At 67.6% G+C, this 52136-nt stretch carries 39 protein-coding genes and 1 riboswitch; of the genes, 23 read left to right on the top strand and 16 right to left on the bottom strand.

What is annotated here, in order from left to right; translation table 11 throughout:
- Positions 1 to 338: 338 nt before the first annotated feature.
- From ACM0O9_RS16295 to hemH, 3 genes are all read right to left on the bottom strand, one after another.
- Positions 339 to 2444 (bottom strand): methyl-accepting chemotaxis protein, encoded by a 2106-nt coding sequence (locus ACM0O9_RS16295; RefSeq protein ID WP_235649974.1) that lies wholly within the window; start codon positions 2442 to 2444, stop codon positions 339 to 341.
- 291 nt (positions 2445 to 2735) lie between these two features.
- Entirely contained in the window at positions 2736 to 3590 is an 855-nt protein-coding gene (locus ACM0O9_RS16290; RefSeq protein ID WP_111129266.1) for an alpha/beta fold hydrolase, read from the bottom strand.
- Positions 3587 to 4549, bottom strand: a complete 963-nt coding sequence (gene hemH, locus ACM0O9_RS16285; protein ID WP_065177801.1) for a ferrochelatase — start codon at positions 4547 to 4549, stop codon at positions 3587 to 3589. Before hemH ends, ACM0O9_RS16290 begins: the two co-directional genes overlap by 4 nt.
- A 165-nt stretch (positions 4550 to 4714) precedes the next feature.
- On the opposite strand from hemH, the gene ACM0O9_RS16280 reads away from it, so the two are divergent.
- From ACM0O9_RS16280 to tatC, 4 genes are all read left to right on the top strand, one after another.
- The gene (locus ACM0O9_RS16280; protein ID WP_235649975.1) at positions 4715 to 5608 is read left to right on the top strand and encodes a lipid-binding SYLF domain-containing protein; all 894 of its coding nucleotides are present in this window, start codon (positions 4715 to 4717) and stop codon (positions 5606 to 5608) included.
- Positions 5609 to 5683: 75 nt separating this feature from the next.
- Positions 5684 to 5911: a Sec-independent protein translocase subunit TatA gene (gene tatA / locus ACM0O9_RS16275; protein WP_005420453.1), complete on the top strand. Its 228-nt coding sequence runs from the start codon at positions 5684 to 5686 to the stop codon at positions 5909 to 5911.
- A 15-nt stretch (positions 5912 to 5926) separates the two neighbouring features.
- The gene (gene tatB, locus ACM0O9_RS16270) at positions 5927 to 6385 is read left to right on the top strand and encodes a Sec-independent protein translocase protein TatB (RefSeq protein WP_053500646.1); all 459 of its coding nucleotides are present in this window, start codon (positions 5927 to 5929) and stop codon (positions 6383 to 6385) included.
- Positions 6382 to 7131, top strand: a complete 750-nt coding sequence (tatC, locus tag ACM0O9_RS16265; RefSeq protein ID WP_005420449.1) for a twin-arginine translocase subunit TatC — start codon at positions 6382 to 6384, stop codon at positions 7129 to 7131. The genes tatB and tatC overlap by 4 nt, the downstream gene beginning before the upstream one ends.
- Before the next feature lie 77 nt (positions 7132 to 7208).
- On the opposite strand, the gene ACM0O9_RS16260 is transcribed toward tatC, so the two are convergent.
- From ACM0O9_RS16260 to ACM0O9_RS16250, 3 genes are read right to left on the bottom strand one after another with little or no spacing between them, the layout of a single operon-like run.
- Entirely contained in the window at positions 7209 to 8120 is a 912-nt protein-coding gene (locus ACM0O9_RS16260) for a BPSS1780 family membrane protein (RefSeq protein ID WP_005420447.1), read from the bottom strand.
- Between the two features lie 49 nt (positions 8121 to 8169).
- The gene (locus ACM0O9_RS16255) at positions 8170 to 8916 is read right to left on the bottom strand and encodes a glutamine amidotransferase (RefSeq protein ID WP_065177803.1); all 747 of its coding nucleotides are present in this window, start codon (positions 8914 to 8916) and stop codon (positions 8170 to 8172) included.
- Positions 8888 to 10723: a GspE/PulE family protein gene (locus tag ACM0O9_RS16250; RefSeq protein WP_414604216.1), complete on the bottom strand. Its 1836-nt coding sequence runs from the start codon at positions 10721 to 10723 to the stop codon at positions 8888 to 8890. Before ACM0O9_RS16250 ends, ACM0O9_RS16255 begins: the two co-directional genes overlap by 29 nt.
- Positions 10724 to 10806: 83 nt before the next feature.
- Between ACM0O9_RS16250 and glyQ the strand changes: the two genes are divergently transcribed.
- From glyQ to ACM0O9_RS16230, 4 genes are all read left to right on the top strand, one after another.
- Entirely contained in the window at positions 10807 to 11718 is a 912-nt protein-coding gene (gene glyQ, locus ACM0O9_RS16245; protein WP_005420440.1) for a glycine--tRNA ligase subunit alpha, read from the top strand.
- Positions 11719 to 11805: 87 nt separating this feature from the next.
- Positions 11806 to 13881: a glycine--tRNA ligase subunit beta gene (gene glyS, locus ACM0O9_RS16240; protein ID WP_138953428.1), complete on the top strand. Its 2076-nt coding sequence runs from the start codon at positions 11806 to 11808 to the stop codon at positions 13879 to 13881.
- Positions 13882 to 14056: 175 nt separating this feature from the next.
- Positions 14057 to 15853, top strand: a complete 1797-nt coding sequence (locus ACM0O9_RS16235; RefSeq protein WP_032954656.1) for an autotransporter assembly complex protein TamA — start codon at positions 14057 to 14059, stop codon at positions 15851 to 15853.
- The gene (locus ACM0O9_RS16230) at positions 15850 to 19707 is read left to right on the top strand and encodes a translocation/assembly module TamB domain-containing protein (protein WP_235649976.1); all 3858 of its coding nucleotides are present in this window, start codon (positions 15850 to 15852) and stop codon (positions 19705 to 19707) included. The genes ACM0O9_RS16235 and ACM0O9_RS16230 overlap by 4 nt, the downstream gene beginning before the upstream one ends.
- A 51-nt stretch (positions 19708 to 19758) precedes the next feature.
- Here ACM0O9_RS16230 and ACM0O9_RS16225 read toward each other — a convergent pair whose 3' ends face one another.
- Both ACM0O9_RS16225 and ACM0O9_RS16220 read right to left on the bottom strand, forming a co-directional pair.
- Entirely contained in the window at positions 19759 to 20859 is a 1101-nt protein-coding gene (locus ACM0O9_RS16225) for a hypothetical protein (RefSeq protein WP_235649977.1), read from the bottom strand.
- Positions 20856 to 21632, bottom strand: coding sequence for a hypothetical protein (locus ACM0O9_RS16220; RefSeq protein ID WP_065177808.1), 777 nt, complete (start codon positions 21630 to 21632; stop codon positions 20856 to 20858). Before ACM0O9_RS16220 ends, ACM0O9_RS16225 begins: the two co-directional genes overlap by 4 nt.
- Positions 21633 to 21754: 122 nt before the next feature.
- On the opposite strand from ACM0O9_RS16220, the gene ACM0O9_RS16215 reads away from it, so the two are divergent.
- Complete coding sequence (locus tag ACM0O9_RS16215; RefSeq protein ID WP_235649978.1) at positions 21755 to 23902, top strand: S46 family peptidase; 2148 nt, start codon at positions 21755 to 21757, stop codon at positions 23900 to 23902.
- Between the two features lie 134 nt (positions 23903 to 24036).
- Entirely contained in the window at positions 24037 to 27483 is a 3447-nt protein-coding gene (locus ACM0O9_RS16210) for a hybrid sensor histidine kinase/response regulator (protein WP_414604219.1), read from the top strand.
- A 79-nt stretch (positions 27484 to 27562) separates the two neighbouring features.
- Here the strand turns inward: ACM0O9_RS16210 and ACM0O9_RS16205 are convergent, their stop codons facing one another.
- The 3 genes from ACM0O9_RS16205 to acs form a co-directional block, all read right to left on the bottom strand.
- On the bottom strand, positions 27563 to 28138 hold the full coding sequence (locus ACM0O9_RS16205; RefSeq protein WP_005420421.1) for a manganese efflux pump MntP: 576 nt from the start codon (positions 28136 to 28138) through the stop codon (positions 27563 to 27565).
- A gap of 88 nt (positions 28139 to 28226) precedes the next feature.
- Positions 28227 to 28316: riboswitch (yybP-ykoY riboswitch) on the bottom strand.
- Between the two features lie 181 nt (positions 28317 to 28497).
- Positions 28498 to 29163 (bottom strand): response regulator transcription factor, encoded by a 666-nt coding sequence (locus tag ACM0O9_RS16200; RefSeq protein ID WP_005420420.1) that lies wholly within the window; start codon positions 29161 to 29163, stop codon positions 28498 to 28500.
- A gap of 80 nt (positions 29164 to 29243) precedes the next feature.
- Positions 29244 to 31187, bottom strand: a complete 1944-nt coding sequence (gene acs, locus ACM0O9_RS16195; RefSeq protein WP_053498791.1) for an acetate--CoA ligase — start codon at positions 31185 to 31187, stop codon at positions 29244 to 29246.
- Between the two features lie 245 nt (positions 31188 to 31432).
- Here acs and ACM0O9_RS16190 point away from each other — a divergent pair, with 245 nt between their 5' ends.
- From ACM0O9_RS16190 to xth, 4 genes are all read left to right on the top strand, one after another.
- The gene (locus tag ACM0O9_RS16190) at positions 31433 to 32860 is read left to right on the top strand and encodes a DcaP family trimeric outer membrane transporter (protein WP_414604221.1); all 1428 of its coding nucleotides are present in this window, start codon (positions 31433 to 31435) and stop codon (positions 32858 to 32860) included.
- Between the two features lie 127 nt (positions 32861 to 32987).
- A complete protein-coding gene (locus ACM0O9_RS16185) occupies positions 32988 to 34649 on the top strand; it encodes an MFS transporter (RefSeq protein ID WP_065185925.1) in 1662 nt (553 codons plus the stop codon).
- Positions 34650 to 34862: 213 nt separating this feature from the next.
- On the top strand, positions 34863 to 36272 hold the full coding sequence (locus tag ACM0O9_RS16180) for a coniferyl aldehyde dehydrogenase (protein ID WP_164229340.1): 1410 nt from the start codon (positions 34863 to 34865) through the stop codon (positions 36270 to 36272).
- 162 nt (positions 36273 to 36434) lie between these two features.
- Positions 36435 to 37202 (top strand): exodeoxyribonuclease III, encoded by a 768-nt coding sequence (xth, locus tag ACM0O9_RS16175; RefSeq protein ID WP_005420392.1) that lies wholly within the window; start codon positions 36435 to 36437, stop codon positions 37200 to 37202.
- A gap of 71 nt (positions 37203 to 37273) precedes the next feature.
- Here xth and ACM0O9_RS16170 read toward each other — a convergent pair whose 3' ends face one another.
- Positions 37274 to 37525, bottom strand: a complete 252-nt coding sequence (locus tag ACM0O9_RS16170; RefSeq protein ID WP_005411656.1) for a GlsB/YeaQ/YmgE family stress response membrane protein — start codon at positions 37523 to 37525, stop codon at positions 37274 to 37276.
- An 84-nt stretch (positions 37526 to 37609) separates the two neighbouring features.
- On the opposite strand from ACM0O9_RS16170, the gene ACM0O9_RS16165 reads away from it, so the two are divergent.
- The 9 genes from ACM0O9_RS16165 to ACM0O9_RS16125 all read left to right on the top strand — a co-directional run bounded on the left by ACM0O9_RS16165 (position 37610) and on the right by ACM0O9_RS16125 (position 45808).
- Positions 37610 to 38209 carry a 4'-phosphopantetheinyl transferase family protein gene (locus ACM0O9_RS16165; protein ID WP_235649981.1) on the top strand — a complete coding sequence of 200 codons (600 nt, stop codon included), beginning with the start codon at positions 37610 to 37612 and terminating at the stop codon, positions 38207 to 38209.
- Between the two features lie 39 nt (positions 38210 to 38248).
- Positions 38249 to 38887 carry a 16S rRNA (guanine(527)-N(7))-methyltransferase RsmG gene (gene rsmG / locus ACM0O9_RS16160; protein ID WP_005420388.1) on the top strand — a complete coding sequence of 213 codons (639 nt, stop codon included), beginning with the start codon at positions 38249 to 38251 and terminating at the stop codon, positions 38885 to 38887.
- Positions 38888 to 38999: 112 nt separating this feature from the next.
- Entirely contained in the window at positions 39000 to 39797 is a 798-nt protein-coding gene (locus ACM0O9_RS16155) for a ParA family protein (protein WP_005420387.1), read from the top strand.
- Entirely contained in the window at positions 39797 to 40720 is a 924-nt protein-coding gene (locus ACM0O9_RS16150) for a ParB/RepB/Spo0J family partition protein (protein ID WP_049415931.1), read from the top strand. Before ACM0O9_RS16155 ends, ACM0O9_RS16150 begins: the two co-directional genes overlap by 1 nt.
- Before the next feature lie 122 nt (positions 40721 to 40842).
- Positions 40843 to 41577 carry a suppressor of fused domain protein gene (locus ACM0O9_RS16145; RefSeq protein ID WP_005420384.1) on the top strand — a complete coding sequence of 245 codons (735 nt, stop codon included), beginning with the start codon at positions 40843 to 40845 and terminating at the stop codon, positions 41575 to 41577.
- A gap of 45 nt (positions 41578 to 41622) precedes the next feature.
- A complete protein-coding gene (locus ACM0O9_RS16140) occupies positions 41623 to 42588 on the top strand; it encodes an NAD-dependent epimerase/dehydratase family protein (RefSeq protein ID WP_005420382.1) in 966 nt (321 codons plus the stop codon).
- A 90-nt stretch (positions 42589 to 42678) separates the two neighbouring features.
- Positions 42679 to 43401 (top strand): glycosyltransferase family 2 protein, encoded by a 723-nt coding sequence (locus ACM0O9_RS16135; protein WP_005420380.1) that lies wholly within the window; start codon positions 42679 to 42681, stop codon positions 43399 to 43401.
- Positions 43401 to 43748, top strand: a complete 348-nt coding sequence (locus ACM0O9_RS16130) for a lipid-A-disaccharide synthase N-terminal domain-containing protein (protein ID WP_019661748.1) — start codon at positions 43401 to 43403, stop codon at positions 43746 to 43748. The genes ACM0O9_RS16135 and ACM0O9_RS16130 overlap by 1 nt, the downstream gene beginning before the upstream one ends.
- Before the next feature lie 281 nt (positions 43749 to 44029).
- Positions 44030 to 45808, top strand: a complete 1779-nt coding sequence (locus ACM0O9_RS16125) for a DUF885 domain-containing protein (RefSeq protein ID WP_329843946.1) — start codon at positions 44030 to 44032, stop codon at positions 45806 to 45808.
- Between the two features lie 95 nt (positions 45809 to 45903).
- Here the strand turns inward: ACM0O9_RS16125 and ACM0O9_RS16120 are convergent, their stop codons facing one another.
- The 4 genes from ACM0O9_RS16120 to ACM0O9_RS16105 are packed head-to-tail and all read right to left on the bottom strand — an operon-like array spanning position 45904 to position 51974.
- On the bottom strand, positions 45904 to 49113 hold the full coding sequence (locus ACM0O9_RS16120; RefSeq protein ID WP_414604009.1) for an efflux RND transporter permease subunit: 3210 nt from the start codon (positions 49111 to 49113) through the stop codon (positions 45904 to 45906).
- A 10-nt stretch (positions 49114 to 49123) separates the two neighbouring features.
- Positions 49124 to 50329 (bottom strand): efflux RND transporter periplasmic adaptor subunit, encoded by a 1206-nt coding sequence (locus ACM0O9_RS16115; RefSeq protein ID WP_414604010.1) that lies wholly within the window; start codon positions 50327 to 50329, stop codon positions 49124 to 49126.
- Positions 50326 to 51579, bottom strand: coding sequence for a TolC family protein (locus ACM0O9_RS16110; RefSeq protein WP_065185918.1), 1254 nt, complete (start codon positions 51577 to 51579; stop codon positions 50326 to 50328). The genes ACM0O9_RS16115 and ACM0O9_RS16110 overlap by 4 nt, the downstream gene beginning before the upstream one ends.
- A 56-nt stretch (positions 51580 to 51635) precedes the next feature.
- Positions 51636 to 51974, bottom strand: a complete 339-nt coding sequence (locus tag ACM0O9_RS16105; protein ID WP_329845341.1) for a hypothetical protein — start codon at positions 51972 to 51974, stop codon at positions 51636 to 51638.
- Positions 51975 to 52136: the final 162 nt, after the last annotated feature.

Raw genomic sequence — 52136 nt, 5'->3', positions numbered from 1 at the left:
GGGGGGGGGGGGCCGCCCCCCCCCCCCCCCCCCGCCATGGCTGCACACCGGCCGGTAGATCCACGCGATGCGTGGATATTCTCTGCGGGCAGCCACAGCGCCAGCCAAGGTTGGCCGCTACCGGCGGGAGGTCAGACAGTGGGCGAGGCCGTAATTGCCAGCCAGCGGCCGGCACTACCGGTAGATCCACGCCGTGTGTGGATGCGGCGCCAAACAGGGTTGGCCGCTCCTCACGGCAGGTCCGGAAGCGGACTTTTCCTGACCCATCACGCAAAAGCAGGCAAAAAAACGGCGCCCTGCGGGCGCCGTCTTGATCAGGATCGCATTGCAGGCCCGGATCAGGCGGCCCGCGGGACCTCGTGCGGTTCCTGCTGGCGGAACACCGATACTGCCTCGGTAAGCGTCCCCGCCTGCGTCTGCAGCTCGCGTGCGGCCGCGGTGGCTTCTTCCACCAGCGCCGCGTTCTGCTGCGTGGCCTGATCCATCTGCACCACGGTCTGGTTGATCTGCTCGATGCCGATCGACTGCTCCTGCGAGGCCGCCGAGATCTCACGCATCAGATGGCTGACATTCTCCACGCCGCCGACAATGCCCTGCATCCGCTGGCCGGCGTCGGCCACCAGCTGGGCACCTTCACCCACCTGTCGGCCTGCCTCATCGATCAGCTTTTTGATTTCCTGTGCGGCGGCGGCGGAGCGCTGCGCCAACACGCGCACCTCGCTGGCCACCACGGCGAAGCCACGGCCCTGCTCACCGGCACGTGCGGCTTCCACCGCCGCATTGAGCGCGAGGATATTGGTCTGGAAGGCGATGCCATCGATCACGCCGGTGATGTCGCCGATCCGCTTTGAGGCGCCTTCAATCGCCTGCATGGTGTCGACAACCCGCTGCATCGCGGTGTTGCCATCACTGGCGGCGTTCTGCGTGGACGCAGCCAGCTCACTGGCCTCGCGCGCATGCGCAGCGTTCTGGCGCACGGTGGCGGTCAGCTCCTCCATCGAGGCTGCGGTTTCCTGCAGGTGCGCCGCCTGGCGCTCGCTGCGCTCGGACAGCGCACCATTGCCTGCAGCGATCTCGCTGGCGGCGGTACTGATCGAGGCCGCGCACTGCTGGATGCGGCCCACCATGCGCGCCAGCTGGCCGGCGGTGGCGTTGGCATCACGCTGGATCGCGGCGAAGGCACCGTGGTACTCACCGTGCATGCGCCGATCGAGATCGCCGTTGGCCAGCGCCGAAAGCATCTGCCGCACGTCGTTGACGGTGCTGCCCAGCGTATCGAGCAGCTGGTTGATGCCACCGGTCAGGCCATCGAGGAAGCTGGCGCCTTCGGTTGCCTGCAGGCGCTGGCCGAGATCGCCGGCAGCGGCAGCAGCGACGATGCCGGCCACGGCGTTCTCCAGCGCCAGCTCCTGGGTACGGTCATGCCATTCCACGGCGAAACCGAGGCGCATGCCCTGTGCATCGAACACCGGGGTGACCACCTGGGCGAAGTGCACCGGGCCGATCTGTACCTTGCCGTTGTGGCTGGCCTGCAGGCCATTGAGGATGGCGCGGATGCGGTCCGGGTTGGCATGGAAGCGATGGATGCTGCTGCCGACCAGGCGTTCGGCATCGAAGTCAGGGAAGGCCTGGCGCAGTGTCGCCTGCTGGTTGCGCAGCAGAGCCACCACCGAGCGGTTCACATAGCGGATCACGTGATCATTGTCGGCGATCATCATCGCGGTGCGCGAGGCATCCAGCGCCTGACGGATCTGCGCATTCTCGGCATGCGCCTCAGCCTCACGCCCACGTTGGGCCTGGACGTGGCGCGCGGTATCGGCCAGCGCATGGGCCAACGAGCCGGGTGCATAGGATGCGGTGTCGGCATGTGCGCCCAGGTCGGTGCCCGTGGCGATGTCGCGGGCCAGCGCAGCCAGCCGGCGCGGGCCGTGGCCAAGCGCCTCGGTCTGCTGGCGCAGGCGCAGCGCGACCTGGCCGAGGAATGCCGTCAGCCCGGCGAACAGGCCCGCCTGCAGCAAGGTAGGTCCCACTGCTGCTCCCTGCAGCAGCGGCGCCAACAGCGCGAGCGTGCCGATGCCACCGGCCAGCCATACCGGCAGGCGATCACGATGGCTCAACAGCACGCCCAGCAGCAGTGCAATCGGCAACGCCGGTGACAAGCCCGCGATCGCGCACAGCCATGCCAGCTGCAGCGACAACAACAGCGCCAGGCCATTGCGGGTGACGCTATGGCCCGCTTTGGGACCGGCCAGCCAGATGGCAGGCAGCACAGCGGCCGCGACCAGCGAGGCGGTCAGGACATGAGGCCCGCGCAGGGCCAGCACCAGGCCGGCCACCGCCAGTGCCGCACTGCCGATCAGCAATCGGCGGTCAGCGCGGTGGGCGAGCCGCTGCAGATGCGGCAGGCGGGCGGTATCGGGGGGGCGAGTGGATGCAGCGGACATCGGCGACTCCTGGATCAGCAGACGACAACGGCCACACGGTGACGCACGCACGAGTGCGTGGCCAGGGCATGGACCGGGAATTCGGGGAATGCGACGCAATCAACGTCGCGCAGACGGGGCGCCGTGACCACATCCTGTGGGTGACGGAGCAATGGAGCGGGCATGCGGACTTCCTTGCAGGACCAGACACACGCCGCAGGCCCGACCGGGCCCACGTGCTGCGGACGCAGTGGCCCGCAACTGATGTATCGGCCGGAAGTGCGCAGAATGAAGTGCAGCGGACGCTGCGACTCAGCCGGCGTTGTCGTTGCCGAGGAAGCGCAGGATCACCTCGGCGATGCGTGCCGGGTCTTCCATATGCAGGTGGTGGTTGCCGGGAAACACGGCCAGCCGTCCATCACGCAGGTGCTGCAGGCGATCACTGCGCATCGGCTCGGGATAGTAGGACTGCGCCGGCGTGGCGTAGATCACCTGCGTCGGGCAGGCGATGGCCTGCAGCAGGTTGTCGATCTGGCCTTCGCTGAGGCGGATCGCAGTGGGCAGCATCAGGCGCGGGTCGCTGCACCAGCGGTAGCCACCTTCGACCGGTTCCACGCCGCGCTCGACCAGCAGCCGTGCGCAGGGTTCGCTGAGCTGGTTGGTCATCATCCGCGCGCGGATCGGCGCTGCCAGATCGGGGAACACGCGCAGCTGCTTGCGTGCCAACGCGCGCGTGGCGTTCACATGCTCGCGCAGGCGATGCGCCGTTTCTTCCTCGGGACCGCGCAGGCCGCCGAGTGCTTCGATCGCCACCAGCCGATCAACACGGTCGCTGACCGAGGCGGTAAGGCTGGCGATGCCGGCACCCATCGAATGGCCGAGCAGGCTGAATCGGTCCCAGCCCAGCGCGTCGGCGACATCGAGTACGTGGCAGATCGCGGCGGCCGTGGTGTAGCTGGCACCCATCGGCAGGTGCGCGCTGTGACCGTGGCCGGGCAGATCGATGGCAACCAGTTGCAACGCCGATAGGTGCGGCGCCAGCGGCACGAAGCTGGCGGCGTTGTCGAGCCAGCCATGCAGGGCCAGCACGCGTGGGCCGCCGCCGTGGTTGCGCAGGCCGGCGACGCGTGCGCCCCCGACCTGGAGTTCAAACGGTTGCAGGCTCATGCCAGCGAGGACACGGCCAGCCGTGCCAGGGCGCGTGCATGCTCCGGCTCGGCGTTGAGGCAGGGGATGTAGCGCATCGTCGCACCGCGCTCGGCCAGTGTTTCGGTGAAGCCCAGCGCAACCTCTTCCAGCGTCTCCAGGCAGTCGGTGGCAAATCCGGGGCAGACCACGTCGATCTGCTTCACGCCGGATTCGGCCAGCGCCCACAGGCTGGGCTCGGCATACGGCTGCAACCAGCGCTCGCGGCCGAAGCGCGACTGGTAACCCATCTGCCAGTCGTCCTTGCCCAGGCCCAGTGCATTGGCGATGGCCTGCGCACTGGCCTCGCAGCGCTGCGGATACGGGTCGCCCGCGTCGGCCAGGCGCTGCGGGATACCATGGAAGGAAAACATCAGTTTCTGACCGCGACCGTGCTGTTCCCAGTAGCGGCGGATCGATCCGGCTACGGCCTCGACCCAGCCGGGATCGACCGAGTAATCCCGCACCAGGCTCACGGTCACGCCCGGGTTGCGGCGCTGCCACGCATCGACCCGGTCTTCGACCGAGGCGGTGGTGGTGGTGGAGTACTGCGGGTACAGCGGCAGCACCACGATCCGGCGCGCGCCGTCGGCGGCCAGACGGTCGAGCTCGCCGGCCAGCGCCGGTTCGCCGTAACGCATCGCATGGCGCACCGTCAGGGTCGGCAGCAGGGCCTGCATGGCCTGCGCCAGCTGGCGCGTATGCACCATCAGCGGTGAGCCGTCGGGCAGCCAGACCTGGGCGTACTTGGCCGCCGACCGGCCACTTCGCAGCGGCAGGATCAGCCCGCGCAGCAGCGGCTGCCAGAGCAGTGCCGGAATCGCGACCACGCGCGGGTCGGACAGGAATTCGGCCAGGTAACGGCGTACGGCGGGGGCCGTCGGCGTCTCGGGCGTGCCTAGGTTGACCGCCAGCACGGCGGTATCGGGTGCGTCGAGCATGGGCGGTATTGTCGCCTATCCGGCGCCGCACCGGGATGCAGGGTTCGGATTGCAGGCATAGCGCGCATCAATGCGGGCAGGGAACGCTCATTGGGGATTCATGGCAACACCACTAATTTCAGTCACTTGCTATATCTTCCTATGGACTGACTTCTGGAGCCTGCCATGCGTCGCCCGATCCAAGCCCTGCTGATCGCCGCCAGCCTGCTGTCCAGCCAGGCCATGGCCGGACCGCAGGAAGACCAGCGCGCCCGCAACGCCGTGCGCGTGCTGGCCGAAATCCAGGAAATTCCTGAACAGGGCATTCCGGATAAATTGCTCGACGAAGGCCGCGCGGTCATCGTCATTCCCGACACGATCAAGGCCGGTCTTGTCATTGGCGGTCGTCGTGGCCACGGCCTGATGTCGGTGCGCATGCCCAATGGCGCATGGTCCAACCCGGTGTTCGTGAAGCTCACCGGTGGCAGCATCGGCTTCCAGGCCGGCGTGCAATCTTCGGATGTGGTTCTGGTGTTCCGTAACGACCGCAGCCTGGACAATCTGGTCAACGGCAAGTTCACGCTCGGCGCCGATGCTGGCGTTGCCGCCGGTCCGGTCGGCCGCAATGCCGCCGCCGCCACCGACGGCCAGCTGAAGGCCGAGATCTGGTCCTGGTCGCGTGCCCGTGGGCTGTTCGCGGGCGTCGCGCTGGATGGTGCGGTGCTGCAGATCGACGATGCCGCCAACCTTGACGCCTACGGCAGCAACACCACACCGCGCATGATCTTCGAAGGTCGCGCCGCCGGTGCGCCGTCGATGGACGTGGTCGCCTTCCGTGATCGTCTGGAAGAGGCCACCTACGCCGCCCGCAACAACCGCAACGGCAACGGTGGCAGTGCACCGCGTCCGGCGGCGACCCCGGCGGTTGCGCCGGCGCCTGTTCAGGCAGCGCCGGCCGCCCCAAACGAAGCCACCACCGCGCCGCTGCAGAACGTGCCGCAGAACCCGCCGCCGCAGCAGCAGGGCTTCCAGCCGGTCAACGACGGCGAAATCCGCACGGAAACGCTGGGCGGAAACTGACTTTCGTCACGCGCGCCGGCTGACACCCGGTGCGCTATGCTCGACAGCCTGATCACTAACGTAACGAGCGTCTTTATGGGCAGTTTCAGCATCTGGCATTGGTTGGTCGTGCTGGCCATCGTCCTGCTGGTGTTCGGCACCAAGCGCCTGACCAGTGGCGCCAAGGACCTCGGCTCGGCGGTCAAGGAATTCAAGAAGGGCATGCGCGACGAAGACAAGCCGAACGCGCAGCTGGGCGATGAGTCGCGCAGCCAGGACGCCTCGCGCACCGCGCAGGACGAGCACGACCGTAACGCTCGCTGATCCGGAGCGGTTGCGGTGTTTGATATCGGCTTCAGCGAACTGCTGGTGATCGCGGTGGTCGCCCTGGTGGTGCTCGGTCCCGAGCGCCTGCCCAAGGCGGCCCGCTTCGCTGGCCTGTGGGTGCGCCGTGCCCGCAATCAGTGGGATTCGGTGAAACAGGAACTGGAACGCGAACTGCAGGCCGAGGACATCAAGCGGCAAATGCAGGAGGTGCGCCAGGGCATGCAGGACACCGAGAACCAGCTGCGCGCCAGCGGCGAGGCGATCCGTCGCGAAGCGCAGCAGGCGCAGCAGCAGGGCGATGCGCTGGCGCAGGAAGTACGCGCGCCGGCGCCTGCGGATCCGCCGCCGCATATGGGCGGCCTGCCGCCTGCCGATGCACCGGTACAGGAGGGCATTGCGCCAGAGCCGATGCCGGCGACACCCCCTGAAGCCGGTGCTCCGACGCCGCAGCGCACGGAGCGCCAGCCATGAGTGAACAGGATTTCGGCGAAAGCTCGCTGGTCGAACATCTGGTGGAACTGCGCGGCCGCCTGGTGCGCGCATTGCTGGGCCTGGGCGTGGTGCTGCTGGCGCTGCTGCCGTTTACCCAGAAGCTGTACAACGCGCTGGCCGAACCGCTGGTCTCGCAGCTGCCCAACGGGCAGACGATGATCGCGACCAATCCGGCCGGCGCCTTCTTCGCGCCATTGAAGCTGACCTTCTTCGTTGCCCTGTTCGTGGCGGTGCCGTGGCTGCTGTACCAGCTGTGGGCCTTCGTCGCCCCGGGGCTTTACGCGCGTGAGAAGCGCCTGGCGGTGCCGCTGCTGGTGTCTTCGGTACTGCTGTTCTACACCGGCTGTGCCTTCGCCTACTTCCTGGTGCTGCCGGCGGTGTTCCATTTCCTGACCACCTTCAGCCCGGACGTGATCGCGATCACCCCGGATGCGAATGCCTACCTGGATTTCGTGCTGGCGATCTTCTTCGCCTTCGGTGGCAGCTTCGAACTGCCGGTGGCGATGGTGATCCTGGTGCTGCTGGGCTGGGTGACGCCGCAGCAGTTCAAGGAAGGCCGTGGCTACGCGATCGTCGGCATCTTCGTGCTGGCGGCGGTGCTGACCCCGCCGGACGTGGTCTCGCAGCTGATGCTGGCGATCCCGATGTGCCTGCTCTACGAGCTGGGCATCCACGCCGCACGCTGGCTGGTGCCATCGTCGGCGGTGAAGAAACCCGCCGCCTAAAAAAAGGGGACGGAGGGGATTAAGTCGCTATCGGCACAGTGGCACAAACGACTTAATCCCCTCCGTCCCCTTTTTCGTCAGGCGTGGAAGATGTCGCTTGAGGTCGGGGTGGTCGGGACCGGCGGTGCGGCGCGACTGCCACGGTGCACGAACATCTGCTTCCACGCGGCATAGACCGCGCCGACATACAGCGGCATCAGCACCGTGGTCAGCACCAGCTGGGCGATGAAGGCGGCGGCCAGCGGGCCACCGATCAGCATCGCGATCTGGATCACGATCACGAACAGGATGTAGATGCAGAACGCGGCGATCAGGCCGAGCACGGCGAACACGATCATCGCGCCGATGTTCTCGATGCAGCCCTGCAGGCTCAGGCGCAGCGCGTGCATGCCGCTCTGCTTGTCGAACACCACCAGCGCCGGTTGGGTGAACATTGCCAGCGACAGTGCGACCGCGCTCAGGAACACCAGCAGCATCCACAGCGCGATGCGCTTGGCCGGCAGGTTGGCCACCAGCGCCGCGGCATCGTCCGGCTTGATCTGCTGGCCACTGCGGCTGATCTCTTCCATCTTGGTCATGACCTCGCTGAAGGCGGTGAAGCCTTCGCGGCCGATCATCATGAACAGCAGCGCGCCCAGCAGCAGTACCGCCAGCACCTGGATCGCCAGCGGCACCAGCAGGTGGCTGACGCGGTGGTCGCGGATCGGCTGCAGCAGGTGCGAGGACAGGCCCGGGCGGCCTTCGTCGATCTCACCCACGGCGTAGAGCATGCCGCCGAACATGATCGGCGAGATGGCCAGGGTCATCAGCTGCACGGCCATGCCGGCGGCGCCGGGAATCAGCGTCGACAACAGGGTGACCACCCAGCTCACCAGCAGCCAGGCCAGGCCGATCCGGGCCAGCTGCAGCGGCGCACGCCGATACAGCGAGAACGTATCCAGCAACCACTGGGCGCCCGCCGAGGCCGGCAGCTTGCGAATCTCTTTCATGGACATCCGGGAAGGACAGGAGGGGACGGGCGGTTGCCCGTGCCGCTGATTATCCCTGTTTTGCCGCCGGCTGGGCTGAAGACAGCCGCGCCTGTCGGACGAAGCGGCGCAGCAGCTGGCGGGCCAGCGGTGCGGCGCTGACTGCGCGCTCGATGCTGCGCGCACAGCCGCCGTGGCGGCCGATGCAGTCGGCGCGGGCGCGCACGTAGCCGCGCATGTGGTGGGTGGCGAATTCGGGGTGGAACTGCACGCCCCAGGCCTGGCGCCCCCAGCGGAACGCGTGGCAGCCATCCAGCGGCGAGCGTGCAAGCACCTCGGCACCGTCGGGCGCGCGCAGCACGGTCTGCAGGTGGGTGGCGTGGGCGGCAAAGTGCTGCGGCAGGCCCTGGAACAGCGGATCCTGTGCCGCCTGTGGCTGCAGCTCCAGTTCGATCGTGCCGGACTCGCGCCCGGCCGGGTTGTAGGCCACCTCACCGCCCAGCGCATGCGCCAGCAGCTGGTGGCCGTAGCAGATGCCGAACACCGGCAGGTCAGCGTGGGCGGTCTGGCGCAGCCACGCCGCGCTGCGCTCGCTCCAGTCGGCGTGGTCAGTAACGAAGGCGGCCGAGCCGGTCACCAGTACCCCGGCAAAACCGTGCGGATCGGGCAGGGCGCCACCGTGTTCGACATCGACCACCACCGTCTCATGTTCCTCCAGCCCGGCGGCGACGCGGATCCAGTGCGGAAAGCGCCCGTAGCGGCGCAGCGACGGTACCGGGCGGCCGGTTTCAAGGATCAGGAAGGGGGCTGGGTTCATCCGGGGGCGGCAGCACTGACAGGACTTCCTCGATTGTAGTCAGCCCCTGCGCCACCTTTTCAAGCCCGGCCTGGCGCAGGGTTCGCAGCCCTTCAGCGCGCGCGGCACGGGTGAAACCGGCCAGATCCATGTCGGCGCGGATCTGCCCGCGCAGCCGCGAGCCCAATGGCAGCAACTCATACAGGCCGATGCGGCCGAGGAATCCGGTGCGCCGGCACTCCAGGCAACCGACCGGACGACAGGGCGTGGCGGCATCTGGATATGCAGCCTGGCTATCAGCCAGCACCGCCCAGTCGGCCGCACCGAGGGTGTGCGGCTGCTTGCAGTGCGGGCACAGGGTGCGCACCAGGCGTTGGGCGAGGATGCCGTTGAGGGTGCTGGCCAGCAGGTAGTGCGGCACGCCCAGGTCGAGCAGGCGGGTGACCGCCGACGGTGCATCGTTGGTGTGCAGGGTGGACAGCACCAGATGGCCGGTCAGCGAGGCCTGCACCGCCATCTGCGCGGTTTCCAGGTCGCGGATCTCGCCGATCATGATGATGTCCGGGTCCTGCCGCAGCAGGGTGCGCACGCCGCTGGCGAAGTCCAGGTCGATGTTGGCCTGCACCTGCATCTGGTTGAACTCGGGCGCGATCATCTCGATCGGGTCCTCCACCGTGCACGCGTTCACGTCCGGCGTGGCCAGCCGCTTCAGCGTGGAATACAGGGTGGTGGTCTTGCCCGAGCCGGTCGGGCCGGTGACCAGCACGATGCCGTGCGGGCGCTCGACCAGTGCATTCCAGCCAGCGGCCTCCTGCGGGCTGAAGCCGAGCTGGTCGATGCTCTTGAAGGCGGCATCGGGGTCGAAGATGCGCATCACGCACTTCTCACCGAAGGCGGTGGGCATGGTAGACAGGCGCATCTCGACCTCGCGGCCACCCGGCGAGCGGGTCTTGATGCGGCCGTCCTGCGGGCGCCTGCGCTCGGCCAGGTCCATGCGGCCGAGTACCTTGATGCGGCTGACCACCGCGGTCATCACTGCCGGCGGCACCTCGAACACCTTGTGCAGCACACCATCGATGCGGAAGCGCATGCGTCCCATCTCGCGGCGCGGTTCCAGGTGGATGTCCGAGGCGCGCTGCTCATAGGCGTACTGCAGCAGCCAGTCGACGATGTGCACGATGTGCTGGTCGTCGGCATTGACGTCGCCGGTGCGGCCCAGCTCGACCAGCTGCTCGAAGCTGGGCAGGGTGGTGTTGGCCTCGCCGCGGACGTCGCCGCGCGCGCCACGCACCGAACGGGTCACCCCGTAGAACTCCATGGTGTAGCGGTGCAGGTCGAGCGGATTGACCACCGCCAGCTCGATGCGGCGGCGGGTCAGGTGCTGCAGGTCGCGGCGCCATTCCTGCACCAGCGGCTCGCTGGTGGCCACCAGTACCCGTTCGGCATCCACTGCCAGCGGCAGGAAGCGGTGGCGACGGGCATAGGCGTGGGAGACCAGCGCGGTGACCGCAGCGACGTCAACCCGGGTCGGATCGATGCGCAGGTAGCGGTTGCCGGTGCGTTGGGCCAGCCATTCGGTCAGGCGTTCCAGGGTCAGTTCGCCGCCGTCGCGGGTGGCCAGCTTGAGGTTGGACAGCAGCACCAGCGGGTGCACTTCACTGGCATTGCGCGCGCCCTGTGCGGAAAACCGCATGCGCTCGCCCTCGTGCTCGGCGACCAGGCCGTCGGCCAGCAGCGCCGCACCCACCTGCTCGAAATGCAGGCGGCCCCACGGCAGCGGGACGCCGCCTGGCTCGCCGGGCGTGCCCACCGGCAGCCGATGTTCCATCTGCCTGCTCCTCCCGGGTACGGAATGCCCCGCAGGTCGGCCGTTATACTAGCGCACCCCCTTGCCGGCCAAGACTCGTACGCATGTCCGCGACCCCGACCGTTCCGATCACCTTCCAGGGCCTGATCCAGACCCTGAACCAGTTCTGGGCCCAGCAGGGCTGCGTGCTCATCCAGCCGCTCGACCTGGAGGTGGGCGCCGGTACCTTCCACCCGGCCACCTTCCTGCGGGCGATCGGGCCGGAAAGCTGGAACGCGGCCTACGTGCAGCCGTCGCGCCGCCCGACCGACGGCCGCTACGGCGAGAACCCGAACCGCCTGCAGCGCTACTACCAGTACCAGGTGGCGATGAAGCCGGCGCCGGACAACATCCAGCAGCTGTACCTGGATTCGCTGAAGGCACTGGGCATCGATCCGCTGGTGCACGACCTGCGCTTCGTCGAGGACAACTGGGAATCGCCGACGCTGGGCGCGTGGGGCCTGGGCTGGGAAGTCTGGCTCAACGGCATGGAAGTGACCCAGTTCACCTACTTCCAGCAGGCCGGTGGCCTGGAGTGCCGCCCGGTGCTGGGCGAGATCACCTACGGTCTCGAGCGCCTGTGCATGTACCTGCAGAACTGCGACAACGTCTATGACCTGGTCTGGACCTACGGCCCGGACGGCCAGCCGGTGACCTACGGCGACGTCTACCACCAGAACGAGGTGGAGCAGAGCACCTACAACTTCGAATACGCCGACGTGGACGAAATGTTCCACCGCTTCGATGCCTGCGAGCGTGAAGCGCAGAAGCTGGTGGAAGTGGGCCTGCCGCTGCCGGCCTACGAGCAGGTGATGAAGGCCAGCCACACCTTCAACCTGCTCGATGCGCGCCGCGCGATCAGCGTGACCGAGCGCCAGCGCTACATCCTGCGCGTGCGCGCGCTGGCCCAGGCGGTGGCCAGGGCGTATTACGAGCAGCGCGAGAAGCTGGGCTTCCCGGGTGCGAAGAAGGCCTGACCGCCTTCCTGCACCGTCCCGCTTTTCATCAACTACCCGGGGCGCCGGACGCGTTGCGCGCTGCGCCCCCACCACAGGATCGAACCGATGAGCCAACTGTCCCCCCTGCTGATCGAACTGGGCACCGAGGAGCTGCCGGTCAAGGCGCTGCCGGGCCTGGCCCAGGCGTTCTTCGACGGTGTTGTCGAAGGCCTGCGCAAGCGTGGCGTCGCGCTGGAGCTGGGCGATGCCCGCCCGCTGTCGACCCCGCGCCGGCTGGCCGTGCTGCTGCCGGGCGTCGGCCTGGAACAGCCGGAACAGCACAGCGAAGTGCTGGGCCCGTATCTGAACATCGCGCTGGACGCCGAAGGCCAGCCGACCAAGGCCCTGCAGGGCTTCGCCGCCAAGGCCGGGATCGACTGGACCGCGCTGGAGAAGACCACCGACAACAAGGGCGAGCGCTTCGTGCACCGCGCGGTCACCCCGGGCGCGAGCACCGCCAGCCTGTTGCCGGAAATCCTGCGCGAGGCGATCGCGGCGATGCCGATTCCCAAGCCGATGCGCTGGGGCGATCACGCCTGGGGCTTCGCCCGCCCGGCGCACTGGCTGGTGCTGCTGCACGGCGCCAACGTGGTCGAGGCCGAACTGTTCGGCCTGCAGGCCGGCCGTGCCAGCCGTGGCCATCGCTTCCACCACGACCAGGCCGTGTCGCTGGCGCAGCCGCAGGATTACGTTGAAGCGCTGCGCGCCGCGTTCGTGCTGGTCGACCCGAGCGAGCGACGTGCGCGCATCGTCGCCGAGGTCGAGGCCGCTGCAGCCGGGGCCGGTGGCAGCGCCCGCATCACCGACGACAACCTGGAGCAGGTGGTGAACCTGGTCGAATGGCCGTCGGCGGTGCTGTGCAGCTTCGAACGCGCCTTCCTGGCAGTGCCGCAGGAAGCACTGATCGAAACGATGGAGATCAACCAGAAGTTCTTCCCGGTGCTGGATGCCGCCGGCACGCTGACCGAGAAGTTCATCGGCATCGCCAACATCGAATCGAAGGACGTGGCCGAAGTGGCCAAGGGCTACGAGCGGGTGATCCGCCCGCGCTTTGCCGATGCCAAGTTCTTCTTCGACGAGGACCTGAAGCAGGGCCTGGTGTCGATGGGCGACGGCCTGAAGACGGTGACCTACCAGGCCAAGCTGGGCAGCGTGGCCGACAAGGTGGCGCGCGTGGCCGCACTGGCCGAAGTGATCGCAGCCCAGGTCGGTGCCGATCCGGCGCAGGCCAAGCGGGCTGCCGAGCTGGCCAAGAACGACCTGCAGTCGCGCATGGTCAACGAATTCCCGGAACTGCAGGGCATCGCCGGCCGCCACTACGCCGTGGCCGGTGGTGAATCGGCCGACGTGGCGCTGGCCATCGACGAGGCCTACCAGCCACGCTTCGGTGGTGACGACATCGCGCTGTCGCCGCTGGGCAAGGTGCTGGCCATCGCCGAACGCGTGGATACGCTGGCCGGTGGTTTCGCTGCAGGCCTGAAGCCGACCGGCAACAAGGACCCGTTCGCGCTGCGCCGCAATGCGCTGGGCCTGGCCCGCACGATCATCGAAAGCGGCTTCGAACTGGACCTGCGCGCGCTGATGGCCAGCGCCAATGCCGGCCTGGCCGCGCGCAACGTGCAGGCCGATGTCGGCGAGCTGTACGACTTCATCCTCGACCGCCTGAAGGGCTACTACGCTGACAAGGGCGTGCCGGCCACGCACTTCAACGCCGTGGCCGAGCTGAAGCCGGCTTCGCTGTACGACTTTGATCGCCGCCTGGATGCAATCGGCACCTTCGCCGCGCTGCCGGAGGCAGAGGCGCTGGCCGCGGCCAACAAGCGCATCCGCAACATCCTGCGCAAGGCCGAGGGCGAGATTCCGGCGCAGATCGACGCGGCACTGCTGCAGGAAGATGCCGAGCGCGCGCTGGCCGAAGCGGTCACCGCCGCCATCGATGACACCGGCGCCAGCCTGCACCAGAAGGACTATGTGGCGGTGCTGGCACGCCTGGCGCGCCTGCGTCCGCAGGTCGACGCGTTCTTCGATGGCGTGATGGTCAACGCGGAAGATCCGGCACTGCGTGGCAACCGCCTGGCGCTGCTGACGATGCTGGGCGAGCGCCTGGGCAAGGTGGCGGCGATCGAGCATCTGTCGAGCTGACGCCCGTATCGGTAGTGCCGGCGTTGTCTATCGGGGTCATTGCCGACATCGTGGACGATGCCGGCATCCTGATTGGTCGGTTGCGACAATCGACACTTTGCGGTGTATTTTGACCGCCACTTAACAACCGATCCGCAATGACGTGATGCATTTCGCATCGTCACCTCCGGTCGGTATGCTGTGCCGCATGCAGCCAAAGAAATACGCCCTGCCGCTGATGGTCCTGTCGCTGGCCGCCACTTCCGTGGTCCATGCGCGCGGCACCATCGACAAGGTGGACATCAAGGGATTGGACAAGGGCGACGACGCCGCAATCATCGAGAACATCCAGGAATCGCTGTCGCTGTACGACACGATCGGCAAGGAGCAGGGCGAATCGCGCCTGGAGTACCTGCTGTCGCAGGCCGAGCGGCAGACCCGCCAGGCGCTGGAGCCGTTCGGCTACTACAACCCGGTGATCAAGGTCGAGGCGCCGCGTGAGGACGAGCACGTGCGCGTGCTGATCCACGTCGACAAGGGCGCCCCGGTGACCGTGCGCCGCGAGCACATCGACATCACCGGCCCGGCGATGTACGACCAGTACCTGCAGGACGACCTGGCCGCCTTCAAGCCCCGCAAGGGCCAGCGCTTCGAGCACACCCAGTACGAAGCCAGCAAGATCACCATCACCCGGCGCCTGGCCGAGCGCGGCTACTTCGATGCCGACTACACCCAGCGCCAGGTGCAGATCACCCGCGCCGACAACGCCGCCGACATCGACCTGACCTGGGACAGCGGCCGCCGCTACAACATGGGCCCGGTGCGCTTCGAGCAGGATTACTTCGTCGACAAGCTGTTCGATCCACTGGTGTACTGGGACCAGGGCAGCTACTACCACGAGGGCAAGCTGGACCGGCTGCGCGAGTCGCTGACCAAGCTGGACTACTTCAGCGTGATCGACATCCAGCCGCGCCCGGACCAGGCCGACGAGAACGGCGAAGTGCCGGTGGACGTGAAGCTGACCCGGGCCAAGCGCACCATCTACACCGCAGGCCTGAGCTACGGCAGCGAGAGCGGCCCGGGTGTGCGCGGTGGCATCGAGCGGCGGTTCCTGAACAACCGCGGCCACAAGATGAACACGCAGCTGGACTATGCGCAGAAGCGCAAGAGCTTGGTCACCAGTTACCGCATTCCGGCCTTCAACTGGCTTGATGGCTGGTACACCTTCGCTGCCAGCGCGTATGACGAGCAGACCGACTACATCGACCTGCGCAACTTCAAGCTGATCGCCAGCCGCAGCGGCGAGATCAACGAACACTGGACCGCGATCGCCTCGATCAACGCGCTGCGCGAGCGCTGGCGCTATGCCTCCGGCACCGAATTCACCGACGCGGTCTACAACACCTCGACGCTGGTGTACCCGCAGATGGTTGCCGACTACGTCAACGTCGACGACGAGATGTTCCCGCGCAAGGGCATCAGCGGCGCTGCAACGGTGCGTGCCGGCGTGGAAGGCGCCGGCTCGGATACCAGCTTCGTGCAGGCCAACGCCGTGTTGCGCTGGTACATCCCGGTGGGTGAAAGCAATCGCCTGATCCTGCGCGGCGAGGGCGGCACCACCTGGACCAGCGATCTGGTGGCGATGCCGCCGAGCCTGCGCTACTTCGCCGGTGGTGACCGCAGCATCCGCGGCTACGCCTACCGTGAGGTCGGCCCGCGTACGCCGAAGCCGGACAAGTACGCGCTGGGTGCCAAGAACCTGGTGATCGGCTCGGCCGAGTACGAGCACTACTTCAACGGTGGCCCCTGGGGTGCGGCGGTGTTCGTCGATACCGGCAGTGCCTTCGACAACACCATCGACCTGCATACCGGCGTCGGCTTCGGCGTACGCTGGAAATCGCCGGTGGGCCCGGTGCGCATCGACGTGGCGCACGGCCTGAACAATCCGGATTCGCAGTTCCAGCTGTACCTGAACATCGGAGCGGATCTGTGAGCGCGTCCGCACCGACCCCGAACACCCCGCCGCCACGCGTGCGCTTCTATCGCCGTCGCCGCTTCTGGGCATGGTCGGGTGTGGGCGTGCTGGGCCTGGTGCTGCTTGCCCTGCTGGCGGTCTACTGGCTGCTACAGACCGTGGCTGGCCGTGACGTACTGCTGGCGCAGGTGGTGGCGCGGCTGCCGGTGGGCGCCAGCTTCACCTGGGACAAGGTGGACGGCCCGGTGGCCGGACCGCTGACCCTGTACAACGTCGACTTCCGCTATGACGACATCCATTTCCACGCCGAGCGTGCCCACCTGGAGCCGGACCTGCGCCCGCTGTTGGGCCGCAAGCTGCTGCTGGACAAGCTGGAGCTGACCAACGCGACGTTGAACCTGGCCAAGAGCGATGAGCCGTTCAAGCTGCCGTCGTGGCCCGATTCCCTGCCGCAGATCGAGATGCCGCTGGCGATCCAGGCCGATGCCATCGCCATCGATGGCTTCCGCATCAGCCAGGCCAACGAACCGGTGATCGACATCAGCCGCGTGCGCGGCGGCATCGAGATCGCCAACGGCGAGTTCCAGGCGCACAAGCTGGTGGTGGACAGTGACATGGGCAACTTCACTGCCCAGGGCCGTTACATCCCGGCCAAGGACTACGACACCGACGTGACGGTGACGGCGGTGTTGCCGGCACCGCGTGGGCGCACAGCCGCTACCGTCGGCCTGGTCGCCCGCGGTGACCTGTCGCACATGGAAGTGGCGATGGCCGGGCGTGCACCGAAGCCGCTGCACGCGATGCTGGTGTTCGATGGCCGCACCGACCCGACGTGGAACGCCAGCGTGCGCAGCGACGAGCTGGATCTGGCGTTGCTGTCGCCGGCCTTGGCGAGCTCGGCGATCACGCCGTTGTCGCTGGATTTCACCGCTGCTGGCAAGGGCGGCAATGCCAACCTGCGTGGCAGGGTGAAGCAGGGCGAGCAGGAACTGGAACTTGCACCGTCCATGGTGTCATTGCAGGACCAGGTACTGAAGGTCTCGCCGCTGCTGCTGAAGGGCCTCGGTGGCGAAGCCCGCCTGGAGGGCACCGCCGATTACAGCCAGGAAAACCAGCAGAAGCTCAACTTCTCGGTGGTCGCGCGGGACCTGACCTATGTACCGGCGCCCGATCCGAACACCGCCGGCAGCGCACCGGTGCCGGTCACTCTGAAGGAAGCACGCTTCGGCCTGGCCGGTACCCTGAAGGCCTGGGCGGCGATCGGCCGCGCCGAGGTCGAACGCGAAAAGCAGAAGGCGCAGCTGCACTTCGATGTGCGCGGCAATGACCAGGCCGCGTCGATCCACCAGCTGCAGGCGCAGACGCCCGGTGGCCAGCTGCAGGTGGAAGGCCAGGTGGCGTGGGCGCCGCAGCTGGACTGGGACGCCAAGGCCACGCTGAAGGATTTCGACCCCGGCTATTTCGTGCCGGGCTGGAATGGCCGCCTGTCCGGCAACCTGGCCTCCAAGGGCCGCCAGCTGCCGCCGCCGGCCAATGCCGCACCGGGCACCGCCGGTACGCTGGAAGCCACGGTGGACCTGCCCTCGCTGAAGGGCATGCTGCGCCAGCGCAATCTCGACGCACAGGGCAAGTTCGCGCTGCAGGGCGCGCAGGGCCAAGGTGACCTGAAACTGGCGTTGGGCAGCAGCCGGGTGACCGCGTCGGGCAAGGTCGGCGACCGCCTCGACATCGATGCGCGTTTCGAGCCATTGCAGTTGAGCGACCTGCTGCCGGCCGCCGACGGTGGCCTGCGTGGCCAGGTACAGGTGAAGGGCCCGCGCGATGCGCCGGACATCACCGCCGACCTGGTCGGCAACAACCTCAACTGGGACGGCTACGGCGCCGAGAGCGTGAGCATCAAGGGCCGCCTGCCGTGGCGCGGCGACAGCGGTACGCTGGCGGTGCAGGGCCAGCAGGTCAACGCGGGCATGCTGCTGGAGCGGCTGAACATCGACGCGCAGGGCAGTGTGTCCAACCTGCGCCTGGCTGCGCAGACCCGCAACGAGATGGGTGCGGTCGAGCTGCAGGGCAGCGTGCGCCAGCAGGGCACGCAGTGGCGTGGCGAGCTGGCGTCGCTGCGCATCGCACCGGTGAAGGGCGATGCCTGGGCGCTGCGTGCACCGGCGGCGTTCGCGATCAACGGCAGCACCTACACCCTGTCCGAAGCCTGCCTGGCCGCCGCGAGCAGCGGCGCGCTGTGCGCACAGGCCAACTGGCCGCGCGAAGGCCTGGTGGTGCGCAGCGACGCGCTGCCGCTGGCGCTGGTGCAGCCGTGGTTGCCGCCGCAGTCCGGGCGCCGCATCTACCTTCGCGGCGATGTCAGCCTGGACGCGCACATCCGCCCGCGCGGCAACGCCTGGGAAGGCCATGTGGAGGTGCGCTCGAAGGAAGGCGGCGTGCGCCTGGGCGAGAACCGCAACACCGTGGGCGATACCACCCGCGGCGAGCTGGTGCGCTATGACCAGTTCTCGCTGAAGCTCGACATGACCCCGGCCAGCATCAAGGGCTACCTGGGCATGGGCTTCCAGGGCAATGGCTTCGTCGACGCCAAGATGCAGACCGGCTGGGAAGCCAGTGCGCCGCTTAATGGTGAGCTCTACCTCAACATGTCGCGGCTGTACTGGCTGGAGCTGTTCTCGCCGGACATCGTGCGACCGACCGGCCTGATCGAAGGCCACGTCAGCCTGCGCGGGACGCGAGGCCAGCCGTCGCTGGGCGGTGACGCACAGCTGAGCAACTTCAAGGGCGAATTCCCCGCGCTGGGCCTGACCTTCGACCAGGGCAAGGGCAGCTTCGTGGCCCAGCCCGATGGTTCGGCCAAGATCACCGCGCAGGCCAACTCGGGCCAGGGCACGCTGTACGTGGACGGTGGCCTGTCGTGGTTCGGCGATGCGCAGCCGCTGCAGCTGAAGATCCATGGCGAGAACGTGCTGCTGTCCAACACCAGCGAACTGCGCATCGTCGCCAACCCCAACCTCGACTTCACCCTGGCCAAGGCGGCGATGGAGCTGCGCGGCACCGTGCACGTGCCCGAGGCCGACATCGATCTGGAACGCTTGGACCGCGGCACCTCGGTGTCCGAAGACGTGGTGGTGCTCGACCCGGCCGATCCGGAAGAGTCGCGCACCTCGCCGCTGGACATGGACCTGACGGTCAGCCTGGGCGACAAGGTGAAGATGACCGGGTTCGGCCTGAAGGGCGCGCTGACCGGCAAGATGCAGGTCTGGGCCAAGCCCGGCCGCGAAATGACCGCCAATGGCGGCCTGGAAGTGAGCGGCCGCTACAAGGCGTATGGGCAGGACCTGACCATCACCCGTGGCAACCTCAACTGGAACTACAACGCGGTGTCCGACCCGCGCATCAACATCCGCGCCGAGCGCCGCATCGGTGATGTCACCGCCGGCATCGACGTGACCGGGCGTGCCCAGCAACCGCGTGCCGACGTGTGGTCCGATCCGGCGATGTCGCAGTCCGAGGCACTGGCCTATCTGGTGCTGGGACGCAGCCTGACCGGCGCCAGCAGCGACCAGGCGCAGCAGGTCAACGCGGCCTCGGCGGCGCTCTCGGCTGGCAGTGGCCTGCTCGCCTCGCAGCTGGGTGCCAAGCTGGGCCTGGATGATGCAGGCGTGAGCCAGTCGCGCGCGCTGGGTGGTTCGGTGATCGGCGTCGGCAAGTACATCTCGCCCAAGCTTTACGTGGGTTACGGCGTGTCGCTGGTGGGCGCCGGTTCGGTGATCACGCTGAAGTACCTGCTGCGCCGCGGGTTTGATGTGGAAGTGGAATCGAGCACGGTGGAAAACCGTGGTTCGATCAACTGGCGGCGGGAGAAATGACCGGGTCGGGGGCGGCGCCCTTTCGTTGAAAGGGTCCGACCCCCGGCTTCTTCAGCTGCGGCGCAGCCGCTGGCGGTGCCCGGACAGGTCCATGTTCCACAGCAGCAGCGCACCCAGCAGCGCCGGCAGCACGCTGAGCACGGACAGCATCATCAGGAATGACACTGGCAATTCCATGCGGACGGGCTTGCCCCGGCGCAGCTGGTAGCGGATCCATGCCGTGGCCAGCACGGTCCAGGCCAGCAGCCAGCACAGCGGTGCCAACCACAGCGAAGGCGAGGGCACCCACAGGTAGACGGCGGTACCGACCACTGCGATGGCTGCGCAGGCGACCGGCAGGGCCAGCCAACGCAGCCGGGAAGGCGGCACGGACGGGTCTTCAGGGGCGCTCTGCCAGACGAACAGATGACGCAGGCCAATGGCCAGCAGCGTGCCGAGCAGTGGCGCCAGCGCTGCCGTGCCCAGCACGATCGCCCTGCGCTGCTCTTCCGACTGGTAGGGCAGCAGCGTGTTGGCGATCTGGGTGGTGGCCAACGCGATGAAGGCCATCAACGTCAGCGCCACGCTTGCCAGCAGTGCACGCAGCAATGACAACTGTGCTGCGGTGAGGCGGGTGACATCGCTGGCGCCGGCCCAGAAGCGGGCTTGGCCCGCATCGATGCCGGGCGGCAGAGGACGGTCCTCCTGGCAGCCCAGTACGTCCATCAACGCTGCGGCCTGGCGCGGCACGCGCAGCGGCAGCGCGGACATCAGGTTGCGCAGGTGCGAACGCGGTTCGCGCAGCTGCTGAAGGCGGCTGGCAGCGTCATCGTGGCTGGTCCAGCGTCCGCCACGCGCCTCCATCTGCTGGGCCAGCAGATCGGTCTGCGCGGGCAGTTGCAGCCAGTCCTGCCAGGCGTGTTCGGCCAGCTCGCGCAGTTCGCCTGGTGCCAGGCCGCAGCCCGCGTCGTCCCAGCCGAAGGCCTGGTAAAGCGCCGCGGCTTCGGACAGGTTCATGGGCGCCTGCCGCGCGCGCAGCGCCTGCAGCACCCTAGCACTGGCTTCAGCGCGCTCGTCCAGGGACCACTGGCTGCGCAGACCCTGCAGGTACACCGCGAAAGGTTGCGGGTCGGTGGATTTGGCGCGCTCCAGCAGGTCCATCCAGTTGCTCATGGGTTTGCCTCGTGTGGGGGCTGCAGGCTTGAACGATCACTGTCTGCATTGCCGGGGGAGCTGGAAAATGCCCCGCGGAGGATTGCGATGGCGGCCAGCAGGGCGCACGTCAGAAGCAGTGCCAAAGCGACCGTTCGCCGCGTGAAGCGTCTGCGTGACGGCACGGAATGGTGCAGGGCGTCGCATGCGGCCGCCCAGAACATGACCTGCCTGCGCTGCAATGGCGGTGGGAGCGCCACGTGCGCCATCACAGGCACGCCGACAAGGTAATGCAGCGTTTCACGCATTTCGTGCCGCGTGCCCGCGGACAGCGCCTGGATGCGCGCGCGCAGTGGGTGCCAGGGGCCACTGAGCCGGGCGACACGGGTGCGGGCCTGCACCACCGAAACCGGCGCATTCTCAAGATGCATGTAACGGGCGAGCGCGGTCTCGTTGCCTGGCACCAGCAACCAGCACAGGTGCATGCTGTGGCCGAGGGCGGCCATGTCGTAGCACTCGCGGATACTGTCCCGGTCATACCACTGGAAGCGGTCGGCCAGCTGCTCGAAGTTCGCTTGCGGGAACGGCGTAGTGCCCTTCATCAGCCGTTGCCAGGTTGCCAGGTTCACCGCGCCAGCATCCGCAGGGGGCTGCGGTTCCGGGGACTGCTGCAGCCAGGCTGCGAAGTCTGCCGGATCGCGTTGCTGACCGTTGCGGACGATGCGGTCGGCAAGCGCCTCGGCGGCAGATGGCCCTGTCGAATGCGTGGTGCCCAGATCGATTCCTGCGATCATCGGTCCTTCCCTAGTATCCGTGCCTGATTCTAGCCAGCATCGGTGCCCCCAACCATCAGCCGTTGCCCCATGCGGCCCCAGCGGCTATGGTCCCGGGCTGTTCTGTCGTACCGGATTGCCTCATGTCACCACGCAAAGCCCTTCCCACCGCCCTGGCCCTGGGCCTGACTCTCGCCGCTGGTGCCCACGCCGATGAAGGCATGTGGATGCCGACCCAGCTGCCGGACCTGGCCAAGCCGCTGCAGGCCGCTGGCTTCAAGGGCAATCCGGCCGACCTGGCCAACGTCACCGCGCCGCCGCTGAGCGCGGTGGTGCGAGCGGGCGGCGGCACCGGCTCGTTCGTGTCCAGCGACGGCCTGCTGCTGACCAATCACCACGTGGCGATGGGCGTGATCCAGTACAACAGCTCCCCAGAGCACGACCTGATCAACGGTGGCTTCATCGCCAGGGACCGTGCCGACGAGCGCCCGGCCAACCCGGACTTCCGCGTGCTGGTCACCGTCGGCTTCGACAAGGTGACCGACCAGGTGCTGGCGCAGGCCCGCGGCAAGACCGGCCGTGCCTACTTCGATGCCGTCGATGCCGCCAGCAAGCAGATCGTGGCCGAGTGCGAGAAGGATGGCAGTGTGCGCTGCTCGGTGGCCAACATGTACTACGGCACCGACTTCTACCGCATCGCCCAGCTGGAACTCAGCGACGTGCGCCTGGTGTACGCGCCGCCGCGTGCGATCGGCAACTATGGCGATGAGATCGATAATTTCATGTGGCCGCGCCACACCGGCGACTTCACCCTGCTGCGCGCCTATGTGGGCAAGGACGGCAAGCCGGCCGCCTACAGCAAGGACAACGTGCCCTACCAGGCGCCGGCACACCTGCAGATGTCGGTGGAGGGCCCGAAGGAGGGCGACTACGCGATGCTGGCCGGTTATCCGGGCATCACCTACCGCCACCGTACCGCGGCAGAATTCGCCGGCCAGATCGACACCGTGCTGCCGCGCCGCGTTTCGGTGTTCCAGCAGATGATCGACACCATCGAGGCGGCAACCGCCAAGGACGCGCAGGCACGTACCCGTTACGCTTCGCAGCTGCAGTCGCTGAAGAACAACCGCAAGCGCGCCGCCGGTGAGCTGGAAGGCCTGCTGCGCAGCGATGCCAAGGCCCAGCGTGCCGCCGACGAGACCGCGATGCTGGCCGCCACCGACCGCAGGTACCAGAGCGACATCAAGGCGCTGCTGGCCAACCTGTCACAGGGCGCGGCGGTGGGCGAGCGTGACCTGCTGCTGGACCAGATGGCCGCACAGAGCCAGTTGCTGCGCTCGGCGCTGCTGCTGGAGCGCCTGCGCATCGAATCGGCCAAACCGGACGCGCAGCGCGAGAGCGGTTACCAGCAGCGCGACCAGGCGATGATCGAAGGCGTGCTCAAGCAGGTCCAGCGCCGCTACGCACCGGAGGTCGAGAAGGCACTGCTGACCACCCTGTTGACCCGCTACCAGCAGTTGCCGGACGCGCAGCGCGTGGCCGAGTTCGACGCGGCCTTCGGCCGTACCCCGCAGCAGCTGGCCAAGGCGCTGGACACCCTGTATGCCGGTACCCAACTGGGTGACGAGGCGCAGCGCCTGTCGCGTTTCGCTGCTGCCCGCGAAGGCAGGGCCCTGGCCGCCGATCCGCTGATTGCCGTGGCCGGACCGCTGGTGGCCGCGCAGCTGCGCATCGAGAACGAGAGCAAGACCCGCGAAGGCGAGCAGCTGCGCCTGCGCCCGGCCTACATGCAGGCGCTGTTCGCCTGGCGTGCCAGGCAGGGCCGTGCGGTGTACCCAGATGCCAACCGCACCCTGCGCATCAGCTACGGCAGGGTCGAGGCGCTGCACCCGCGCGACGGGGTGACCTACTCGCCGGTGACCACCGTGGCCGGCATCGTCGAGAAGAACACCAACGCGTATCCGTTCGACGCCCCGACGCCGCTGCTGGCGGCGATCGCCAAGGGCGACTTCGGCAGCACCGCCGACCCGGCGCTGAAGACCCAGACAGTCAATTTCCTGACCAATCTGGACACCACCGGGGGCAACTCCGGCTCGCCGGTGCTCAACGCCAAGGGTGAACTGATCGGCCTGAATTTCGACAGCAACTGGGAGTCGGTCAGCGCCAGCTGGTGGTTCGATCCCCGCTACAAGCGCGCCGTGCACGTGGACATGCGCTACCTGCGCTGGCTGCTGGCCAAGGTCTACCCGGCGCCGGAGCTGCTGAAGGAAATGGGCGTGCCGGCCCAGTAAGAAGCCGGCCACGACCCACGGTCGTGGCCCGCACCGCGTAGGCCCCCACCTTGGTGGGGGGGTTGCCCCCCACGAGCCCGTACACCCGGCCACGCCTGGCCTACACTGCGGGTTCTTCCGACGGAAACGCACGCGTGGTCTCCAGCTGGATCCTGCTGCTGGTCTCGGTTGCCTATGCCGCGCTGCTGTTCGGCGTGGCGTGGTGGGGTGACCGCCGGCCCATGTACCCTGACCGGCCGTGGCTGCGGCCGGTGGTCTACAGCCTGGCGCTGGCCGTGTACTGCTCGTCGTGGACCTTCTACGGCGCGGTCGGCACCGCCGTGCGCAATGGCGTGGGCTACCTGCCCATCTACATCGGCCCGCTGCTGCTGCTGCTGTTCGGCTGGCGCATCATCGAGCGCCTGGCGCTGATCGCGCGCAGCCAGAACGTTGTCTCCATCGCAGATTTCATTTCTTCGCGCTTCGGCCGTTCGCGGCGGCTGGCGGCGCTGGTGGCGATCATTGCACTGATCGGCATCGTTCCTTACCTGGCGCTGCAGTACAAAGCAGTGGCGATGAGCCTGCAGGTGCTGACCGGCAACACCGGCCCGACCGGCTTCTTCACCGACCCCGCGCTGTACGTAGCGCTGCTGATGGCGCTGTTCGCCACCCTGTTCGGTACCCGCCAGGTCGATGCCACCGAGCACCACCACGGCATGATGCTGGCGATCGCCTTCGAGTCGGTGATCAAGCTGCTGGCGATGCTGGCCGTAGGCGTGTTCGCCTACCTGTGGCTGAGCAACCGCACCGACGCGGTCGTGGAATCGGTGCATACGCTGTTCACCGGCCTGCCGCCGGTGGGGTTCATCTCGCAGACCCTGCTCAGTTTCCTCGCCATCATCTGCCTGCCGCGCCAGTTCCATGTGGCCGTGGTCGAGTGCGGTGACGTGCGCGACGTGCGCCGCGCGCGCTGGATGTTCGGTGGCTACCTGGTGCTGATCTCGGCCATGGTGCTGCCGATCGCCACCGCCGGCGTGACCCTGTTCGGCACCGGCGGCAGCGTCGCCGATGATTCGATGGTGCTGGCCCTGCCATTGGCCGAAGGCCGCAACGCGCTGGCCCTGATCGCCTATGTGGGCGGCTTCTCGGCCGCCACCGGCATGGTCATCGTGTCCTCGATTGCGCTGGCGACCATGGTCAGCAATGATCTGGTGATGCCGGTACTGCTGCGTCGGAGCGGTGACCACCAGGAAGCCGCTGACGTCGCCTCGCGCGTGTTGTGGATCCGCCGCCTGGCGATCCTGCTGCTGGCGCTGATGGCCTACAGCTACTACCGCACCAGCAGCAACGACAGCACGCTGGCCTCGTACGGCCTGATGGCGTTCGCAGCGGTGGCGCAATTCGCGCCCGGCCTGATCGGCGGCCTGTACTGGCGCGGTGCCAGCCGGCGCGGCGTCGAAGTGGGCATGCTGCTGGGCTTTGCCACCTGGCTGTACACCCTGCTGCTGCCGGCGATGACCATGGCCGGCTGGGTCGACGCCGCCTGGGTACAGCACGGCCCGTTCGGCATCGAGTGGCTGCGTCCGCAGCAGCTGTTCGGCATGTCCGGCTGGGACCCGCTGACCCACGGCACGTTCTGGTCGCTGCTGGTCAATGCGGCCACGATGATGCTGGTGTCCGCACGCTGGCGGCCCGGCGTCGACGAGCGCCTGCGTGCGGCACCGTTCCTCGACCCGTATGCCGAGCGCCCGTCGGTGGCCGGCGGCTGGCCCGGGCATGTGCATGTGGGCGACCTGCTGGCGCTGGCTTCGCGCGTGGTCGGCGAACGCCATGCACGGCGTTCGTTCTTCGAGCAGGCGCAGTCGCTGGGCCGTGAGCTGCAATCCTCGGCACCGGCTGACCGGCCGTGGGTGCAGTTCACCGAGCGCCTGCTGGCCGCCTCGATCGGTGCGGCATCGGCGCGCCTGCTGCTGACCAGCCTGCTGCGTGGCTCGGGCATGGACCTGGGGGAAGTGGTGGCGGTGCTGGACGAAGCCGGGCAGGAACTGCGCTTCAACCGCGAGATCCTGTCGACCACGCTGGAGAACATCAGCGCCGGGGTCAGCGTGGTCGATCCGGACATGCGCCTGACCGCGTGGAACCGCCGCTACCAGGACATGTTCGGTTACCCCGACGGCATGCTCTACGTGGGCCGCCCGGTGGCCGACCTGATCCGCTACAACGCCGAGCGCGGCGAGCTGGGCGAGGGCGATATCGAAGTGCAGATCAACCGCCGCATCGGTTACATGCGCGCCGGCTCGCCGCACGTGTTCGAGCGCACCCGCAGCGACGGCAAGGTGATCGAGATGCGTGGCCAGGCGCTGCCCGGCGGCGGTTACGTGACCAGCTACAACGACATCACCGACTACAAGCACGCTGAAAGGGCGCTGCTTGAAGCCAACGAGACGCTGGAACAGCGCGTGGCCGAGCGCTCGCATGAGGCCGAGGTCGCGCAGCAGTCGAAGACCCGCTTCCTGGCGGCGATCAGCCATGACGTGCTGCAGCCGTTGAATGCGGCGCGCCTGTTTGCGTCCGCGCTGCGCGACAGCGATCACGTGAGCGACGAACAGAAGCATCTGGCCGAACGCGTGGACGCGTCGCTGCGCGCTGCCGAAGAACTGCTTGATGGCCTGCTGGACGTGTCGCGACTGGATGCCGGTGGCCTGCACCCGGTGATCGGCGAATTCGATGTGAGTGCGTTGATGCGCGAGCTGGCCGCGCAGTACACGCCGGTCGCCGCAGGCCGTGGCCTGCGCCTGGACCTGTTCGCGCGCGCGGCCTGGGTACGCAGCGATCGCCGCCTGCTGCGCCGCGTACTGCAGAACTTCCTGGCCAATGCGCTGCGCTACACACGCCAGGGGCGCATCGTGCTGGCCGTGCGCCAGCGCGGCGACGAGGTGGAACTGCAGGTGTGGGATACCGGCCCTGGCATTCCCGAACACCACATGCGGCAGATCTTCGACGAGTTCCACCGCTACCAGCAGCCGTTCGACTGGGGCGAGCAGGGGTTGGGCCTGGGCCTGTCGATCTGCCAGCGCATCTCGCGCCTGCTCGACCATCGCCTCAATGCACGCAGCCGCGTTGGCAGTGGCTCGATGTTCTCGATCATCCTGCCGCGGGTTGCGCCCTTGCCCGGCTACACCGAGCCTGCCAAGGCGACCCAGGCCGTGGCCACACCGGTGCGCAGCGATTCGCTGGCGGGCCTGCGGGTGCTGTGCGTGGACAACGACGAGGAAATCCTCGACGGCATGCGCGCACTGCTCGGCCGCTGGCAGGTGCAGGTGATCACCGCCGCCACCGTCGACCAGGCGCTGGAGAAGATCGCCGAGCGCCCGCAGGTGATGCTGGTGGACTACCACCTGCATGACCGCATGGACGGCCTTGATGCGCTGGTTGCGCTGCGCGAGGCGGCCGGCTATCCGCTGCCGGGTGCGCTGCTGACCGCCGATGGCCGCGACGAGCTGAAGCGGATGGCGCGCGAGCGTGGCTACCGCGTGCTGACCAAGCCGATCAAGCCGGCTTCGCTGCGTGCCTTCCTGGGCGCGCTGCGGGATGCGCAATAGATCCACGCCATGCGTGGATGCGACGCCAGGTAGTGCCGGCCGCTGGCCGGCAACCACGCAATCGCTCGCTTCCGATGCGTTACCCCACGCCGTGCAGGTGTTCGTACAGGATGGTCGCGCCGATGATCACCAGGATCACGCCACCGATGATCTCCGCACGCTTGCCGACCATGCTGCCCAGCACGCGGCCGAGCATGATGCCGGCGGTCACCATGGTCAGTGTGCACAGGCCGATGACCGCGGCCATCACGCCGATATGCACGTCCATGAAGGCCAGGCCGATACCCACCGCCATCGCGTCGATGCTGGTGGCGAAGCCGGTCAGCGCCAGCTTCCAGAAGCCGTGGTGCTGCGAGGGATCCTCGTCATCCTCGGCGCTGTCCGGGCGCAGGCCGTTGTAGATCATGTGGATGCCCAGCGCACCGAGCAGGCCGAACGCGATCCAGTGGTCGAAGGCTTCGACGTACTGCAGCGCGGCGCGGCCGAGCAGCCAGCCGATGATCGGCGTGATCGCCTCGATGACGCCGAAGATGATGCCGGCACGCAGTGCATCGCGGAACACCGGCTTGCGCATGGCCGCACCCTTGCCGATTGCGGCGGCAAAGGCATCGGTGGACATGGCAAAGCCGATCAGGAGGATCGAAATGGGGGACATGGACAGCGGCTGAGGTCGGGCAAGGACGGACGCACGGCTCGCGCTCGCGCCCAACCTGACGTTGCGCGCGCGGGCCGCTGGTCTCGCCAACCATCATGGTTGTCCACGCCACGGCGCACTGGCCGAGTATGTTGACGTGGACGATTCCTGCGAAGGAATCCGGCTACTCCCCAAGGGGACGCGAAGCTTAGCATCGCGATCCGCGCGTGGCGCATCTACAGGCAAACGCGCAGGCAGGGCTGGTTTGTATAGCGATGGCTATAACACGGGCCAAGCAAAGGCGTGCCAAGCAAGCTTGGCACCTACCAGGGCGGTTTCAGACGTTCCAGGCGAATGCCGGCCAGCGGCCGGCACTACCGTCAGTCTTCCTCGGGCGGCAGCACGATGGCGTCGTCGTCGATGGCCAGCTTGCCGGCCATCAGCACGGCCTGGGTGCGGTTGGTCACGCCGAGCTTGCGCAGGATGGCGGTGACGTGGGCCTTGATCGTCGCTTCGGAGACGTTGAGGTCGTAGGCGATCTGCTTGTTCAAGCGGCCAGCGCCGAGCATCTGCAGGACACGGAACTGCTGCGGGGTCAGCTCGCGCAGGCGCTGGCCGACTTCGCGTTCTTCGCTGCCGGTGGGCGGCACGTTGTGCGCTTCCGGCGGTGCCCAGGTCTCGCCATCGAGGATGGTGCCCAGCGCATGGCCGATGGTGTCCGAATCCGCAGACTTCGGGATGAAGCCCAGCGCACCGTGGTCGAGCGCGCGGCGCATCACCGTGGCTTCTTCGCGCGCGGACACCACCACCACTGGCAGCTGGGGGTGCAGTGAGCGCATGTGCACCAGTGCGTTGAAGCCCTGCGCACCGGGCATGTTGAGATCCATCAGGACCAGGTCGGCGTCGTTGTGCTGGTCGGCCAGCGCGTACAGCGCTTCCACGCTGTCGGCCTCGAACAGCTGCACGCCGGGGATGACCCGCTGCACGGCTCCACGCAGGGCTTCGCGGAACAGCGGGTGGTCATCGGCAATCAGGAGGGTGGTCATGGTCGGGGGGAACCGTGGGGGAAACCAGATGGGGTCAGAGCCCTTTCCTGGTGGAAAGGGATCCGACCCCGGGTTCTGCATCAGCGCACCTTGCGCTCGTCCACCAGCGACGCCACCACCGACGGATCGGCCAGGGTCGAGGTGTCGCCGAGCTGGTCCGGCGCGTTTTCGGCAATCTTGCGCAGGATGCGGCGCATGATCTTGCCCGAGCGGGTCTTCGGCAGGCCCGGTGCCCACTGCAGGTGGTCCGGTGTGGCGATCGGCCCGATCTCCTTGCGCACCCAGGCGATCAGCTCCTTGTGCAGTTCATCGCTCGGGGCCTCTTCGGCCACCAGGGTGACGTAGGCGTAGATGCCTTGGCCCTTGACGTCGTGCGGGAAGCCCACGACCGCCGCTTCGGCCACCTTCGGATGCGAGACCAGCGCGCTTTCCACTTCGGCGGTGCCGATGCGATGGCCGGACACATTGATCACGTCGTCGACGCGGCCGGTGATCCAGTAATAGCCGTCTTCGTCGCGGCGGCAACCGTCACCGGTGAAGTAGCTGCCCGGGTAGGTGCGGAAGTAGGTATCGATGAAGCGCTGGTGGTCGCCGTACACCGTGCGCATCTGGCCCGGCCAGGAGTCACGGATGATCAGGTTGCCCTCGGTCGGGCCGTCCTGGATCTCGCCATCGGCATTGACCAGCGCCGGCTGCACGCCGAAGAAGGGCAGGGTGGCCGACCCCGGCTTGAGGTCCATCGCGCCGGCCAGCGGCGAGATCAGGATGCCGCCGGTTTCGGTCTGCCACCAGGTATCGACGATCGGGCAGCGGCTGTCGCCGACCACTTCGTAGTACCAGCGCCAGGCTTCCGGATTGATCGGCTCGCCGACGCTGCCGAGCAGGCGCAGCGACGCGCGCGAGGTCTTCTTCACCGGCTCCTCGCCTTCGCGCATCAGCGCACGGATGGCGGTCGGGGCGGTGTAGAAGATGCTCACCTTGTGCTTGTCGATGACGTTCCAGAAGCGCGAGGTGTCCGGATAGTTCGGCACGCCTTCGAACATCAGCGAGGTCGCACCGTTGGCCAGTGGCCCGTACACGATGTAGCTGTGGCCGGTGACCCAGCCGACGTCGGCGGTGCACCAGTAGATGTCGTCCTCGCGCAGGTCGAACACCGCTTCATGGGTGTAGGCCGCGTACAGCAGATAGCCGCCGGTGGTGTGCAGCACGCCCTTCGGCTTGCCGGTGGAGCCGGAGGTGTAGAGGATGAACAGCGGGTCTTCCGCGTTCATGCGTTCCGGTTCGCAGGTGGACGGCTGGCTGTCCACCACATCGTGGAACCAGCGGTCGCGCGGGGCCTGCATGTCCACCGCGCCGCCGGTGTGGCGCACCACCAGCACGGTTTCAACCGTGTTCGTGCCCGGCAGCTTCAGCGCGGCATCGACGTTGGCCTTCAGCGGAATCCTGCGGCCACCGCGCAAGCCTTCGTCGGCGGTGATGATCAGCTTGCTCTGGCAGTCGCTGACGCGGTCGGCGATCGAGTTCGGCGCGAAGCCACCGAACACCACCGAGTGGATTGCACCGATGCGCGCGCAGGCCAGCATGGCTACTGCGGCGTCGACGATCATCGGCAGGTAGATGGTGACGCGGTCGCCTTTCTTGACCCCAAGGTTGCGCAGCGCATTGCCGAGGCGGCAGGTGCGCTCATACAGTTCGCGATAGGTCACGTGCTGGGCCGGTGCATCCGGGCCGTCCGGCTCGAACAGCAGGGCGGTCTTGTCGCCGCGCGTCTCGAGCTGGCGATCCAGGCAGTTCACGCTGGCATTGAGCTCACCATCCTCGAACCACTTGATGTGGAAGTCGGACAGGTCGTAGCTGACGTTCTTGATCTTCGTCGGCTTGCGCATCCATTGCAGGCGCTCGGCGGCCTTGCCCCAGAATCCATCCGGGTCGGTCACCGACGCCTGGTACTGCTGTTCATAGGTCTTCTTGTCGATGCGTGCCTTGGCGGCGAACTGCGGATCGACGGGGTAGATATCAGCCATGGCACCCTCACTTGCACGTTGACTTTGTATGTGCGGTCGCAGCATCGCAACGACCGATCCCCCTCAGTTTGCCCCATCCACCCCCGGCCGCGTCACCACCCTGGTTAGACCATGGTCGAAAGTGAGCGCCCTGCAGGGCCGGGTTCGACCAATGGCGAATAGCCGCTATACATAATCGCCCCGCAGTCTCGGCTCGACCGTGCCCCACGCGCGGCATCACCTTGCCACTTGGGAGAGAGGGCAACATGAGCCACCGTACGTTGAAAGCCGTGCGCACACCTTTGGCGGCCTGCCTGATGGTCGCCCTGGTCGCACCGGGCATGGCGTTCGCAGAGACCGCCAAAGAGAAGGCACTGGAAGCACGCGTTGCCGAACTGGAACGCCAGGTCCAGCTGCTGCTGTCTTCGCAGCAACAACAACAGACCCAGATCAGCCAGACCCAGCAGGCGGTAACCGAAGTGCGCACGGTGCAGGCCGAGCAGAAGCCGGTTGCACAGGTGCCGGCCGGCAAGCAGCCGATCCAGGTCACCACCATCACCCCGGGCGCGGCACCGGGCACCACGGTCAAGATCGGCGGCTTCATCAAGGCCGACTTCCTGGCCACCCAGACCAGCGATGGCCAGCTGGCCGACGACGCCACCGGCCGTTCGCTGTACCTCCCGGGCCAGACCCCGGTGGAAGGCGCCGGCGGCAGCGGCAAGCGCTCGGGCACCGATTTCAACGCCCATGCCAAGTTCTCGCGCTTCAACATGGGCATCGACAACGTCAGCGAATCGGGCAACAAGGCCGGTGCGTTCTTCGAGATGGACTTCTTCGGCAACTCGCTGGGCAACCAGACTGCCACCAATACCTACGGCGTGACCCTGCGCCACGCCTACATGTACTGGAACAACTGGCTGGCCGGCCAGACCTGGTCCAACTTCATGGACGCGGCCGCACTGCCGGAAGCGGTCGACTTCGTCGGCCCCACCGACGGCGTGATCTTCGTGCGCCAGGCCCAGGTGCGCTACACCCAGGGCGGCTTCAGCGTCGCGCTGGAAAACCCGGAAACCACCACCCTCACCGGCACCCGCAACCCGGTCACCGGCGCCTGGACCAACGCCAGCGCCAACTCCGACCGTGGCAGCCTGCCCGACCTGACCCTGCGCTATGGCTGGAAGGGCGACTGGGGCACCTTCGGTGTCGGCGGCATCGTCCGCCAGTTGAAGGTCGACAACCAGGCGACCGGCGCGAAGGCCGACAAGGTGGCCGGCGGCCTGACCCTAGGCGGCAAGTGGGTGATGGGTGACAGCGATTCGCTGCATTACCAGCTGACCGGTGGCGAAGGCATCGCCCGCTACATCGGCCTGGGCATCACTGCCGACAGTGCCTATGACGTGGCCCGCGACGAACTCAACCCGACCGGCGTGCTGGCCGGCTATGTCGGCTGGCGGCATGCGTTCTCGCCGAAGCTGCGCACCAACCTGATCTACGCGCGTAGCGACTACGACAACGACAGCATCCTCGGCCCGCTGGTGACCAAGAGCGTGCAGAGCATCCGCGGCAACATCTTCTATTCGCCGCTGCCCAAGGTCGATATCGGCGCCGAGCTGATGTATGGCCGTCGCGAAGTGGAGAACGGCAACAAGGGTGACATCACCCGGTTGCAGTTCACTACGAAGTACAGCTTCTAAGAGCGTGCCGGCCAGCGGCCGGCACCTACCGAGATGGGGTGCCGGCCAAGGTCGGCATCTACCGAATTGAGTGCCGACCAACGGTCGGCACCCACCAACAACGATTGCTTCGGAGGGGAAGCGTCCCATGTCCAGTACACCCAGCACCGCACATAAAGCGGGCACCCTGACCAAGGGTCACAAGAAGGTCATCTTCGCCTCGAGCCTCGGCACGGTCTTCGAGTGGTATGACTTCTTCCTGTACGGCTCGCTCGCGGCCATCATCGCCAAGCAGTTCTTCAGTGGCGTCAATGAAACCACGGGCATGATCTTCGCCCTGCTGGCGTTCGCCGCCGGCTTCTTCGTACGCCCGTTCGGCGCGGCCTTCTTCGGCAGCCTCGGCGATCGCATCGGCCGCAAGTACACCTTCCTGGTCACCATCCTGATCATGGGCATCTCGACCTTCCTGGTCGGCGTGCTGCCCAACTACGCTTCGATCGGTTTCGCCGCTCCGGTGATCCTGATCATCCTGCGGCTGGCCCAGGGCCTGGCGATGGGCGGCGAGTACGGCGGTGCCGCCACCTACGTGGCCGAGCACGCGCCGGACGACAAGCGCGGCCTGTACACCAGCTTCATCCAGTGCACCGCCACGCTGGGCCTGTTCCTGTCGCTGCTGATCATCCTGGCCTGCCGCATGACGCTGGGCAACGAGGCGTTCGAAGCCTGGGGCTGGCGCATTCCGTTCCTGGTGTCGATCCTGCTGCTGGGCATTTCGGTGTGGATCCGCCTGCAGCTGAGCGAATCGCCGCTGTTCCAGCAGATGAAGGCTGAAGGCAAGGGCTCCAAGACCCCGTTCCGCGACAGCCTGAAGGGCGGCAACCTGAAGCTGATGCTGCTGGTCCTGCTCGGTGCGGCGGCTGGCCAAGCCGTGGTCTGGTACGGCGGCCAGTTCTACGCGCTGTTCTTCCTCAGCAGCATGCTGAAGGTCGATGCCACCACCTCCTACCTGCTGATCGCCGCAGCGCTGGCACTGGGCACGCCGTTCTTCATCTTCTTCGGCTGGTTGTCCGACCGCATCGGTCGCAAGAAGATCATCCTGGCCGGCTGCCTGCTGGCGGCCATCACCTACATCCCGATCTTCAAGGGCCTGACCCACTTCGCCAACCCGGCCATCGAAGAAGCCCGCAGCAGCTCGCCGGCCCTGGTCGTCGCCGATCCGGCCACCTGCTCGTTCCAGTTCGATCCGGTGGGCCTGCGCAAGTTCACCAGCTCCTGCGACGTGGCCACCGCCGCGCTGACCAAGGCCGGCGTGCCGTACGACGTGCAGCCCGCCGCCGCCGGCTCGCTGGCGATGGTGAACGTGGGCAGCGCCAGCGTCCCCTCGTATGAGGCCGCAGGCCTGACCAAGGAAGAAGGCAAGGCCAAGGCCGATGCGTTCGGCGCGGAACTGAAGACCGCCCTGACCTCTGCCGGCTACCCGGCCAAGGCCGATGGTGCGCGCATCAACATCGCTGGCACCATCTTCATGCTGTGGCTGCTGGTGCTGTACGTGACCATGGTCTACGGCCCGATCGCCGCCTACCTGGTCGAACTGTTCCCGACCCGTATCCGCTACACCTCGATGTCGCTGCCGTACCACATCGGCAACGGCTGGTTCGGTGGCTTCCTGCCGGCCATCTCGTTCGCGCTGGTGGCCGGTACCGGCAACCTGTACTACGGCCTGTGGTACCCGATTGCGATCGCACTGATGTCGGTGGTGATCGGCGGCCTGTTCCTGCGCGAAACCAAGAACGTGGATATCACCAAGTAACCGGCGTGCCGACCAACGGTCGGCACCCACCGGGTTTCAGGGGCCGCGGTGCAGACCGCGGCCTTTCTGTTTGTCGACCGTGTCCACTGGGTTCGCATTCCGGTAGTGCCGGCCGCTGGCCGGCAAACCCATGAATCTCCGAAGACATGAACCCATTGCCGGCCAGCGGCCGGCACTACCATGGCGTTGCGCAGCACCCCGTATAGTCGGCCCATGACGACCACCGCCCCAGCCGACCTTCCCGCCCTCCTGCACACCCTGCGCAGTACCTGGCAGGCCCAGCGCCCTTCGCTGGACCAGCGTGAAGCCGACCTGCGCCGCCTCCGCGAAGCGCTGAAGCCACGCCTGGACGAAATGGCCACGGCCATCGCCGAGGACTTCGGCCACCGCGTCCACGTCGAATCGAAGCTGGCCGATGGCATGAGTGTGCTGTCGGCCATCGACCACCTGCGCCGCCACCTGCGGCGCTGGTCGAAGCCGCAGCGCGTACGGGCCGGCTGGAAGCTGTGGCCGGCGCGCGCGCAGCTGCGGCCGACGCCACTGGGTGTGGTCGGGGTGATCTCACCGTGGAATTACCCGGTCACGCTGGCACTCGTGCCGCTGGCCACCGCGATTGCTGCCGGCAACCACGTGCTGCTGAAGCCGTCCGAACACACGCCGCGTACCAGCGCGTTCCTGGCCGATCTGCTGGCCAGCGTGTTCCCGCCCGATCGGGTGGCGGTGGTGCAGGGCGGGGCGGATGTGGCCGCGGCGGTGTCCTCGCTGCCGCTGGACCATCTGCTGTTCACCGGCTCGACGGCCGTTGGCCGCAAGGTGATGGCCGCCGCCGCCGAGCATCTGGTGCCGGTCACGCTGGAACTGGGCGGCAAGTCGCCGGCCATCGTCTGCCGCGATTTTCCGCTGGGCAAAGCCGCCGCGCGGCTGGCCACCGGCAAGTGGTTCAACGCGGGCCAGACCTGCATCGCGCCGGATTATGTGCTGATCGATACGGTCCGCCAGCGCGAGTTCGTACAGGCGCTGCAGCAGCAGGTGCGCGAACGCTATGGCGACTTCAGCAATGCCGACGACTACACGCGCATCATCAACGAGGGCCAGTACCAGCGCCTGCAGGGCTATCTGGTGCAGGCGCGCGAACGTGGCGTGCCGGTGATTCCGTTGGCGCAGGTGGATGAGGCGCGCGCCGACCGCGAGCGCCTGCTGGTGCCGACCGTGGTGCTGGACCCGCCCGACGATCTGGACCTGATGCGCGAGGAAATCTTCGGGCCGATCCTGCCCGTGCGGGCCTACCCGGACCTGGAGGCGGCGCTGGCGGACGTGCTGTCCCGCGAACGGCCGCTGGCGCTGTATCCCTTCAGCCATGACACGGCCACGGTGGAGCGCATCCTCGGCCAGGTGGTGGCCGGTGGCGTGACGGTAAATGACACGCTGCTGCACTTCGCCGCCGATGGCCTGCCGTTTGGCGGGGTAGGGGCCAGCGGCATGGGCGCGTACCACGGGCGGGCCGGGTTCGATGCGATGAGCAAGCGGCTGCCGGTGCTGTGGCAGTCGCGCTGGGCGGCCAGCGACCGGCTGCGGCCGCCGTATTCGAAGATTGCGGGTTTGTTGAAGCTGCTGCTGCGGTAGTGCCGGCCGCTGGCCGCCAACTGCGGGGTCCTGCCGACGGTTCATGGGGTTGCCGGCCAGCGGCCGGCACTACCGGTGGGTGCAAACCTTGGTTGGCACGGGGGCGGCCATGCGCCAACCCAGGTTGGCGTCTACCAAAGCCCACCCGGGTAGAATGCCCGCATGAAAATCGCCTCGTGGAACGTCAATTCGCTCAATGTCCGCCTGCCGCACCTGGAACAGTGGCTCAAGGCGTTCGGCCCGGACATCGTCGGTATCCAGGAAACCAAGCTGGAGGACCACAAGTTCCCCGACTCTGCGCTGATCGCTGCCGGCTACCGCAGCGTGTTCGCCGGCCAGAAGACCTACAACGGCGTTGCGCTGCTGTCCCGTGAGCCTGCACAGGACGTGCAGATCGGCATTCCCGGCTTCGAGGACGAGCAGAAGCGCGTCATCGCCGGTACCTTCGGCGACCTGCGGGTAATCAACCTGTACGTGGTCAACGGCCAGGACATCGGTACCGACAAGTACGAGTACAAGTTACGCTGGCTTGAGGCGGTGCATGCCTGGATCGCCGAAGAACTGCAGCGCCACCCGAAGCTGATCGTGATGGGGGACTTCAACATTGCCCCGGACGCACGCGACGTGCACGACCCGGAGGTGTGGAACGACAACCACATCCTGACCTCCACCGCCGAGCGCGGCGCATTGAACAAGCTGCTGCAGCTGGGCCTGCACGATGGCTTCCGCCTGCACAACGACGAGGCGGGCACCTTCAGCTGGTGGGATTACCGCGCCGCCGGCTTCCGTCGCAACCTGGGCCTGCGCATCGACCTGACCCTGGTCTCCGATGCGCTGAAGAGCGGTGCGGTGGCTTCGGGCATCGACCGCGAGCCGCGCACCTGGGAACGTCCGAGCGACCATGCGCCGGCGTGGGTACAGATCGGTTGAACGAACGGGGCCCGGCATCGCCGGGCCCGTTCTGAAAGGCCCGCCGGCCAGCGGCCGGCGCTACCGCCGTGTCAGCGTATGCTCTTGCGGGTGAACAGATTGACGATCGCCAGCAGGATCACTGCACCGATCAGCGAGAACAGGAAGGTTCGAATGGTGATCGCTTCGTTGATGCCGCCGCCGAACAGCCAGCCGGAAATCAGCGCGCCGACGATGCCGACCACGATGTTGAGGATGATGCCCTGCTGGGCATCGCGCTTCATGATGATGCTGGCCAGCCAGCCTACGATGCCGCCGACGATCAGCCAGATGATGATGCCCATGATCGAACCTCCGGTGGGGAACGGTGACCAGTTGACGCGCACGGCCGTGAACCCGTCGTGCAATCGTGTGACGGGCGCGTGCGCATGAGCCTGCCAGCCACCCTCGACGGCCCGTGGCGCTTTGGTCCGGTGACGGTCTGGCGGCGCCCGCACGTGCCCGGCCAGCGCGGCGAACCGCAGGCACGGCAGGTGCTGGCGCAGGCCCTCGGGGCCGATCCGGAGACGCTGCCGCTGGTCCGCGATGACAAGGGCCGGCCGGAGCTGAGCGGCGCATTGGCCCACTACGGCACCGGCTGGAGCCACAGCGGCGAGGTGCTGCTGGTGGCGCTGGGCGAAGGCGTGCGGCTGGGCGTGGACCTGGAACTGCTGCGGCCGCGCGCCCGCCTGCTGGAGATCGTGCAGCGCTTCTTCCACCCGGAGGAGGTGGCGTGGCTGGAAAGCCTGGACCAGGCTGACCGCGAACACTGGTTCTTCCGCGTGTGGTGCGCCAAGGAATCGATGCTGAAGGCGCACGGCCAGGGTATCTCGTTCGGCCTGCACCGCCTGCAGCTGGCGCCGGGGGCCGATGGCGCCCTGCACCTGCGCTGGTGCGACCCGGAACTGGGCGAGGCCGCGCGCTGGCACCTGCACGAATGGCAGGCCACCGATCAGTTCCGGGCGGCGTTGGCCTGGTATCCGCACTGAGGCGGGGAATCAGCGCGCAAAACCGGCGATAATGCCGGCATGAGCGAACACCCACTTCCCGCCAGCGTAGCTGCCACGCTGGAACAGGGCCTGGCCAGCATGGGCCTGGATGCCGCGCTGGCGCCGCCGCTGCTGCGCTACCTGGCCCTGCTGCACCGCTGGAACGGCACCTACAACCTCACCGCCATCCGCGACCCGCAGGAGATGGTCACCCGCCACCTGCTCGACTCGCTGGCGATGCAGCCGTTCGTGGCCGATGGCAGCCTGGCCGACCTCGGCACCGGCCCCGGGCTGCCGGGCATCCCGCTGGCCATCGCCTGCCCGGGCCTGCAGGTGACCCTGGTCGAGAGCAATGGCAAGAAGGCGCGCTTCATGCGCGAGGCCGTGCGCCAACTCGGCCTGGGCAATGCCCGCGTGGCCGAATCGCGCGCCGAGGCGCTGGACGAGGCCGGTCGTTACGACCAGTTGACCGCCCGTGCCATGGATACCCTGGCCGGCATCGTCCGCGTCGGTGGCCACCTGCTGCGGCCGGGGGGCGTGCTGCTGGCCATGAAGGGCGTCTACCCGCATGAGGAGATCGCGGACCTGCCGGCTGGCTGGCAGGTGCGCGAGGTGACCCCGCTGAGCGTGCCCGGCCTGGCCGGCGAACGCCACCTGGTCACTGTTACAGGCCCTTGATTCCCGCCGCCAGCCCCTTGTGCAACAACGGGTTGGCGATCCACGATTTCCGCAAGGGGCCGGTTGTACGCATAATGACCGGTCCCAGCACACGTCGACGAGGCACACCCGCATGGCCCGCATCATCGCCATCGCCAACCAGAAGGGTGGCGTCGGCAAGACCACGACCGCCGTCAACCTGGCCGCTTCCCTGGCCAACGCACCCAAGCGCGTGCTGCTGGTCGACCTCGATTCGCAGGGCAACGCGACCATGGGCAGTGGCGTGGACAAGCGTGAGCTGGCCGCCTCCACCTACGATCTGCTGCTGGGCGAGTCCAGCGCCGCCGATGTACGCGTGCAGACCGCCGAAGGCTACGACCTGCTTCCCGGCAACATCGACCTGACCGCCGCCGAGATCCAGCTGATGGCGCAGAGCGAGCGCGAGCAGCGGCTGAAGCGCGCGCTGGCACCGATCCGCGACGAGTACGACTACATCCTGATCGACTGCCCGCCGGCGCTGTCGCTGCTGACGCTCAATGCGCTGGCCGCTGCCGATTCGGTGATCGTGCCGATGCAGTGCGAGTACTACGCCCTGGAAGGCCTGAGCGCGCTGGTGGAAACCATCGAAGCGCTGCGTGCCAACCTCAATCCGGCGCTGGAGATCGAAGGCGTGCTGCGCACCATGTTCGACGTGCGCAACAACCTGGCGAACGCGGTCTCGGCCGAGCTCACCGAGCACTTCGGCGATCGCGTGTTCCGCACCATCGTGCCGCGCAACGTTCGCCTGGCCGAGGCACCCAGCCATGGCCAGAGCATCGTCGGCTACGACCGCGCCTCGCGCGGTGGCGTGGCCTACCTGGGCCTGGCTGGCGAGATCATCCGCCGCAACAACGAACGCAACAAGGCCACCAAGGCCGTGGAGACCGTCTGATGACCAGCAGCAAGCCGGCAGCCAAGAAGCGAGGCCTCGGCCGTGGCCTGGACGCGCTGCTGGGCCCGAAGGGCGCGGTCAGCCAGGTGCAGGCCACCACGGCGGTGATCGAGCCGCTGCCGGGGGAAGTGCTGCGCAAGTTGCCGGTCGGCCAGCTGCAGCCGGGCAAGTACCAGCCGCGCCGCGAGATGGACGAGGGCAAGCTGTCCGAGCTCGCCGACTCGATCAAGTCGCAGGGCGTGATCCAGCCGATCCTGGTGCGCCAGCTGCCGGCGGGCAACTACGAAATCGTCGCCGGTGAACGCCGCTGGCGCGCATCGCAGCTGGCCGGGCTGGACGAAGTGCCGGTGGTGGTGCGCGAGCTGGAAGACCGCACCGTCATCGCGATGGCGCTGATCGAGAACATCCAGCGTGAAGACCTCAACCCGCTGGAGGAAGCCGAAGCGCTGCAGCGCCTGATCAGCGAGTTCACCCTCACCCATGCCGAGGCCGCCGAGGCCGTCGGCCGCTCGCGCGCGGCGGTGTCCAACCTGCTGCGCCTGCTGGAACTACCAGTGGCGATCCGCCTGCTGCTGGAAACCCGCCGCCTGGAAATGGGGCATGCCCGTGCGCTGCTGACCCTGGCCCCCGAACTGGCCGGCAAGCTGGCCCAGGAAGCGGCCGACGAAGGCTGGTCGGTGCGCGAGGTCGAGCGGCGCGCGCAGGCTTTCGCCGCCGGCAAGGTGCCGAGCAGCCGTCCGGTGGCCACGCCGAAGGTGCAGCAGGCCGACATCGCCTCGCTGGAAACCGAGCTGTCCGAAGCGCTCGGCGCCAAGGTGGCGATCAGCCACGGCCGTGGCGGCAAGGGCAAGCTGATCATCCACTACACCGACCTGGACACCCTGGACGGCGTGCTGGAAAAACTGCGCACGCGCCAGGGCTGAGCCCGGCGCCGCGTCGGGGGGCGGCCTGTTCCTGCCGCGCCCGGCGAATGACAGGGAACGCACCGCCACGCGCACCGGGAATGCACTGACCTCCGGCCGTGGCCTCATCCAGGGAGCAGGACATGAGCAACGACTACGAGGACGTCAGCCCGGACGGCACCCAGATACTGGTACATCGCCGTGAGAAGGACTTTGTGCTCGCCATCGGCGAAGAACGGCACATCGAGGCGATCAGCGCCCACATCGAACGCCACCTGGGCCCGGTGTCCGGTGTCTTCCATGAAATCATCTCCGACCTGGTGCACATCGACGTGCACGTGGTGCCGGCCAATGACCACTGCCCGTACCTGCGCCTGGTCACCTCCGGCATGAGCGACCTGCCGATGACCGTGCCCGCCGAGGTGGATGCGGACGTGCCGCGCTACATGGAACTGATGGTGACCCTGCCGGCCGACTGGCCGATGTCCCAGGACGCCTTCGAGGATGAGCGCAACTACTGGCCGGTGCGCCTGCTGAAGGGCATGGCGCGGTTGCCGCACGAGTACGACACGTGGCTGGGCTTCGGCCACACCATTCCCAACGGCCATCCCAGCGAGCCCTATGCGCCGGGCGTGGGTTTCGACGGTGCCATCGTGCTGCCGCCGGTGACCGCCCCGGAGGACTTCGCCACGCTGGAGCTGGAGGATGGCAATACCATCAGCTTCATGAGCCTGGTTCCGCTGTACCCCGAAGAGATGGACCTGAAGCTGAAGAAGGGCGCCGACGCCCTGCTCGACCGCTTCGATGCGAAACAGATCAACGATGTGATCGAGCCCGGCCGCACCAACGTGGCGAAGAAGCGTTTCGGTTTGTTCTGAGACCGGTAACATCAGGGGCCTGAACTTCGTTCCCAGGCCCCTGCCATGACCATCCTGCTCACCGGCGCTGCCGGCTTCATCGGTGCCTACACCGCCCGCGCGCTGCTGGAGGCCGGCCAGGCCGTGGTCGGCCTGGACAACTTCAACGATTACTACGACCCGCAGATCAAGCGTGACCGCGTGGCCGCGCTGTGTCCGGCGCTGGACCTGCGCACCCTGGACCTGACCGACCAGCAGGGCCTGGCCGCACTGTTCGACGAGGTGCGGCCGACCGCGGTGATCCACCTGGCCGCGCAGGCCGGCGTGCGCTATTCGCTGGAAAACCCGCATGCCTACGTCGACAGCAACCTGGTCGGCTTCGTCAACATGCTCGAGTTGTGCCGCCACCGTGGCGTGCAGCACCTGGTGTATGCCTCCAGCAGTTCGGTCTACGGCGATTCGGCCACGCCGCCGTTCTCCGAAGACCAGCGCGTGGACCAGCCACGCTCGCTGTACGCGGCGACCAAGGCGGCCAACGAGCTGATGGCCTACACCTACGCGCAGCTGTACGGCCTGCATGCCACCGGGCTGCGATTCTTCACCGTGTATGGCCCGTGGGGCCGGCCGGACATGGCACCGCTGCTGTTCTCGCGCGCGGTGCTGGCCGGTCGGCCGATCGACGTGTTCAACGAAGGCCGCATGCAGCGCGATTTCACACATGTCTCCGACATTGTGTCCGGTATCCTCGGCGCCCTCGCGCATCCGGCCGACGGCCCGGTGCCGCACCGGGTGTTCAACCTCGGCAACCATACGCCGGTCGAGCTGGAGCGCTTCATCAGCGTGATCGAGCAGGCCGCCGGCCGCCCCGCGCAGAAGGTCTACAAGCCCATGCAGCCCGGCGACATGGTGCGCACGATGGCCGATACCCGGCGCGCACATGACGCTTTCGGCTTCGATGCGGTGACCCCGATCGAACAAGGCCTGCCGCCTGTGGTGCAGTGGTGCCGCGAGTATTTTGGCGATCGCGCCTGAGCACGGATCCTCACGCCGCCGGGTTCATCTTCGGATAACCTCGGTTTCGGAGAATGCGCGGTCTTTGTCCCCCCTTTGGCCGAGTGCCTTATGAGCCAACCCGAGCTTTCCGTTGTCGTCCCGGTGTTCAACGAGCGCGACAATGTTGCCCCGCTGGTCGCCGAAATCACCGCTGCGCTGCGTGGCCGGCTGCCGTTCGAGATCGTCTACATCGACGACCACTCGCGTGATGACACCCTGGCGGTGCTGCAGGGATTGAAGGCAACCACCCCGGAACTGCGCGTGCTGCACCATGTGAACCAGAGCGGGCAGAGCACGGCGGTGCGCACCGGCGTCAAGCACGCGCGCGCGCCGTGGATCGCCACCCTGGATGGCGATGGCCAGAACGATCCGGCCGATATTCCCAAGCTGCTTGCCGCACGCGACGCCGCCGAGGCGCAGGTGAAGCTGTTCGCCGGCTGGCGCGTCAACCGCCAGGACAGCGGCAGCAAGCGCTGGGCCAGCAAATGGGCCAACGCCATCCGTGCGCGCATGCTGCGCGACGACACGCCCGACACCGGTTGCGGCATCAAGCTGTTCGAACGCAGCGCGTTCCTCGACCTGCCGTACTTCGACCACATGCACCGTTACCTGCCAGCGCTGATGCAGCGTGCCGGCTGGAAGACCACCAGCGTGCCGGTCAACCACCGCCACCGTACCGCCGGCGTGTCCAAGTACAACAACCTCGGCCGCGCGCTGGTCGGCATCCGCGACCTGCGTGGCGTGGCCTGGCTGATCACCCGAAGCAAGCGCACCGCGGTGGAGGAGCGCTGATGGATCTGGAGCTGCACTGGCTGGATCAGCCCCTCACCTGGCTGTACTGGACCGGCCTGCATGTGACCGGCTGGAAGCTGATCGGCTACACCGGCGCACTGATGTTCGGCGGCCGCTGGCTGGTCCAGTTCATCGCCTCCAAGCGCGCCGGCAAACCCGTCATCCCGCGCCTGTTCTGGTACATGAGCGTGCTCGGCAGCCTGATGACCCTGAGCTACTTCCTGTTCTCGGCCAAGCAGGACTCGGTGGGTGTACTGCAGAACCTGTTCCCGGCGTTCACCGCGCTGTACAGCCTGCACCTGGACATCAAGCACCGCGGCTGGAAGCGGGACAAGGCCAGTCACTGAGGCTGCGGGGTCGGATCCCTTTCCACTGGAAAGGGCTCTGACCCCTGTCAGGATCCCGGCGCATCCTCGCATGGCGTGGATCTACTGCATGTTCAGCGGCGGTGCCCTGGTAGATGCCGACCTTGGTCGGCGCTGGGTTTCCCCGTGTGCCAACCAAGGTTGGCATCTACCAGAGCGGCCGGTTCCCGGTCCTGCCTGCGCTGCAGGCAGGACCTTCGTCCCATGCCATGGGCCGTGGGCGGTGCCATGATCGGGGTCTGCCTTCCCGGGAACCTGTGCTCGTGAAAACCCGTCTTGCCGTTGCCCTGTTGATCGCCCTGTCCGCCCCCACCGTGGCCCTGGCCGCTGCGCCCGCCGCCGCCGCCGCCGCGCCCGCCAGCGTGGCCACCGAATCGCCCGCGGATGCCGCCTTCCGCGCGCTGTACGAGAAGGAATGGAAGTGGCGCCAGCAGGGAGGTGGTGAAGCCAGCGAGGACGAAGACGCCCCGGCCAACGCCACCCGCATGCCTGACGTCGGCCCGGCCGCGCAGCAGGCGCGTCTGAAGGTGTGGGACGAGACCCTGGCCGCACTGAAGAAGATCGACCCGAAGACCCTGTCGCCGGACAACCAGGTCAACTACGCGATCTATCGCGACCAGGTGTTCAACCTGGCCGAAGAGACGCGCCTGCGCGGCTACGAAATGCCGTTCAACGCCGATTCCTCGTTCTGGTCCAACCTGTCCTTCATGGCCCGGCGCGAGATGAAGACCGTGCAGGACTACCAGAACTACATCGCACGGCTGAACGATGTGCCGCGTTACTTCGGCCAGCAGACCGAGAACATGCGCGCCGGCCTGAAGCGCGGCTTCAGCGTGCCGCGCGCGGTGCTGGATGGCCGCGAAGTGTCCATCGCCACCGTTGCCGAGCTGAAGGACCCGACCGAATCGCCGCTGTACGCGCCGTTCAAGAAGCTGCCCAACAGCATCCCGGCCGCCGAACAGGCCAGGCTGCAGGCGCAGGCGCGTGAAGCGATCAGCGGCAAGGTGGTGCCGGCGTTCCAGCAGCTGCGCACCTTCTTCGTCAACGAGTACGTGCCGCAGGCGCGCACCACCCTGGCCGCCGAAGCGATGCCCGATGGCAAGGCCTACTACAGGCAGCAGATCCACGAGTACACCACGCTGGACCTGTCGCCGGACGAGATCCACCGCATCGGCCTGGAGGAAGTCGCACGCATCCAGGGCGAGATGAACGACATCATCAAGCAGGTGAAGTTCAAGGGCAGCTTCGCCGAGTTCCTGACCTTCCTGCGTACCGATCCGCAGTTCTATGCGAAGACGCCGGAAGAGCTGCTTTCGCGCGCCGCGTGGATTTCCAAGCGGGCGGACGGCCAGCTCGGCAAGTACATGACGTTGCCGCGCGCGCGCTTCACCATCGTGCCGGTGCCACCGGACATTGCACCGTTCTGGACGGCCGGCCGCGGCGGCATGGGTACCTACTGGCTCAACACCTACAACCTGCCCTCGCGCCCGCTGTACAACCTGCCGGCACTGACCCTGCATGAATCCGATCCGGGCCATTCGCTGCAGGGCGCGATCGCCGCCGAGCAGAAGAACCTGCCCGAGTTCCGCCGCAACGCCTACATCTCCGCCTATGGCGAAGGCTGGGCGCTGTACTGCGAGAAGCTGGGCGTGGAGATGGGCATCTACGAAACCCCGTACGAGGATTTCGGCCGCCTGACCTACGAGATGTGGCGCGCCGCGCGCCTGGTGATCGACACCGGCGTGCACAGCAGGGGCTGGACCCGCGAGCAGGCGCTGGCCTACCTGCGTGACCACACCGCGCTGAGCGAGCATGAAGTGACCACCGAAGTGGACCGCTACATTTCCTGGCCGGGCCAGGCGCTGAGCTACAAGCTGGGCGAGATCGCCATCGTGCGCCTGCGTGCGCAGGCCGAGAAGGAGCTGGGCGACAAGTTCGACATCAAGGGCTTCCACGACACCCTGCTCAAGCAGGGCTCGGTGCCGCTGCCGGTGCTGGAACAGCAGATCCAGGCCTACATCGCCGAGCGCAAGAAGGCCTGACCGGTACCGGGTAGTGCCGGCCGCTGGCCGGCAATCCGACCCGGTCACGGGGTCGGATCCCTTTCCCGTGGAAAGGGCTCCGACCCCCTCTCACCTCAGCCTACCGCCCGCGGCTTGGCCACGCGTGCTGCGAAGGTCGGCAGCACCAGCAGGGTCAGCACGGTGGCGGTGATCAGGCCACCGATCACCACCGTCGCCAGCGGCTTCTGCACCTCCGCACCGGAACCGCTGGCGATCGCCATCGGAATGAAGCCGACGATCGCCACCAGCGCCGTGGTCAGCACGGCTCGGATGCGGCTGGAGGCACCGTTGATCGCCGCCTGCAGCGGCAGGTCGCCGGCATCCAGGCGTTCGCGGATCGCCTGCATCAGCACCAGGCCGTTCAAGGTCGCCACGCCGGACACGGCGATGAAGCCGACCGCTGCCGATACCGAGAACGGCATGCCCCGCAGCAGCAGTGCGAGGATGCCGCCGACCAGCGCCAACGGCACGCAGCTGAACACCAGAATGGCTTCCTTGCCGCTGCGCAGGGCCATGAACAGCAGGCTGCCGATCAGCAGGAACACTACCGGTACCACCGTCGCCAGCCGCTTTTCCGCGCGCTGCAGGTTCTCGAACTGGCCACCCCAGGTCAGGTAGGCACCCGGCGGCAGTGCCACGTCGGCTACCGCGGCCTGCGCTTCGCCGACGAAGCCGCCCAGGTCGCGGCCACGCACGTTGGCCTGCACCACCACGCGGCGGCTGCCGTTGTTGCGGCTGATCTGGTTCGGCCCTTCGCTGACCGTGATGCGCGCAACCGACGACAGCGGAATCACCAACCCCGACGGCGTGGCGATCGGCAGCGAGGCCAGCTGGTCCGGATCGTTGCGCGCGGCATCGTCCAGGCGCACCACCACGTTGAAGCGGCGGTCGCCTTCGAAGATCTTGCCCGCCGCAGTACCGCCGATGCCGGTGGACAGTGCATCACTCACATCCGCCGCAGTCAGCCCGTACTGCGCCGCCGCCACATGATCGATCGCCACGTTCAGCGTGGGCAGGCCGGAGATCTGTTCCACCCGCACGTCGGCCGCGCCATCCACCGCACGCAGCTTCAGCGCCACCTGGTCGGCCACCTTCTGCAGCTGGCTGAAGTCATCGCCGAAGATCATTACGGCCAGGTCGGTACGCACGCCGGAAATCAGCTCGTTGAAGCGCAGCTCGATCGGCTGGCTGAACTCGAAACTGTTGCCCAGCTGCTGCCCGGCCAGCTTTTCGAAACGGGCCACCAGCGCGTCCTTGGCCAACTTCGGATCGGGCCAGTCCTTGCGTGGCTTCAGCACGATCACGCTGTCGGAGATGTTGGTCGGCATCGGATCGATCGCCGCCTCGGCGGTACCGGTACGCGAGAACATGGTCTCCACTTCCGGCTGCTTGGCAATCACCTTTTCCAACGCCAGTTGCATGGCCAGTGACTGCTCCAGCGACGTCGACGGCACGCGCAACGCCTGCATCGCCACGTTGCCCTCATCCAGCGTCGGCATGAACTCGCGGCCCAGCAGCGAGAACGAGCCGATGCCCACCACCACCATCATCACCGCACTGGCCACTACCGTGCGCGGATGCGCCACGGCCTTGCGGATCACCGGCTCGATGCGCGCGCGCAGCACGCGTATCAGCCTGGTCTCGTGCTCGCCGTCGTCTGCATGTGCATCGCCGTCCTTCAGCTTCGGCTCGCGCACCAGCAGCGCCGTCATCGCCGGCACGAAGGTAAAGGAGAACAGGAAGGCACCGACCAGGGCCAGCATGAAGGTCGCCGCCATCGGGTGGAACGTCTTGCCCTCCACACCTTCCAGGGTGAGGATCGGCGCGAACACCAGCAGGATGATCAGCTGGCCGAACGCCGCCGGGCGCGCCATCTTCAGCGCGGAATCGGCGGCTACGCGCAGCCGTTCCATCGCGGTCAGCGCCCGGCCCAGTTCGGCGCGGCGCTGGCCCAGCATCAGCAGCGTCGACTCGACCACGATCACCGCACCGTCCACCAGGATGCCGAAGTCCAGTGCACCCAGGCTCATCAGGTTGCCGCTGATGCCGAAGCGGTTCATGCCGATCACCGCGAACAGGAACGACAGCGGAATCACCAGCGCGGTGATGGTGGCCGCGCGCAGGTTGCCCAGCAGCAGGAACAGCACCACCACCACCAGCAGCGCGCCCTCGGTGAGGTTCCGGGCCACGGTCTTGATGGTGGAATTGACCAGCACACTACGGTCCAGCACCGGTGCGGCCACGATGTCGGCCGGCAGCGACGTGTTCACCTGTTCCAGACGTGCGGCCGCGGCCTGCGCCACGGTGCGGCTGTTGCCACCGGCAATCATCAGCGCGGTGCCCAGCACGGCCTCGTGGCCATTGCGGCTGGCTGCACCCAGGCGCGGCGCGCGGCTCAGTTCCACGGTGGCTACATCGGCCACGCGCACCACCACGCCATTGCGGGTGGCCACCGGCGCCTGTGCAAGATCCTCGGTGGTCAGCGCCAGGCCATCGGCACGCACCACCAGGCCTTCGCCGGCACGCTGCACGAAGCCGGCGCCGGCCTGCACGTTGGAGCGCTGCAGCGCGGTAACCAGGTCGGCCAGGCCGAGGCCATGCGCGGCCAGTTTGGCGCTGTCCGGATGCACGCCGTATTCCTTGACGTAGCCGCCGACCGTATCGACACCGGCCAGACCCGGGCTGGAGCGCATCTGCGGCGCGATGATCCAGTCCTGCACGGTGCGCAGGTAGGTCGCGCGCTCTTCCGGCGTGCGCAGCAGGTTGCCTTCCGGCGTGCGGTAGACCTCGCCGGCCTGCCAGCCGGCTTCACCGGGCTTGGCCAGCCTGGCCGGATCGAACGCGGTGAAGTCCACCGTCCACATCAGCACCTCGCCGAGGCCGGTGGTGACCGGCGACAGCATCGGCGACGCACCATCGGGCAGGTCTTCCGATGCCTCGCGCATGCGTTCGGCCACCTGCTGGCGGGCGAAGTAGATGTCGGTGGCATCGGTGAAGATCGCGGTGACCTGCGAGAAGCCATTGCGCGACAGCGAACGCGTGGTGGTCAGGCCGGGAATGCCGGCCAGCGCGGTTTCCAGCGGATAGGTCACCTGCCGTTCGATCTGCTCCGGGGTCAGCGCCGGGGCCACCGTGTTGATCTGCACCTGGCGGTTGGTGATGTCCGGCACGGCGTCGATCGGCAGCTTGCCCAACTGGAACAGGCCCACGGCGGCGATCAGCGCCGCCATGAACACCACCAGCCAGCGGTGGCGCACCGCTGTTTCAATGATCAGCTTGAACATGATCGCCTCCTCAGTGGCCGTGCTCGGCTTCGCCCTTGGCCAGCTCGGCCTTGAGCAGGAAGGCGTTGGCACCGACGATGCGCTCGTTGCCGCTCAGGCCACCGAGGATCTCGATGCGGTCACCGGCACGGCGCCCGGCCAGCACTGGCTGCGCCTTGAAGCCACCTTCGACGGCGACGAACACCGCGCTGCTTCCATCGACGTTCTGCACCGCATCGGCGGGCACGCTGAGCGAGCCGTCCTGGCCTTCGGTGACCACCACGGCCGATACCGGCGAACCGGCCGGCGGCAGCGATGCATCCACCGGCGTGGCGCGGATCACTGCGACGCCGCCCTGCTGCCGTACATCGGCGGCCGAACCGGTGACGGTAGCGGTGAAGCTGCCACCCGGCACGCTCACTTCCAGCGTCATGCCGGGCATGACCTGCGCAGCCAGCGCTGGCGGTGCGGTGAACACCAGCTCGTTCATCGACGGGTCGGCGACGTCGGCCACCGCACTGCCGGCGGCGACCACACCGCCCGGTGTGACCTGCACGTTGCCGACGATGCCGGCCACCGGGCTGGTGATGCGCACGCGTCCACTGGCATCGGGCGCACCGTTGGCGGTGGCCTGTGCCTGTGCGGCAGCGGCCTGGGCCTGTGCCGCCAGCGAACGCGCACGCGAGGCTTCCAGCTCCTGGCGGGCGACCACGCCCTGGTCGACCAGTGCCTTGTCGCGGCCATAGGCCAGGCGTGCGGCCTCGGCTTCGGCGGATGCGGCCAGCGCATTGGCGCGGAACACCGCTGCTTCGCCACTGACCACGATGGCCAGTGCCTGGTTCTGCTTCACTGCGGTGCCCGGTGCGACCAGCACGCGTTCGACGCGGCCGGTCACGGTCGAGGCCACCGAGGCACGGGCACCGACCGAGGGTTCCACCCGACCGGCGAGGCGGGTGGAACCGCCACCGCCGCGACCGACGGCAACCACTTCGATACCGGACGCCTTGATCTGCTCAGGGGTCAGCGGTACCACGCCTTCATCGGTGTCTGCCGGCGTCTTCGCGGATTCGGCTTTGGCTTCCTTGCTGCCGGGCGCGTGGCCATGGCTGTCGTCGGTGCCGGCCTTGGTCGCAGCGGAGTCTTCATTGGCAGGTGTCTGCGCGTTGCCGGCGCAGCCGGCCAGCAGCACAGTCAGCAGCATGCCGCCGATCAGCGGAAAAGTACGGGAGAGAGTCATGGGGCCTCCACAAAGGGTGCGCGCCCTTCAAGGCGGGCAAGATCGATTTCCGCGCCGACGCGCGACAGGCGCGCATCCACGGCGGCGGCGCGGGCGGCGATAAGAGCGCTGCGCGTGCTGCGCAGTTCCAGCTGCGAGATGCGTCCGGCGTCGAAGCCGATGCGGGCCAGGCGATACGCCTCTTCGGCGGCGACCACGCTTTCATCGGCGGCGCGGGTTCGGCTGCCGGCGGCCTTCAAACCGGCCACGGCGGAGAGGCGTGCCGCCTCGCTGTCGCGGCGCTGCTGGTCCAGGCGCGCTTCGGCCGCGCGCTGGTCGGCATTGGCGGCGCGGATGCCACCGCGGTTGCGGTCAAACAGCGGGATGCTGAGGCTGAGCCCGAGGTTGTAGGCACGCTCGCCGCCCTCTCGGAAGCGGGTCTGCGCGGCGGTGACGCTGAGGTCGGGCAGGGCGCGCTTGCGCTCCACCTCGACCAGTTTGCCCGCCGCATCGGCTTCGGCTTCAGCGATGCGCACCGCCAGTGCGGTATCGGTGGCGCCACGTGGCAGCGGCGGCGCACGGTCGAGCAGGCTGTCGCCGATCGACTGCACCGGCGCATCCAGCAGTGCAGCACCGGCCAGGCGGGCCAGCGCGGCATCGCGGAAGGCCTGCGCTTCATCCAGCGCGGCGTTGGCGTTGGCCACTTCGCTCTGCGCCTGCACCGCGCGCAGTTGCGGTTCGCGGCCCTGCTTGACCATCGCGTTGACGGCGTTGGCGTCATCGCGGGTGAGGCTCAGTGCCTCTTCGGCCAGGGTGTAGCGGCGCAGTGCACTTTCCGCCTGTGCGTAGACCACCGCCAGCTGGCTGGCCACATCGCTGCGGCTCTGCGTGCCACGCAGGTTGGCCGCCTGTGCCTCGGCGCGGGCCGCACGGACGCGCGCGCCGCGCTGGCCCCAGACCTCCAATGGCTGGGACAGGGTAAGCACGCTGTCGGCCTTGCCCATGCCGCCATAGGAGCCGGTGCCCCAGGCGTTCTCGGCCGACCAGGACAGGGAAGGGTTGGGCAGTGCGCGGGCCTGGTCGGCGCGCGCGTCGGCGGCCTCGGCCAGCGCCGCACCGACGCGGGTGCCGGGCAGCTGGTCCAGGCGTTCAAGCAGGGTGTCGTAGGAAGGGGCGGCTTGCGCCATCACCGATGCCGCCGGGGCCAGGCCCAGCAACACGGCGACGACCCGCCCGGCCGCACGCAGCGACCGAGGTGTCAGGATCGACATAGGGGGATTCCGGTTGTGAGTGAAACGGGAGCCCGCAATCGCGGGACGCGCTCAACTCACGCCCGGGGGGGACGCGTCAATTCATCCTGGGCGACCGCATAGGTCGCCGCGTCGCCGGCCTTCATCCAGCGCGCCGGCAGCGGCGCACCGAAGGCGGCAAGGGTGCTGGCCGGCAGGCTCAGGTTGGAGTGGTGGCAGTGGTTGTGGCTGCAGGCACCGGCGTGCTTGCTGTCACTGTCACCCTCGGCATTGTTGGCGTTGCTTTCCACGTGCACCGCAGTGGTGTCGTGCGGTTCGACCGCGCAGGCCAGCACGTCGGCCACCGGCACGACCACGAACGCCGCCATCAGCAGCATCATCAGGTACGTACGCAGTTGGCGGGTGATCCGGCGCATGGAAGGGAGGCTAGCAAGCGATTTTCGCCGGATACAATATCAATGGCCGCCTCGGGAATTCGTCGGAATCTCCCGTTCAGGTGGAGGGCCTGGGGGCATCCTGCCCTGGTGGGTGCGGACCTCCTGCCTTGGTGGGTGTCGACCTTGGTCGACACGCCTTTC

The sequence above is a fragment of the Stenotrophomonas sp. FR012 genome (genome assembly GCF_047520565.2).
GTDB lineage: Bacteria > Pseudomonadota > Gammaproteobacteria > Xanthomonadales > Xanthomonadaceae > Stenotrophomonas > Stenotrophomonas sepilia.
Note: the sequence above shows the minus strand (reverse complement) of the source record. Positions and strands in the feature narration are given on the sequence as shown.

Coding starts and splice junctions, on each gene's coding strand:
- ACM0O9_RS16295 (WP_235649974.1), bottom strand. CDS start 2,444: ATGTCCGCTGCATCCACTCGCCCCCCCGATACCGCCCGCCTGCCGCAT.
- ACM0O9_RS16290 (WP_111129266.1), bottom strand. CDS start 3,590: ATGAGCCTGCAACCGTTTGAACTCCAGGTCGGGGGCGCACGCGTCGCC.
- hemH (WP_065177801.1), bottom strand. CDS start 4,549: ATGCTCGACGCACCCGATACCGCCGTGCTGGCGGTCAACCTAGGCACG.
- ACM0O9_RS16280 (WP_235649975.1), top strand. CDS start 4,715: ATGCGTCGCCCGATCCAAGCCCTGCTGATCGCCGCCAGCCTGCTGTCC.
- tatA (WP_005420453.1), top strand. CDS start 5,684: ATGGGCAGTTTCAGCATCTGGCATTGGTTGGTCGTGCTGGCCATCGTC.
- tatC (WP_005420449.1), top strand. CDS start 6,382: ATGAGTGAACAGGATTTCGGCGAAAGCTCGCTGGTCGAACATCTGGTG.
- ACM0O9_RS16260 (WP_005420447.1), bottom strand. CDS start 8,120: ATGAAAGAGATTCGCAAGCTGCCGGCCTCGGCGGGCGCCCAGTGGTTG.
- ACM0O9_RS16255 (WP_065177803.1), bottom strand. CDS start 8,916: ATGAACCCAGCCCCCTTCCTGATCCTTGAAACCGGCCGCCCGGTACCG.
- ACM0O9_RS16250 (WP_414604216.1), bottom strand. CDS start 10,723: ATGGAACATCGGCTGCCGGTGGGCACGCCCGGCGAGCCAGGCGGCGTC.
- glyQ (WP_005420440.1), top strand. CDS start 10,807: ATGTCCGCGACCCCGACCGTTCCGATCACCTTCCAGGGCCTGATCCAG.
- glyS (WP_138953428.1), top strand. CDS start 11,806: ATGAGCCAACTGTCCCCCCTGCTGATCGAACTGGGCACCGAGGAGCTG.
- ACM0O9_RS16235 (WP_032954656.1), top strand. CDS start 14,057: ATGCTGTGCCGCATGCAGCCAAAGAAATACGCCCTGCCGCTGATGGTC.
- ACM0O9_RS16225 (WP_235649977.1), bottom strand. CDS start 20,859: ATGAGCAACTGGATGGACCTGCTGGAGCGCGCCAAATCCACCGACCCG.
- ACM0O9_RS16220 (WP_065177808.1), bottom strand. CDS start 21,632: ATGATCGCAGGAATCGATCTGGGCACCACGCATTCGACAGGGCCATCT.
- ACM0O9_RS16215 (WP_235649978.1), top strand. CDS start 21,755: ATGTCACCACGCAAAGCCCTTCCCACCGCCCTGGCCCTGGGCCTGACT.
- ACM0O9_RS16205 (WP_005420421.1), bottom strand. CDS start 28,138: ATGTCCCCCATTTCGATCCTCCTGATCGGCTTTGCCATGTCCACCGAT.
- ACM0O9_RS16200 (WP_005420420.1), bottom strand. CDS start 29,163: ATGACCACCCTCCTGATTGCCGATGACCACCCGCTGTTCCGCGAAGCC.
- acs (WP_053498791.1), bottom strand. CDS start 31,187: ATGGCTGATATCTACCCCGTCGATCCGCAGTTCGCCGCCAAGGCACGC.
- ACM0O9_RS16190 (WP_414604221.1), top strand. CDS start 31,433: ATGAGCCACCGTACGTTGAAAGCCGTGCGCACACCTTTGGCGGCCTGC.
- ACM0O9_RS16185 (WP_065185925.1), top strand. CDS start 32,988: ATGTCCAGTACACCCAGCACCGCACATAAAGCGGGCACCCTGACCAAG.
- ACM0O9_RS16180 (WP_164229340.1), top strand. CDS start 34,863: ATGACGACCACCGCCCCAGCCGACCTTCCCGCCCTCCTGCACACCCTG.
- xth (WP_005420392.1), top strand. CDS start 36,435: ATGAAAATCGCCTCGTGGAACGTCAATTCGCTCAATGTCCGCCTGCCG.
- ACM0O9_RS16170 (WP_005411656.1), bottom strand. CDS start 37,525: ATGGGCATCATCATCTGGCTGATCGTCGGCGGCATCGTAGGCTGGCTG.
- ACM0O9_RS16165 (WP_235649981.1), top strand. CDS start 37,610: ATGAGCCTGCCAGCCACCCTCGACGGCCCGTGGCGCTTTGGTCCGGTG.
- rsmG (WP_005420388.1), top strand. CDS start 38,249: ATGAGCGAACACCCACTTCCCGCCAGCGTAGCTGCCACGCTGGAACAG.
- ACM0O9_RS16155 (WP_005420387.1), top strand. CDS start 39,000: ATGGCCCGCATCATCGCCATCGCCAACCAGAAGGGTGGCGTCGGCAAG.
- ACM0O9_RS16150 (WP_049415931.1), top strand. CDS start 39,797: ATGACCAGCAGCAAGCCGGCAGCCAAGAAGCGAGGCCTCGGCCGTGGC.
- ACM0O9_RS16145 (WP_005420384.1), top strand. CDS start 40,843: ATGAGCAACGACTACGAGGACGTCAGCCCGGACGGCACCCAGATACTG.
- ACM0O9_RS16140 (WP_005420382.1), top strand. CDS start 41,623: ATGACCATCCTGCTCACCGGCGCTGCCGGCTTCATCGGTGCCTACACC.
- ACM0O9_RS16135 (WP_005420380.1), top strand. CDS start 42,679: ATGAGCCAACCCGAGCTTTCCGTTGTCGTCCCGGTGTTCAACGAGCGC.
- ACM0O9_RS16130 (WP_019661748.1), top strand. CDS start 43,401: ATGGATCTGGAGCTGCACTGGCTGGATCAGCCCCTCACCTGGCTGTAC.
- ACM0O9_RS16120 (WP_414604009.1), bottom strand. CDS start 49,113: ATGTTCAAGCTGATCATTGAAACAGCGGTGCGCCACCGCTGGCTGGTG.
- ACM0O9_RS16115 (WP_414604010.1), bottom strand. CDS start 50,329: ATGACTCTCTCCCGTACTTTTCCGCTGATCGGCGGCATGCTGCTGACT.
- ACM0O9_RS16110 (WP_065185918.1), bottom strand. CDS start 51,579: ATGTCGATCCTGACACCTCGGTCGCTGCGTGCGGCCGGGCGGGTCGTC.
- ACM0O9_RS16105 (WP_329845341.1), bottom strand. CDS start 51,974: ATGCGCCGGATCACCCGCCAACTGCGTACGTACCTGATGATGCTGCTG.